Consider the following 57252-nt stretch of genomic DNA (forward strand, 5'->3'; position numbering starts at 1 on the left):
CAGTCAGTTGTAGAGGAGACCGCAGATGGCCAGCTTTGAAACGCAGTGGCAGAGCACCTATAAGGACAGCGCGGACAGCACTCTTCCCGTGTTCGCCGATGTCGATGTTGTTGTCGTGGGCGGTGGGGCCGCCGGTGTTGCGGCGGCTGAAACGCTGGGGCGCAAGGGGCGCTCGGTTCTGGTGATCGAACGCTATGGGTTCTGCGGCGGCGGGGCCGTGGCGGGCCTGTCCGGCACGATCTGCGGCATGTTCCTGTCGACCGAGAATGAAAAGGCCGCGCCCGAGCAGGTGGTCTTTGGCTGGGCCGAGAAATTCCGCGCCGCGTTGGAAAGCCGCAATGGCGTCAGCGGGCCGCAACGCTATGGCAAGACCTTCACCGTCACCCACGACCCGCTGGTCTGGCGCGAGGTTGCCGACGGTTTCCTGCGCGAGGCGGGCGTTCAGATCCTGTATCACTCGCAGGTCGTCGGCGTGCTGATGGAAGGCGACGCGTTTGGCGGCGTCATCGTGAACTCGAAATCCGGGCTGGCGCAGGTACGGGCCAAGCGGATCATCGACGCCTCGGGTGATGGTGACGTGATCCACCGTGCCGGTTTTGCCACCACCAAGGGCAACAATGGCGCGATCCAGAACCCGACCATGATCTTCCGCATGGGCGGCATCGACGTGGACCGGTTCTGTGATTACTGGGGCGAGGATACGATCAGCCCGCAAAAGGTGATCGACAAGCTGATCGCGGCCGACAATGAAGGCCGTCGCCTGCCGCGCAAGAAGATCTGGATTTTCCCGACCACCCGCCCGGGCGAGCTGATGGTGAACGCCACCCGCATTCTGGGCTTTGACGGGCGCGATCTGGATGTGACCAACCCGGTTGACCATTCCGAGGGCGAGTTGGTCGCCCGTCTGCAGGTGCGCGAATACGCGAACTTCCTGCGCCAGCACATTCCCGGCGGCGAAGAGGGCTATGTCAACGACACCGGGGTCGAGATCGGCATCCGCCAGACCCGCACCGTGACCGGCATCGCCACCCTGACCAATGACGACGTGCTGGGCCGGGGCAAATCGCCCGACGCCATCGCCGCTTCACCCTGGCCGATCGAGCTGCATTCCGGCACCAAGCCCAAGGTCGAGTGGCTGTTCGATGACACCTACGAAATCCCCTATGGCACGCTGGTGCCGGTGCAGGGCGAAAACATCATCGTCGCGGGCCGCTGCCTGTCGGCCGAGCATGAGGCGCTGGCCTCGGCCCGTGTGACCGCGCAGTGCTTTGGCTATGGCCACGCTGCCGCGTTGGCGACCGATCTGTCGATCAACGAAGGTATCGCCATCCGCGACATCAAGGGCGCCGATATCCGCACCCTTCTGAACCAAGAAGGCGCGCGCCTGTAACCGCGCTTTCGGTGCCGTCCCGGAATGCGCCTTGGGGCCGTCGTTTGGCGCCGAAGCATTCCGGACGGCGGCTGACCAAGGCGTACCGGGATCAGCCCATGGCAGGGCGCAGGTCGATGGTCGCCCTGGCAAATTCTTCAAGGTAATCGATCAGCGCATGGGATGCAGCGCAGGCCGCCGCCCGGTCGCCAGAGCTGACGGCGCGCAAAATCGCGGCGTGCAGACCGGCGGCCTTCTGATAATCGTCAAAGGTCGCGTTGAAGAACCAAAACCGTCGCGACAGGCCCTGAACCGGGCGCATTGCGTGGATCAGATAGGGGTTCTCGGCTGCATCCGTCAGTGCCTCATGCGCCGTGCGCAGGGTTTTCAGAAAATCGGTACGGTTTTCCACATTCTGCGCCATGCGGGGCAGGTCGTCGGCCAGAGCGGCCAGTTCCTTGCGCTGATGGTCCGAGGCATTGTCGCAGGCGGATTCGACACAGATTGCCTCGACCGCGCGGCGGACCTTCAGCAGTTTGAGCTGATCGCCCGCGCTGATCTGCGGAACCTGAATGCCGCGGCGCGACTGAACCTCGAGCATACCTTCATGTGCCAGCTTCTGCAGCGCCTCACGGACCGGAGTACGCCCAAGGTTCAACATCTCGCCCAACTCGCGTTCGGTATACAGGCCGCCGGGGGTCAGCTGGCCGATAACCACCATCGCCTCAAGCGCTTCATACGCCTTTTCCGTGTCTGTCACACCAAACTCCGATCAATTCATATATCAGGGTCAGCCCTTATTATGCCAAGCCGTCCTCTTCTGCCAGTTCAGAGTCCCAAGGCGTGCAGTCATGGCTTTTCGGTTTCCTCGCGCAGCCAGTTCAGGAAAGTCTCGCGCGCTGGGGTCATCGCATGCGGGGACGGAGGGAACAGGTAATACCCTTCGACCTGTTTGACCGACGCCTCGAATGGCCGGACCAACTGCCCCTTTGCCAGCAGATCGGACACCAACGTGTCATGGGTCATTGCCATCCCGGCATTGTTGAGCGCCGCCGTGATCGAAATCACGTAGGTCGAGGCCAGATTGACATTTCCGGATCTGCTGAACGGGATGTTGCTGGCCTTGCTCCAGGCATCCCATGTTCCGGTTGTTCCGGCGCAATCGAACAGAACCGCCGTATTCAGGTCGATGTTTCCGCCTTGATAACCGGGTGTGCAGACCGGAAAGAAATTGTCGGTGGACAAGCGTTCGGCGGACTCGAGCATTTCCTCGGGCCGTCCAAACCGGATTTCCATCGCCGCCTGTGATGCGTGGCGCTCGGGGTCCCAGATCGGGGTCACAATATCGAGAACAAGCCACGGATAGCGCGCATAAAGCCGGTGCAGGCGCGGGGTCAGCCAGAAGACGGAAAACGCCATGTTGCACTGCACGCGCACGATCTCGCCGCTGGGAGAGCCGGTAAAGGCACGGGTCCCGCTGGCGATCAGGGCAAAGGCCTCGCGGATGCTGGGCAGATAGTTCGCGCCATCCTCGGTCAGCTCTAACACTCTGGTTTTGCGGATAAATAAGTCCCGGCCCAGATAAGCTTCGAGGTTTCGCACATGCTGGCTGACCGCTGATTGCGTCAGCCCAAGTTCATTGGCCGCGCGGGTGAAGTTCAGATGACGGGCGCTTTCTTCAAAGGCGCGCAGCCATGTCAGCGGGGGAAGGCCCGACGCCGGGTCGATCATTCGCGATCACTCCATTAATTTTTCTAATAGAATAGCCAAAGATTCATCATTTGTCACCAAAGCCCATCCTGAGGCATCTCTTTTTGAATTCAGGAGGAGAGGGCCAATGCTGCAAACCGCGCATAGCGAAAACCTATCACACTGGGCGGAACGGGCGGATCTGGCGGCAACGTTCCGCTGGACGGCGCGGCTGAACATGCATGAGGCGGTCGCCAACCATTTTTCCCTGGCGGTCAATGAGGACGGAACCCAGTTCCTGATGAACCCCAATCAGATGCATTTCAGCCGCATCCGGGCGTCGGACCTGTTGTTGCTGGATGCGAACGACCCCGAAACGCTGGACCGTCCCGGCGCCCCGGACCCGACGGCGTGGGGGCTGCATGGCTCGGTTCATCGCGGCTGCCCGCATCACCGCTGTCTGATGCATGTGCATTCGATCTATTCCACCGTTCTGGCCTGTCTGGCCGACAGCACCCTGCCGCCGATCGACCAGAACACCGCGACCTTCTTCAACCGCTATGTGGTCGACGAAAATTTCGGTGGGCTGGCTTTCGACGACGAAGGCGCGCGCTGCGCCGCCGCCCTGCAGGACCCGAAGAAAAAGGTCATGATCATGGGCAACCACGGCGTTCTGGTCATGGGCGACAGCGTCGCGGACACGTTCAACCGTCTCTATTACTTCGAGCGCGCCGCCGAGACCTATATCCGCGCGCTGCAATGCAATGTGCCGCTGCGCGTCCTGTCGGACGAGATCGCCGAGAAAACCGCACAGGAACTGGAAGACTACCCCGGTCAGGCGGAACGCCATCTGGCCGAACTGAAAGCCATTCTAGACCACGAAAACGACGACTACGCGAGCTGAGTTCATGCCAGACTACGTCCCAACGAATGCGGCTTCTTCCGGCGTCAAGCTGGACAAGAAGACCCTGAAATCCATCGCTGCCCGGTCTGATCGTCCGGGTCTGATCTATCTGGCCAAATGGGCGGTGGCCCTTGGCCTGACCGGCGCGCTGGTCTGGCTGAGCCTCGGGACGCTGTGGGTCTGGCCCGCCATGTTTGTGCATGGCGTCGTGCTGACCGTGCCCGCCTATTCCTTCAGCCACGAAGCGGCCCATGGCACCGCCTTCCGCACCCGCTGGCTGAATGAGACCGTGCTGTGGGTCACCTCGCTGCTCTATATGGAAGAGCCGCTGCACCGCCGTTACACCCACACCAACCACCACACGCATACATGGCATGTTGGCAAAGACAGCCAGATGCCGTTCGACACGCCGATGGGTTTTGGCGGCTGGATGACCGAGATCACCGGCTTTGGCCTGCTGCGCTTTCACATGCAGGTGTTCTGGCATCTGGCCATCGGTCACTACACCGACACCATGAAAATGGTAACGCCCGAGAACGAGTTCGCGAAGATGACCCGCAACGCGCGGATCATGCTGGCGATCTATGCGCTGATCGCCGTGGCCCCCTTCGTTGGCATCTGGTGGCCGGTCTGGTTCCTGGTGATCCCGCGCATCATGGGCGCGCCGGTCATGCTGCTGTTCACCCTGATCCAGCATGTGGAATTGCAGGAAAACTCGCCCTCGATCCTGGACAGCACCCGGTCGTTCCGGGGGCATTGGCTGGCCAACTTCCTGTATATGAACATGAACAACCACGTCGAACATCACCTCTATCCGCAGGTGCCGTTCCACGCCCTGCCGAAACTGGCAGAGGCGGTGCAGGATCAACTGCCCGAACCCGACCCCGGTTTCCTGCGCACCAATTGGGAGGTCTTCGTGGTCACGCTGCGCCGTTCGCTGGGCCTGTCGACCAAAGCGGGTTCCATCCGGCAGGCCCCTCATATGATCACCAGCGGCGGGCCGATCGAGCGTGTCGCGGAAAGGACAATGTAAATGAAGCGCATCTACGATTTCAGTCGTAACCCTGCGGTCCGCAACTATACGGTTGCGGACCTCAAGGCACTCAAGGGGTCGGGCAAAAAACTGTCGATGGCAAACCCGGCGGACCGGGACCAGATCACCGCCTGTGTCGAGGCGGGGATTGACCTGTTCGTGGTCGGCACCGATCAGATGGAAGACGTGCGCGAACTGGCCCCGGCGCATTTCACCGGCGCGGGCTCAAGCTGGGCGCAGTTCGGATCAGACGATGAGATCGTCGCCCACGCCTATGAGGCGATGCGGCACGGGGCGGATATGTACTATACCCTGCGGTCCTTCGACGTGATGGAGCGTATGGCCAGCGACGGCATCCCGGTGCAAAGCCATATCGGCCTGGTCCCCACGTTTAGTCACCATTGCGGCGGCTTGCGCGCCTTTGGCCGCAAGGCGGATGAGGCGATACAGGTCTGGAACACGCTGAAACGCATGGAAGATGTCGGCGTCTTCGCGGTCGAGGTTGAATGTCTGGCCGAAGAAGTGCTCGAGGCCGTGAACGACAAAACCTCGGTCGTCACCTTCTCGCTGGGCTCCGGCATGGCGGGCGACGCGATCTTTTCCTTTGTGGCGGACATCTGTGGCGAGGCCAGCGAAGAGGATAAGCCACCGAAACACGCCTATGCCTTTGGACAGGTGGGCCGTCTGCACAAGCAGATCCACGAAGAACGCGTGGCCGCCTTGGGTGAATACCACCGCGAAGTCACGGCGGGCAACTTCCCCTATCCGCAAACCAACATCTCAATGCATGCGGGCGAGAAAGAGAAATTCCTCGAAGCCCTCGATAAATGGACGCCGACCCATCAATGAACGACGCCACCGACTATAGCCAAGCCTTCGCCGCCAAGCCCCAGCCGCTGACGCTTGAACAAGCCGCCTGGATCACCCCCCCGATGCAGGCCGTCGATACCGAAGGGATGATCGACGTGCCCCGGATGCGCCGGTATCGCCAGAACCGGCTGCGCGAACAGATCAGGGCGCAAGGCCTTGATGCGATCATTCTGGTCGAGCCGCTGTCGATCCGCTACGCCACCGGCGTGCGCAATTGTACCCTGTTCCAGATGCATATTCAGGCCGGGTATCTGTTCATGCCCGCCGAGGGGCCGGTGGTGTATTTCGACTCGGAACCGGGTCGGAATACAGGCAGCACGCTGGAGACCATCGACGAGATCCGGGACGATCTGCTGCCGCTTTCCTATATGTTCGCAGGTCCGCGCCATGACGAATGGACGCGCAAATGGGCCGATCAGATGGATGATCTGATCCAGAAACATTGCGGCCCGGGCAAACGGAAAATCGCCATCGAACGCGCCGGTTTCCATGCCGAGCAGGCGCTGGTCGACAAGGGCCACACTGTGTCGGATGTTGCCCCGGTTCTGGCCCATGCCCGCAAGATCAAATCGCCCGAGGAAATTCTGGCGATGAACCTGACCATTGCGGTGGCCGAGGATGGCATGACCCGGATGCGCGACAACCTGCGTAACGGCGTGATGGAGCAGGAACTGTGGGCACATATGTGGTCGGCCCTGATCGAGGGTGGCGGTGAATGGCTGGATTACCGCCTGCTGGCCTCGGGCGAGCGGACGAACCCGTGGCAGCAAGAGGCCTCATCGCGCATGATCCGCGCCGGTGATCTGGTGGTGTTCGATTGCGGCATGGTCGGGCCGTTCAGCTACGGCGCCGATATTTCACGCGCCTTCCGCTGCGGGCCGGGTCGGCCGTCTGACTATCAGAAAAGCCTTTATACGATGGCCCATACAGAGGTGATGGAAAACACCAAGCTGGTTCAAAGCGGTGCGGCCTATTCCGACATCGCGCTGAACCGCCACCTGCCGCCCACGGGCTTTGGCGATCAGCCTTACCCCTGCATGATGCACGGTCTGGGCATGGCCGATGAATGGCCGGTGATCCTGCATTCCCCCGATCACCCGGAATTTTATGACGGCGAGCTTGAGCCCGGCATGGTGATCTGCGTCGAAAGCTATATCGGCGAGGTTGGCGGGGTCGAGGGCGTGAAACTCGAAGACATGGTGTTGGTCACGGAAAGCGGACCCATAACCCTGTCGCGGTATCCCTTTGAAGAAGAACTGATGACGAAAGAGGTCTAGGCACATGAGCAACTGGATTGAAGCGTGCAGCACCGATGACATCGACGAGGAAGACCTGATCCGCTGGGATCACGGCGGTCAGACCTATGCGATCTACAACACCGAAAAAGGCTTCTTTGCCACCGATGGGCACTGCACCCACGAAGAACAGCACCTTGAGGACGGTCTGGTCATCGACTGCGTGATCGAGTGCCCGCTGCATGGCGGACGGTTCGACATCTGCACCGGCAAGGCGCTGTCCGCGCCCTGTACCGAAGACCTGAAAACCTATCCCGTCAAAATCGAAAACGGTCACGTTTTTGTGCAGCTCGGATGACGCGCGCGGCTGATGACCTGTCGCTTCCATGCGGCGGGTCCATCAGCCAGCAACTAAGAAAACTAAGTCTACAGGAGGAGAAACATGAAACCACCCCTAATGGATCTGCCCATTAAGGTCGCAGATAGCGGCTTTTATCGAGGGTTTACAAAGGACGTAACCGTCTCGGCCAAATTGATCGTGGGCATCATTATCATCTGGGCTGTGGCCTTCCCTGATAATGCTGCCGCCTTTCTTGGCGGGATAAACTCGTTCATTCTGTCCACGTTCAACTACTGGTACGTCTACGCCATGGCGTTCTACGTGCTGACCTGTCTGGCGCTGGCGGTCTGGCCCGCATCCGGGCGGCTGAAACTGGGCCTGGACGATGACAAGCCCGAGTTCTCGAACTTCTCATGGTTTTCGATGATGTTCGGTGCCGGGATCGGTATCGGGATGCTGACCTTTGCAACAGCCGAGCCCATCTATCACTTCAAATCCAACCCCTCGACCATCATGGGCCTGACCGAAGGCGAAACGCTGGGCAACGTCCGTGACGCCTATATCTGGTCATTTACCCATTGGGGCGTGGCGGCTTGGGCCTCTTACGCGGTTGTCGGCCTGTCGCTGGGCTATTTCTCGTACCGTCGCGGCCTGCCGCTGACCATCCGTTCGGGTCTGACCCCGATCTTTGGCAAGGCGCTGTCCGGTCCGCTGGGCCACCTGGTTGACGTTGTGGCGGTTGTCGCAACCATTCTGGGTATGGCGCAAACGCTGGGCTTTGGCGTCGATCAGTTCGTGTCCGGCCTGTACCGGATCGGCTTTGGCGAATGGCTTTATACCGTTGATGCCGAAGGAACGCGCACCGTGTCCAAGGCGGCGATCATCTTCTCGCTGTTCGTGATCATGGGCGCCTCGACCCTGTCGGCGCTGTCCGGTGTGGGAAAAGGCATCAAGTGGCTGTCGAACCTGAACATGGGCCTCAGCTTCTTCCTGTTGGCCTTCTTCCTGATCTTCGGCTCGACCTTCTTTGGTCTGCAGGCGCTGGTTGTCGGGATTTTCGACTATATCACCAACTTGCCATGGATCCTGTTCAACGTCTGGAGCAGCGATGGCGTCGAAGGCTCGGTGGCCGATCAGCTGGCCAGCTGGCAGGGTGGCTGGAACATCTTCTACTGGGCGTGGTGGATCGCATTCGCGCCGTTTGTGGGCCTGTTCCTTGCCCGCGTTTCGCGCGGTCGTACCGTGCGTGAATACGTGATCGGCGCGATGTTCATCCCCGGCCTGATGTGCTTTGTCTGGTTCTCGATGGTTGGCGGCACCGCCATTGATCTGGAACTGAACGGCGATGCCAACCGCGCCATTCTGGATGCCGGTCAGGCGGATCAGCTGTTCGCCATGCTGGGCGTGATGCTGAGCGAGGGTATGGCCTGGGTCATGTCCCTGGTCGTCATGGTCCTGCTGCTGACCTATCTGGTCACTACGGCGGACTCGGGCGTTCTGATCATCAACACGATCAACGCAGCCGGTGACGAAGGCCCGAAAGCCCGCCCGCACATCCTGTTCTGGGGTGTTGCCATGGCGCTGGTTGTCGGCGGTCTGATCATCGCGGGCGGCTTGTCGGCGATCCAGACGGCCATGGTGATCGGAGCACTTCCGTTCAGCCTTGTGATGGTTCTGATGGGCATCTCGGTCCTGAAGGCGATCTACATGGATGGCAAACGCCAGGCCGCAGGTGTGAAAAGCACCGTAAACGACGAAGTTGCCGCCGAATAACGCGGCATATAGATATGGGCCGCCGGTTTCGGCGGCCCATTTTTCCCGGCTAAAGGGCGGCAATAGTCCGAACCTTTGGTGCCAGAGAATGGCCTTCTCATCCCAGCCAGTGCAAACGCCCCCTCAGGTCTGACCCTGCAACCAATCGGAAAACAGCCGGGCGGTTTCGGTTTCAACAACGTGATGCGGTCTGAACAGGAAATAGCCGTAGTCGGACAGCACAATATCTGACAGCCGGGCCAATCTGCCAGTGCCCAGTTCGTCGCTGACAAAATCATCCATCAAGGCGATGCCCTGACCGTCGATCACAGCCTGCGCCCGCACGTTCGGGTCCGGCACAATCAACGCGTCCCGCCTAGTTTGCAGGGGCAGGCCCGCCAGGGTCAACCACTCGGACCAGGCGTTGCTGTCGTCGCGATCCCGCAGCAGCGTCAAACGCGAGATTGCGTTCCCGATGCCCAGTTGAGCGACCAGCTGCGCGGCTTCTGCATTGCCAACTGGGAACGATCGGATGGGCATGAATGGCGTGACCACGCCGTCCTGCCAGTTTCCGTTGCCCCAGCGAATGGCCAGATCGACATCCTGCAACTCTTGCCCCGAGAACTGCACCATGGGTTGAATTCGCAGCTGGACGTCCTGATGGCTTTGCATGAAGGACATCAGCCGGGGCGACAGCCAACGCGCCGCGAAATAGGTCGAAACGCCCACAGTCAGGGTTTTCGATGTTGTGCCCTTCAGGGCAAGCAATCCGGCCTCGATCCCCTCGTAATGCGTCTGGCAGGCGGCCAGGACCTTCAGCCCTTCACCGGTCAAAGCAACCCCGCGCGGCGTGCGCCGAAACAAGGCCATGCCCAGATCACCTTCCAGCGTTTTGATCTGATAGCTGATGGCCCCCTTGGTCATGTTGAGCGCCTCGGCGGCGTCAGAGAAACTCGGGTAGCGGGCAATTTCAACAAACTGCCTGAGAAGATCGTGATGGCGGAACAGGGTGCGCATAGTTTTTCGTACAAAATTCTTGAACGCATGGGAAAGAAAAACTCGATTTTCAAAGCCTGATCGCCATGCATAGCTGGTTCTGTTCCTACTGGTCGGAGGGATGACGTTGGGCAGGTTGAACGCATCGGGTTTGTCAGGCGATCGCGGCAGGATGCGCCGCGGGCGTTTGTCGCGCCATAACACGCCGCCCGAGGTTCAGCCGTTTCAGGGGCGTAAGATTCCACAATACGCTCTGTTGGGCGAAGCAGCACTTGCCCGGATCGAGGATCAGGCAGACTGGATTCTGGACAGGATCGGGGTCGAGTTTCGCGGCGACCAGACGGCGCTGACCTACTTCTCCGAGGCGGGTGCCCGGGTGGAAGGTGAGCGGGTGCGGTTCAAGCCGGGTCATGCGCGCGCGCTGTGTGCCACCGCCCCCGAAGAATTCCTGCTACATGGCCGCGACCCAAAGCACACGGTCACATTGGGCGGTGACAATGTGGTGCTGATGCCCGGCTATGGCTCACCTTTTGTCAGCGATCTGGCGGGCGGTCGGCGCTATGCCACGCTGCAGGATTTCCGGAACTTCGTGAAGCTTGCCTATAGCTCTCAGGCTTTGCACCATTCCGGTGGGACAGTGGTCGAGCCGACGGATGTGCCGGTCAACAAGCGCCATCTGGACATGATGCTGGCGCATCTGACCCTTTCGACCAAACCGTTCATGGGGTCAGTCACCGCACCAGAGCGCGCCCAGGACAGTGTCGAAATGGCGCGGCTGGTCTTTGGGCGCGACATGATGGATCGCCATGCGGTGATGCAGGCCAATATCAACGTGAACTCGCCGCTGATCTACGATCACACCATGTCCGGCGCGTTGCGCGTCTATGCCGAGGCGAACCAGTGCGTCTGTGTTTCACCGGCGATCTTTGCCGGAGCCATGGGGCCGCTTTCCCCCGCGGCTGTGGCGGCGCAGACTTTGGCCGAGGCGATGGTGGGGATTGCGCTGGCGCAGCTTGTCCGGCCCGGTTGCCCGGTGGTGTTCGGCTCGTTTCACTCGACAATGAACCTGCGCAGCGGTGCGCTGACCTTCGGGTCGCCCGAGGCCAACATGACCACCATGGCGCTTGGACAGCTGGGCCGCAGGCTTGGCGTGCCCGTGCGGTCCGGCGGCGGTCAGATCACGGCCTCAAACGCACCGGACGGGCAGGCGATGCAGGACAGTGTTGGCGCGATGTGGGCGACGCTATTGTCGGGGGCGCATCAGGTCTGGCACGCGGCGGGGTGGCTCGAAGGTGGGCTGGTGATGTCCTATGAGAAATTTATCATGGATCTCGACCACTGCGGCGCGATGCTGAAACTGTTGCAGGGGTTTGATACCGATGACGAGGCATTTGGCCGCGATGCCTATTTCGAGACCGGGCCGGGCGAAAACTTCCTGTCGACCAGTCACACGCTGCGCCACTACACCTCGGCCAATTACGAGCCGCAGATCGCGGATGCGGGCCCGTACGAGACCTGGGTCGAGAACGGTGCGTTGACGGCGGATCAGCGCGCCTCGACCCGGTGGCGGCAGATGCTGGACGACTACCAACACCCTGAAATGAAACCCGGTATTCGCGCCGCGCTTGAGGCGTTCGTTTCCGAACGCAAGGCGGCAATGCCGGATGAATGGCACTAGAAAGGACTGAAAATGACCGAAGAGCTCAGCCGAACATCTGCCCTGGCATCCCGACACAGGGCGCTTGGGTCTGGGTTGGAGGATTGGAACGGCATGGGCACCGCCTGGACCTATGACACCGACCCCAATGATGAACATGACGCGGTACGGGAACGGGCAGGCATGTTTGACATGTCGCCGTTGAAAAAGGTCTTTGTGCGCGGCCCCGATGCCCAGGCGGCGCTGGATCATCTGACCACGCGCGATCTATCCAAACTTGCACCGGGCAAGGCGGCCTATCTGTGCGTGCTGACCGATCAGGGCGGGATCGCGGACGACGCGATCGTGTCGAACAATGGCGGGGACGAATGGATGATCGTGCATGGCTCGGGCGACACGATGGCCTTGCTTGAGGCGTCGGCCAAGGGGCGCGACGTCGAGGTCGAGTTTACCGACGATCTGCATGACCTGTCGGTGCAGGGTCCGACCGCGCTGGAGATTCTGAACGCCCATACGGATATTGACCTGACCGGGTTGGCCTATTTCGAACACGTCACCGCAAATCTGTTTGGCCATCCCTGCCGGATCTCGCGCACCGGATATTCCGGCGAACGCGGGTACGAGGTTTTTGCGGATGGCGCAGTGATTGGGGACACCTGGGACAAACTGGTCGATGCAGGCGTGATGCCCTGTTCCTTCACTGCGCTGGACAAGGTTCGGATCGAAGCCGGTCTGCTGTTTTACGGCTACGACATGACCGAAGAAAACACGCCTTGGGAAGTTGGGTTGGGGTTTACGATCAGCACAACCAAAGGCGACTTCCGGGGCAAGGCGGCCGTGTTGGCGGCCAGGGGGAACAAAAAGGTCTGCAATGTTTGCCTCGATATCGACCACCCGGACATGGTTGCGGGCGGTGAAACACTGTTTCTGAACGGCGAGGATGTGGGTGTAATCAACAGTCCGTGTTTCTCGCATCGGATGGGAAAATCACTTGCGATGGCGCATGTCAGGCCGGGCTTTGCGGTTGGCACCAAACTCGAAGTGACGGGCGACGGTTTGAAGACATCGGCCTTGCTGGTGTCCAGCCCGGTCTATGATCCCGACAAGACCCGAACCCATGGTTAGAACCGCCATCCAACAACGGCATCAGGCGACAGAAGCCACTTGAAAGGCATGATCTGGGCAAAGATCGGGTAATGTTGCCGTCAGAACCCGGTTCCATCAGGTGGTTTTCATGCCCAAACACGTCCAAAAGAAGGTTGAAAGACAAGGCGTTGCCTGTGCGGGCAACTGGATCCTGGACACGGTTCACACAATTTCGCATTGGCCCGAGAAATCGGACCTTGCGCGCATTGAAACGCAGCATGTGGGCCTTGGAGGCGGTCCGGCAAATGTCGCGTTGGGCTTGAAGGCGATGAAGGTGTCTTACCCGATTTGGCCAATCGGTCTCATAGGCGCCGGAGCGTTGGGAGACGAAGTCCTGCGCCTGTGCAAAGAGGCAGGGTTGCCATTGGACGGGTTGCAGCGGACGGCGCAAGCGGCCACGTCCCAGACCCACGTGATGAACGTTCCGGGCGACAGTCGGACCTTCTTTCACTATCCGGGAACCAACAGCCATCTGGATGCATCCTCGATCAATATCGAGCATCTGTCAGAGTCTGGCGTCAAGCTGCTGTATCTTGGCTACCTGACCTTGCTTGATCAGTTGGACGTCATTTTGCCCGGGGGCGAAACCGTTGCGGCGCAGGTTTTGTCAAAGGCTCGGGCAAAGGGCATTCAAACCTGCGTTGACCTCGTGTCGTTCAAGTCGGACAGGTTCAGGGATGTGGTCGAAGCCACGCTGCCCGCGATTGATGTTCTGTTTGCCAATGAACAAGAGGCCGAGCACGCGACCGGAGTGGCTGTGGCCGGTTCCGCCGATGCAATGATGCAGGCTGCCCGCGCTTTGAAGGCGGGCGGTGTGAAAAAGGCCGTTGTTCTGCATTCTCCGGAGCAGGTCGTTTGGTGTGGCAATGACGCAGAGTATTCGATTGAACCGGACCCCATCCCTGTGAGCCAGATCATCAGCCCGGTCGGCGCGGGGGATGCCTTTGCCGCCGGTGTCATTCACGGTCTGCACGAGGATTGGCCCATTCAAAGCAGCCTTAGGTTCGGGATGCGCGCGGCGGTGGCGTGCCTGTCAGGCTATACGGCAACCGAAGGTCTGACCGATCTTGTTGCACCGACAAAGCCGCCATAAGGGCGACAATTGCGTTTTGCCCGGCAGCGACGGCGGCTCAGGTCAAAATCCGCTCGACCACCCGGCGGCCGAAATCATGGGTTGGTCCTTCCCAATGCGGGCTGAGGCGTCCTCCGTCATAAGCCGGGGACAGGCGGCCCTGTTGCAACAGTTCCAGCATACCCAGATCTTCGCGGTTCAGATCGTCCCACATCTGCATCAGTTCGGCCCGCGCTTCGGCATGGTCGTCCGAGGTGGCGGCATCGCCGATCAGAAAGACATGCAGCTCTTCGCGGGTTTTGTTCGGGGCAATCGGATAGCTGACCAGCACGGTGAATTGATCGGGGAAGACTTCGGCAGCGAAATGCGGGAAGCACAGGAACCAGAGGCCCCGTTTGGCATCCTGTTCCGACAGGCCGGGATAATGGGGCAGGCGGTCGCCTCGACCTTCGCCCAGTTCCGGGAAGATATAGTCGTTATAGAACACATGCCGGTCCCATTCGCCGGACCAGCGCACGTTCATGGGCGCGAATTTCAGCAGCTTGGGATGTACCGAAAAGACGTGATAGCCCTCCATGTAGTTTTCATAGACCAGCTTCCAGTTGGCCTCGACCTCAAAATCGATCTTGCCGGCCCAGCGGATCGACGTGAAATCATATCCCGGCGTCCGTTCAAGCATCGGTGCCAGCCACTCCTGCAGCGGTTCAGCATCGCCCGAGACGTTGACGAAGATGCAACCGTTCCAGACCTCGGACCGCACCGGCACCAGATCCAGCTTGTCGCCGCCACCATCCTTGAACCGGTCGGTCACGTCAGGTCCGCTGAAATGCGGCCGCGCCCGCAGCTTGCCGTTCAGCCCGTAAACCCATGCGTGATAGGGGCAGGTCAGGGTTGACCTTTTACAAGGTTCCGTCACCAGTTTCAGCCCGCGATGGCGGCAGACATTGTGCAGCGTCCGAATTTCCCCATCCTGATCGCGCAGAATGATCAGCGGGGCACCTCCGATTTCCAACGGTTTCATGTCGCCGGGTTCGGGCAATTCGGCCGCCGCACCCGCAAACACCCAGGACCGGCGAAAACAGTGCTCTTTCTCAAGCGCCAGCCAATCGTCAGACCAATAGGCGGCATTGGGCAGCCCGCTGGCCTCTTCGATCGGGGCAAAGGTCTGGGCAAAGCCTTCGGGGCCAAGCAACTCCTTGACCTTTTGCAAAACTGGCGTGTCCGGGAATTGTCCGTCCATCTGCTGCTCCATTCAGAAAATTCTTGCGGGCCTAGGAAAATTATGCACGGTAAATTTTCATGAACGTCAAGAAAAATCATCAAACAAGTTCTCGAGACTCGCTTGGCAAACTGGGCGAAGACCTGCGCGCATTGCGCAAGGCGCAGAAGATGACGTTGAACGATCTGGCCGAGGTGTCGGGGCGATCGGTGTCCTTCCTGTCCAAGATTGAACGCGGTCTGGCCCGCCCTTCGGTTACTGCGCTGCAGGAAATTGCCGAGGCGCTTGGCGTTCCGGTGGGCTGGTTTTTCGAAACCGACATGCCCACCCCCGCCGAGGAACGCCCCTATATCGTGCGCGCTGACCGGCGGCGAAAGCTGACTTACTCGGGCCTGTCGGGCACGGATTACATGGGGTTCGAAGACCATCTTTTGTCGGCCAGTCTGGACCGGCAACTCGCGATGGGCATTTCCACCTACGAACCCGGCGGCAGTACCGGCGATGACCTTTATACCCACGAAGGCGAAGAGGCCGGGATGGTTCTGCGAGGCGAGATCGAACTGACGCTGGACGATCAGGTGTTTCACCTGAAAACCGGCGACAGTTTCAGCTTTTCCGCCGACATTCCACACAGGTATCGCAATCCCGGCAAGGTCGAGGCCCAGGTCGTCTGGGCCAACACGCCGGTCACACTGAAAAGATAGGCAATGACGGAACACGCGCGCGTAGTTGTGATCGGCGGCGGCAATATCGGTGCGGGTGTGCTGTATCACCTGGCCCATATGGGCTGGACCGATTGTATCCTGATCGAGAAATCCGAACTGACCAGCGGCGCGACCTGGCACGCCGCCGGTCTGGTCAGCCGCATGGTCGGCGGGCAGGCGCTGGGGTCGATCCATGACTATGGCGTGGAATTGTACAAACGGATCGAGCGTGAAACCGAGGTCGGCGTCAGTTGGCACAATTGCGGCTCGTTGCGGGTGGCGACCAGCCCCGCGCATATGGATTGGATCAACCACATCCGCGACGCGGTGCTGGCGCGCGGGCAAGAGGCTCATATCATCGACGCGGCCGAGGTGGCGCGGCTGAACCCGCTATATGACGTCGAGGCGGCAGGTGTTCTGGGCGCGATCCACACGCCGGATGACGGACATGTTGATCCCTCGGGCACCTGTCAGGCTATGGCCAAGGGTGCACGGCAGTTGGGGGCGCAGGTGCGGCGCAATTGCCGGGTAACGGGCCTGACGCAGCTGCCCTCGGGCGAATGGCAGGTCGAAACCGAGCAGGGCACGATCATCGCCCAGCATGTGGTCAATGCTGCCGGGTATCACGCCCGGCAGGTGGGGGCGATGGTCGGGCTGGACCTGCCGATCACCACCATGCTGCACCATTACGTCGTGACCGACGAGGTGCCCGAATTTGCGGCGATGGCGCATGAGATCCCCGTCACGCGTGATGACTATTTCTGCGGCTATATACGGCGCGAACAGGGGTCTGCCCTGATCGGTCTCTATGACAAGCAGGACCCGCAATCGGTCTGGCCCGATGGCTGCCCCTGGGACAGTGAGAACGAGCTGTTCGAGCCCAACTGGGATGGCATCACCCCCTGGCTGGAAAACTGTTTTGAACGTATGCCCGCCCTGATGAATCGCGGGATCAAGCGGGTGGTGAATGGTGGCATCACCTATACGCCTGACGGCGCGATGTTGCTTGGCCCTGCGCCGGGGTTGCGGAATTTCTGGCTGGCGTGTGGGGCTACCGTGGGCATTGCCTGGGGGCCGGGGGCCGGGCGTGCGCTGGCCGAATGGATGATCGAAGGCAGCGCGGGTATTTCGACCCGTGCCTTTGATCCGGGCCGGTTCGGCATCTGGGCAGACGCCGACTATGCCCGCCAGCGCGCGACCGAGGATTACACGCTGCGCCAAGCCATGCCCTATCCGCAGCACCAGCGCCAAACCTGCCGCGACGTGAAACGATCCGGCGCCCATGACCGCACCGCCGCACTTGGGGCCACGTTCGAAGAGGCAGGAGGTTGGGAACGCCCCCGCCTTTACGCGCCCGAGCCGATGGGCTGGCGACGCACCAGCAGCTTTCAGCAAACCGCTGCGGAATGCCATGCAGTCCGCAACCATGTGGGCCTTGCGGATCTTTCGGCCTTTGCCAAATTCCGGATCGAAGGGCCGGGGGCCGAAACTTTGCTGAACGCGGTCTGCGCCAACAGGATGCCGCGCGTGGGGCGGACCTGTCTGACACTGCTTCTGAACCATAAGGGCACAATCGAAGGCGAGGCCACCATCGCCCGCACGGGGCCAGAGAGTTTCTATTTTGTCACCGGCGCGCCCTCGGAACGGCGGGTTTGGGATTGGCTGACCCTGCATTGCGGTGTGCCGATGGAGGGCGTGACAATCCGGAACGAGACCGATGCAATCGGTATCCTGTGCCTCGCCGGTCCCAAAGCACGTGAGGTTCTGGAGACCGTCACCCCGGACGATGTCAGCAACAAGGCCCTGCCGTGGCTGTCGACCAAACAGATCACCATCGCGGGTATTCCCCTTCACGCCCTGCGGCTCAGCTTTACCGGAGAGCTGGCCTATGAGCTTCACGCCCCCAACGATCAATTGGGTGCGTTGTGGGATGTGCTGTGGAAGGCTGGGCAGGCCTACGGCTTGGCCCCGTTCGGAACCCGCGCGCTGGACAGTCTGCGGATCGAGAAATTCTATCGTGGGGGCCACGAATTGGCCAACGATGCCAGTCACAAGGATGTCTGTCAGGAACGGTTTGCGGCCACCGCCAAGGATTTCGTGGGCCGCGCGGCCATGCTGGCCCGCCAACCGCAAAGCCGCATCGCCCTGCTGGCGCTTCAGGGTGAAACCACCGATGCTCTGATCGGCGAAGCGGTGTTTCTGAACGGTGAACGGGTCGGCTCGATCACCTCGGCGGCCTATGGGCACAGCGTTGATCAATCTTTGGCCATTGCCTTCCTGAAAGATCACGCACGCGCCGCCGGGACGTTGGTGCATGTCTCGCTTCTCGGGCGATTGATCGACGCCACCGTCCTGTCCGAGGCCCCATGGGACAGGAGCAACGCCAGAGCAAAAGCCTGAAGCTATGTCTGCGACCTCTTACCTGAACGCGCGTGCGAACTGATCGGTCAGTGGTTTTGTCAGGTAACTCAAAGGCGTGCGGTTTTCTGTGATCAGGTAGACCTCGGCCTTCATGCCGGACAAAAAGGACAGGTTGGCGTTGTTCAGTTCCTTGACAGAGTCGCGCGTCAGGCTGACCCATACCGGGTAGCGCGGCTCTTGCTCTAGCGACGGTGCGATCAACCGATATTCAGAGAGGTCGTCGCCTGGTTTGGTTCAGTGGCGTTGCGGGACGCTGAATGACTGTGGTTCAGACAGGCAGGCAACAGAGTTCAAGAAGCCGAGCAAAACGGACGCTGTCCAGACTGTCGAATTGCAACGCCAGCTCTGCCATTTCATCGGCGCGGTCCGATCCAAGGGCGGGGTCGGCGAGCAGGTGGAATTTCTCGTGAATTTCGGCGTCGCTTAGCGGCATGTCTGCGTCACCGCGGGGGGTGCGGGGTGCATCGGCGATCTGGCGGCCATCGCTCAGAATAAGAGTCACCTGAGCCCAGCGTTTGTCGGTGCTGATACGCGTCATCTCGGGGTCGTCTATCAGGTGAATGGCGCGGCTGACGCGCAGGATGTCGGGGTCGCGCAATGTGTCTGCGCTTAGCTCTTCAATCCCCAGGCGGCCGCGCACAATCATTGCCGCCACCGGAAAGGCAATTGCATATGCAAATTCGTCCTGATTTGCCGGTTCGTGGCCTGCCAGACGGGTGGCGTAGTGAAAGGTTCGGATTTCTACACGTTCGATTTGCTGGTGGGACAGAGCATGTTCGCGCATCAGGTCCCGAACCGAATCAAGTGAGGGATGGGCCCAACGACAACACGGGTAAGCCTTGTAATGCGTGTGATCGACCAACCGCCAACCGGATCCCAGATCGTTCCAGAAGGCGGCGCCGTCATCGCCTTCACAGGTCAGGGCAGGGGCGCCCGTAAAGCCTTCCATGGCCAGATAGGCGGCGGTGACGCCTGATGGTGCCCCCCAGCCGACCCCGTCGCGCAGCATGGTCGGATGATCGATGCAGCGCATCATCTGGCTGCGCGGGCCGTGGTATTCGCCGATGCCTGCGGCGTGACGGATATGCTGCGCATGTCCGCCCAGCAGCTTTGCACCGGCTGCCGCGACGCCAACGGCCGTCCAGGCCCCGGATGTGTGATAATCGGCGCAGGTTGCGTGCTGTACCAGACCGGCGCGATAAGACAGCTCGTACGCAGTCGCCAAAAGCGTGGCAAAGTCGCGCCCGTCCATCTTTGGCGCACTGGCCTGCGCCATTGCGATCAGCGCCGGGAAGATGGCCGATCCCGCATGGCCCTTGCAGGGTGTAGTGCCATCATGGGCGTCTATACTGTCAATCGTGAAGGCGCCGGCCATTGCCGCGCCGACGGGGCTGACAGCGCGCCCGTCCATCAGCAATTGTGCCTGTCCCGCACCGCCCGCCCCGAAAATCAGCGGGGCCACGCGGCGCGCGATTCCCGACAGCTCGGTGGTGGCCCCGATGGCCGCGACGCCCATGGTATCAAGAAAGGAGCGGCGCAGAGTCCACAACGCCTGTTCGGGCAAATCCTCATAGCGCAGTCCGGCTGCAAAAGCGTCGAAACTGGGGGCCACGCGTTTATCCTTTGCAATCAGAAGGGCTGTGTTCGCGGCTAACTTTCGTGGGCTTTGCGCAGAATATCCAGAAACAAATTCAACCGACGTCCCTTTGATGCGCTTTTTCGGACAATGGCTGCCATGGTCGACGAAAACTCGGCCTCGGGGCAGTTGATCTGTTTAAGGAAACCGTCCTTCACCAAAGCGCGTGCTTTATGTGTCGGCACGAACCCCAAGTATCGACCGGACAGAACCAGAAGCATCAAGGATTCTTCGTTTTGGACAAATGCGGATTTCCTCAGCATCAACTTTTGGTGAACGGCCATGTTGGGCGAGTTGAAGCTCAGACCGGCATAATTGTACTTGCGCAGCTGGTTCAGGGGGACGATGTCGGACGCGGAATGAAACAGCTCGTGCTCTCGGCCGCAGAACAACCGCATTCTTTCGACATAAAGTTCCGAGTAGGACAGCATCGGCGACTGCCGATGCAAGGGAACGATCCCCAGATTAAAGCGCCCGTTGATGACGCCTTCTTCGATGATGTTCGGCGGCTCCATGGATATGTCCAGCGTCACGCCCGGCGCTTTGTCGATGAAATGTCTGATCGCCCCGCCGAGGTTGGATTCCTCGTTTGAAGTGGAATGATCAAACAAGGCTATACGCAGTTTTCCGGTCAGTTCCGAGCGCACATCGCCCAGCCCGTTCTGGAACTTGTCGATGGCCAGAAACAGCTCATTCGAGGAGTCCAGGACATACTGGCCGTCCGATGTCAGGGAAAACCCGGCGGCCCCCCGATGGCACAGTTTTGCGCCCAGCCGGGTTTCGAGATCGGCAATATGCTTGCTGATCGTCGACCGGCTGATGTTCAGTTCAAACTCTGCCGCTGTGAACCCACCACACCAAACAACAGTACGGAAGACCTGAAGCAGCCTGATGTCGACATCTGATATGCTAGTAATTGCTTTTTTCTGTGGCACGGGTTACGTGTAGTTTTCTGCACCTTTACGTCGATTACTTTATCTTAGCGTTACAGTCAAAACAACTTAGTGTTCGTGCGAAGTGAGTCTAGTGAGCGCTCGTTCATGTCAGAACACTTTCCAAAAACCAACGAACAGGAGGAGGTTTTATGACTCTGCTCAACAGTATCAAAACATTTGCGGCGGTTGCATCGCTTGGCGCATTGGCAATGGCCGCGCCTGCAAACGCCAAGAACTTCAAGATCGCTGTCGGTGACAGCGGCGGGTCCAGCCAGGAAGCAACCGGCCTTGCCTTCAAGGAAAAACTGGAAGAGCTGTCAGGCGGCAATCACACCGCGACACTGTTCCTGAACGGTCAGCTGGGATCCGAGCAGGACACCGTCAACGATGCCGCAATCGGCACGCTGGACATGTCGCTGCTGGCGATCAACAACGTCACGCCGTTCTCGCCTACCGTTGGTGTGTTCACGCTGCCTTACGTGATTCTCAGCCTGGAAGACGCGGAAACGCTGACCCAAGGCCCGATTGGTCAGGAACTGACCGAGAACACCATCAATGACGCCGGTGTTCGCATCATCGCCTGGACCTATACGGGTTTCCGCGTTCTGACGAACTCGAAAAAACCGGTCAAATCGGTTGCTGATCTGGAAGGTCTGGTCATTCGCGTTCCCAAGAACGAGATCATGATCGACACCTACAAGGCATGGGGCATCAGCCCGACCCCGATGGCATGGTCGGAAACCTTTGCCGGTCTGCAGACCAAAGTTGTGGACGGTCAGGACAACCCCTACACCACCATCAACGCGATGAAGTTCTACGAAGTTCAGGACTACGTCACCGAGATCCGCTATATCTTCTCGATCGAGCCTCTGATCGTGTCCGAGCAGGTATTCCAGGGTCTGTCGGCTGAAGATCAGGCCATGATTCTGGAAGCTGGTGAATACGCCACCAAAGCCTCGGCTCAGTTCCTGCGCGACAAGGAAGCCGAGATCAAAGAACTGCTGGTCGAAAAGGGCATGGAAATCCACGTTCCTGAAAACGACGAGGCAGAATTCATCGAACTGGCAACCACCGCCGTGTGGCCGAAGTTTTATGACAGCATCGGCGGCGTCGAAAAGCTGAACGCCGTGCTGGCCGCAATCGGCCGCGAGCCGGTCTCGGAATAATAATACAAAAAGACCAAGAGAGCGCCCAAGTGGCGCTCTCTCACTTCTAGGGAGGGGCATATGAAAACCTTTTTAGGGATCCTCAACAATATAGAAAGCTACCTTTGCCGCTTTCTGCTTGCGACATTTGTTTGCTTGTTGTTCCTTCAGGTTGTCGTCCGAACAGTGTTCAATTTCTCGTTCTCCTGGGTCGAGGAGCTGTCTGTCTACATGTTCGTCTGGTTCGTGTTTTTCGGCGCGAGCTATGCGGCCAAGATGGGCGCCCACAACCGGGTGACGTTCCAGTTCAAGTTTCTGCCGCCGCGCGCGATCAAGTATATCGAAGCGTTCGCCGACCTGTTCTGGATCTGCTTCAACCTGTATTTCGTCTATCTGGCGCTGGACTTCATCTTCAATCGGATGAACCGGTTCCAGTCGTCCCAGACGCTCGGGTTCCACCTCAGCTGGGTCTACATCGTTCTTCCCATTGCATTTGCCCTGATGACCGTTCGCATCATTCAGGTGAACTACAAGAAAATCGTTCTGGACGAGGATCTGCGCGATCCGGACAAGGTTGACCTGGAAGAGGTCCGCGCAGAACTCGGCGAAGAAGGGGGCAAGTAATGGGCACCGAAATCATCTATATCCTGTTCGGCGGCTTCCTTCTGCTGTTGTTCATCGGCGCGCCGATCACGGTGGCGTTGGGTGTGTCGACGCTGATCACCTTCCTTGTGCTGGATGAAAACCCGATCAAGTTCGTCCAGATCGCCTTTACCTCGGTGGGGTCCTTCCCGCTGATGGCGCTGCCTGCCTTCATTCTGGCCGGCGCGCTGATGGAGGCGTCGGGCCTGTCCCGCAGGCTGATCAACGTGGCCGAAAGCTTTGCCGGGCCGTTTACCGGCGGCATGTCTGCAGCGGCGGTCTTTGCCTGCCTGTTCTTCGGCGCGATCTCGGGCTCGGGGCCCGCGACAACGGCGGCGGTGGGCATGCTGATGATCCCCGCGATGATCCAGCGGAACTACAGCCGCGACTATGCGTCGGCCATCACGGCCTCGTCCGGTGGTCTGGGTATCGTGATCCCGCCATCGATCCCGCTGATCATCTTCGGCATCGCGGCACTGGGTATGCCACCCCCACCCGAGGCGGTGGCCGAGCATGGCACCTTCCAGACCGTTTCGATCCCGAAACTGTTCATCGCGGGCTTTTTCCCGGCCTTCCTGATCGCCGGAAGCCTGCTGATCATGAACTACATCCTGGCCAGAAAGCGCGGCTATAAAGGCACGACCGAAGGCTGGTCCGCCCGCCATATCTGGTGCGAGATGTATCGCGGCTTCTGGGCGCTGATGGCACCGTTGGTTATTCTGGGCGGCATCTATTCGGGCTTTTTCACCCCGACCGAGGCGGCGATTGTGGCGATCTTCTACACGCTGATCGTGGGTGCGTTCATCTACCGCGAACTGACATGGCCGAAGCTGTTCACCTCGCTTGAGACCACGACCTGGCTGACCGGCCGCGTGCTGCTGATCATGTTCACGGCGACGGTGTTTGGCCGCCTGCTGGTTGAAAACCAGATCCCCGCCATCATCGCGGACGGGATGCTGTCGATCACCGACAACATCTATATCATCTGGACGCTGGTGATCCTGTTCCTGCTGTTCGTGGGCATGTTCATGGAGACGCTGGCGACCATTCTGATCCTGGTTCCGGTGATGTTACCCGTAGCCTACAGCATGGGGATCGATCCGATCCACTTTGGTGTTGTCATGGTCTGTACCCTGGGCATCGGCTTTCAGACGCCGCCTTTGGGTGAGAACCTGTTCATCGCGTCGGGTATTTCCAACATCTCGATCGAGCGTATTTCGGTGGCGGCCCTGCCGTTTGCCTTCATCAACACGGTGGCGATCTTCATAATCGCCTTCGTGCCCGAAATCGCGCTATGGCTCCCAAGGTTCTTTGGGTACTGATCCGCGACACGGAGGAAGAAGACAATGCTACCCAAAATCGAGAATATCCTGATCGCAACGGACCTGTCCGAAAACGCGGACAACGCGCTTCGGCACGCATTGAGCATCGCAATCGCACATGGGGCAAAAGCCCATGTGCTGCATGTCACCGAACCGTTGTCGCAGGATGCCATCGTCACCATGCGGATGTTCATTCAGGACGACAAATCTCGCAAGCAGGCCATCAAGGACCGGCACGATGCCGTGAAGTCCCTGCTGACGGACAATCAGCACGATTTCCTGAAATCGCTGACCCCCGAAGATCAGGAGAAATATTCTGCCGTGTCTTCGGTGGAACTGATCGACGGGCACCCTGCCGAATCGATCCTGAAACGCGCCAGAGAGCTGAAATGCGATCTGATCGTGATGGGGTCGCACGAACATGGCACGTCGCATACGTTTCTGGGCACAGTCGTAAAGCGCGTTCTGCGCAGATCAACCATTCCGACGCTTGTTGTGCCGAACCAGAACTAGCAAAACTCCCCCTCGCTTAAGCGACCTGGGCAGCCTTTTGGCTGCCCTCTTTTTTTGGTGCCCCAGGGTTCGCAGCCCGCTCCTTTTGGGCTTAGGACCCTGTTCAGGTCGCAAAGAGACAAGTGCACACCGCAAAACACCTAAGCCAAGCGATCCAGAATCGCGCATTGTGGGGTCAAACTGACACGAGAGACCCATGCGCTATTCCGGATTTCGGATCATCAAAGAGGCTTTGACCGGCCACAAAGGGTGGACACCCGCCTGGCGCGATCCTGCGCCGCAAAGCGAATATGACATCATCGTTGTCGGCGGCGGCGGGCACGGGCTGGCCACCGCCTATTATCTGGCCAAGGAATTCGGCGAGGCCCGGATTGCCGTGCTGGAAAAGGGCTGGATCGGCGGCGGCAATGTGGGGCGGAACACGACCATCATCCGCTCGAACTATCTGTTGGACGGGAATGAGCCGTTCTATGAGTTCTCGCTGAAACTGTGGGAGGGGTTGGAACAGGATTTCAATTTCAACGCCATGGTCAGCCAGCGCGGCATTTTGAACCTTGTGCACACCGATGCGCAGCGTGATGCGGCGCGGCGGCGGGGCAATGCCATGATCCTGAACGGCTCGGATGCCGAACTGCTGGATACCGAGGGTGTGCGGGCAATGTACCCGTTCCTGAACTTCAACAATGCGCGGTTCCCGATCAAAGGCGGCTTGCTGCACCGACGCGGCGGCACCGTACGCCATGACGCGGTGGCCTGGGGCTATGCGCGTGGCGCGGATATGCGCGGCGTCGATATCATTCAGAACTGCGAAGTGACGGGTTTTCGCATTGAAAATGGCAAGGTGCAGGGGGTCGAAACCTCGCGCGGGTATATCGGGGCCAAGAAGGTCGGGGTGGCCGTTGCCGGATCATCCAGCCGGGTGATGGAGAAGGCAGGGATGCGCCTGCCCATCGAAAGCCATGTGCTGCAGGCCTTTGTCTCGGAAGGGCTGAAGCCGTTGATCGACGGCGTGATCACCTATGGTGCCGGGCATTTCTATTGCAGCCAGTCCGACAAGGGCGGGTTGGTCTTTGGCGGCGATATCGACATGTACAACACCTACGCGCAGCGCGGTAACCTGCCCGTGATCGAGGATGTGGTCGAAAGCGGCGTCTCCCTGATCCCGGCCTTGGGTCGCGTGCGCCTGTTGCGGGCCTGGGGCGGTGTCATGGACATGTCGATGGACGGCTCACCCTTCATCGACCGGACGGGGATCGAGGGGCTCTATTTCAATGGCGGCTGGTGCTATGGCGGCTTCAAGGCCACCCCGGCCTCGGGCTGGTGTTTTGCGCATCTGCTGTCCACCGACCGCCCGCATGAGGTTGCAACAGCCTATCGTCTGGACCGGTTCCGCACCGGTCACATGATCGACGAAAAAGGGGTGGGCGCGCAGCCCAACCTGCACTGACGGAGGCCATTCATGATTATCGAACACCCGCTTCTTGGCCCTCGCGATGCGCAGGAATTCGTTTACCTCGGCGACGCTTCCATGATCGACCGCCCCGATTGGCAGGCCGATAACGCGGCCGAGGCGTTTCACGACTATCTCTATCTGCGCGACAACCCGGCGGGGGAGCATCAGGAGCTTTGGTATCACGAGCAGGGCGACCGGTCCTGGCTGGTGGTCACGCGCAACACGCTGACTCATGAAATTACCGATGTAAAACTGGCCCGCGACGTGGCCCGGGAACGGGGGCGCGGCAGATGAGCGGACAGATCAATCGACTGAAAGGCGGTCTGGTCGACCACGGGCAGAACCTGAACTTCACCTTTGATGGCAAGCGTTATCAAGGGCTTGCGGGCGATACACTGGCCTCGGCGTTGTTGGCCAATGGCGTGCGTCTGATGGGCCGATCCTTCAAATACCACCGTCCGCGCGGGGTGCTGACGGCTGGGTCGGAGGAACCGAACGCTCTGGTCGAATTGCGCTCGGGCGGGCGGCAAGAGCCGAACACGCGCGCCACTGTGGCGGAGCTTTATGAAGGGCTGGACGCGCATTCGCAGAATCGCTGGCCGTCACTGCAGCGGGATGTTCTGGCGGTCAATGACCTGTTCAGCAATTTCCTGACGGCGGGCTTCTACTACAAGACCTTCATGTGGCCCAAGGCGTTTTGGGAAAAGCTGTACGAGCCGATTATCCGCCGGGCTGCCGGATTGGGCAGTGTTTCGGGGCAGGATGATCCAGACCCATACGACAAGGGTTTCCTGCATTGCGATTTGCTGGTGATCGGGGCCGGTCCTGCCGGTTTGTCGGCTGCCCTGACCGCAGGGCGCGCCGGGGTGCGGGTTATACTGGCGGATGAGGATTTCGCCCTTGGTGGTCGGCTGAATTCGGAATCCTTTGCCATCGACGACATGGCCGGGTCGGACTGGGCAGCTCAGGCCGTGGCCGAACTGACGTCGATGGACAATGTGCGCCTGCTGCCGCGCACAACGATTGTCGGCGCGTTCGATCATGGCATCTACGGCGCGGTCGAGCGGGTGGCCGATCACAAACCGCAACCCGGTTCTGCAGAGCCACGCCAGATATTCTGGCGGATCTACTCGAAACGGGCGGTTCTGTGCGCCGGTGCAACCGAACGCCCCATCGCCTTCCCGAATAATGACCGGCCCGGGATCATGATGGCGGGGGCCGTACGCTCTTATTCCAATCGCTGGGCCGTGACGCCGCATGAGCGGGTGGCTGTTTTCACCAACAATGACGACGGGCACCGCACGGCTGCGGATCTGATCGCAAAAGGCGTGCAGGTGGCCGCCGTTGTTGACACGCGGGCCGATGCACCCGAGGTCGCGGGCACCGAACTGTTCGCCGGGGCGCAGGTCATCGGCAGCAAGGGCCGGTTGGGCCTTGAGACCGTCACGATCCAGACGCAACAGGGCTTTACTCACGACATCATCTGCGGGGCTTTGGCTGTCTCTGGCGGCTGGAACCCGAATGTGCATCTGACCTGTCATCAGCGTGGGCGACCCCAATGGAACGAAGCGCTGGCTGCGTTTGTGCCGGGTGACTCCCTTCCGGTTGGCCTGTCGGTCGCCGGGGCGGCGGCGGGCGTGTTGTCCACCCATGGGGCCATGGAAACGGGTGTCGCGCGTGCCGCCGAAGCACTGGCCGATCTGGGCATTCAGGCCACGCCGGGGGATGTTCCAAAGGCCGAGGATGCCGCGGTCAATCTGCAACCCTTCTGGTATGTGAAGGAGGGCAAAGGTCGGGCCTGGATCGACCAGCAGAACGATGTGACCGTCAAGGATGTAAAACTGGCGCATCAGGAGAATTACGTCTCGGTCGAGCATCTGAAACGCTACACGACCCTCGGGATGGCGACCGATCAGGGCAAGACCTCGAATATGGGTGGTCTGGCGGTGATGGCCGAGATGACCGGCAAGTCGATCCCCGAGACCGGTACAACCATCTTCCGTCCGCCCTATACACCGGTGGCGATGGGCACTTTGGCGGGCCGTGCAGTCGGCAAGCAATTCCACCCCACCCGCAAAACCCCCAGCCACACATGGGCCACCGAGCAGGGCGCGGTGTTCACCGAAGTCGGCGACTGGCTGCGCGCGCAATGGTATCCGCGCAAGGGCGAGACCCACTGGCGGCAATCGGTGGATCGCGAGGTTCTGGCCACCCGCAACTCGGTCGGCATCTGCGATGTGACCACGCTGGGCAAGATCGACGTGCAGGGCGCGGATGCGGCTGAGTTTCTGAACAAGATTTACTCGAACGCATTTGCCAAACTGCCCGTCGGCAAGGTGCGCTATGGGTTGATGCTGCGCGAGGACGGGATTGCCTATGATGACGGCACCGCCGCGCGGTTTGCCGAGGATCATTTCGTTGTCACCACAACCACAGCCAACGCGGTGCTGGTCTATCGCCAGATGGAATTCGCGCGGCAATGCCTGTGGCCCGATCTGGATGTTCAGCTGATCTCGACCACAGAAGCCTGGGCGCAATATGCGGTGGCAGGTCCGAACGCGCGCAAGTTGCTGCAAAAGGTGGTTGATGCCGAGTTTGACATTTCGAACGAGGCCTTCCCCTTCATGGCCTGTAGCGAAATCACCGTCTGCGGCGGCTGCCGCGCGCGGCTGTTCCGTATCTCGTTCAGTGGTGAGCTGGCCTATGAGATCGCCGTACCCACCCGCTATGGCGACGCCCTGATCCGGGCGCTGATGGAGGCAGGGGAAGAGTTCGATGCGGCCCCGTATGGCACCGAGGCACTGGGCGTCATGCGGATCGAAAAGGGCCATGCAACCGGGAATGAGATTAACGGGACCACAACGGCCCTGAACCTGGGTCTGGGGCGGATGGTCAGCAAGAAGAAGGACTGTATCGGCAATACGCTCTGCGAGCGGGACGGGTTGAATGAACCGGATGCCTTGCGGCTGGTCGGGCTGAAACCTGTCGATGCCAGCCGGACCGTGACAGCCGGGGGGCACCTGATGAACAAGGGCGGCCCTGTCGATGCGGCCCACGATCAGGGTTATGTCACCTCGGCGGCCTATTCCCCGATCCTTGGGTCCTCGATCGGGTTGGGCCTTTTGAAGAACGGGGCCGAGCGGATGGGTGAGGTCATGCGTCTGGTCAATCCGCTGGAAGGGTCCGAGACCGAGGTCGAAATTGTCAGCGCCCATTTTGTCGATCCGGAAGGGGAGCGTTTGCGTGCATAAACTAAAAGCCATCACCGCCCTTGGATCTGCCGAGGCACGTGTCTCGACCATCGCAGGGCTGACGATAACCGAGGTGACAGACCGCGCCCTGGCCTCTGTTTCGATGCGTCTGGGGCAGGGCGCGGAATTTGCCAGCCGGGCCAAAGACGTTTTGGGGTTCGATCTGCCGGGTCCCGGCGGCGCGGCTGTTGGGTCGCCATTTTCCGGCTTCTGGCTTGGCCCGGACAGCTGGATGATCGATGCGGATTATGCGGCGCATGAAACGCTGGCTGCAGACCTCAAGTCGGCCATGCAACAGACCGCTTCGGTGGTCGAGCAGACCGACGGATGGTGCCGGTTCGACGTTACCGGCCCGACGGCCTGCGATCTGTTCGAACGGTTGTGCAACGTGGACATTCGCGCGATGAAGGCCCAGACGGCGACACGTTGCGCCATTCATCACATCGGCTGCTACCTTTGGTGCCTTGAGGCGGGTCAAAGCTTTGCCGTGCTTGGGCCACGGTCATCGGCGGGGTCCCTGCATCACGCATTAGTAGAGGCGGCGCAGGCTATCTCGGCGGGCTGAAACGATCAGTGCAACACGGTATCGCGGGTGACGCGGAACCGGTTACGCTCTTGCCGGTCCTGGCGCGGTGACGCCCCGAATTGTTCTGCATAGTGGCGCGACATGGCGGTTGGGTTGGTGTAGCCGATGGCATGGGCAATAGATGTCAGGGAATCCTGCGTGTAGATCACCAATTGCCGTGCCGCACGCAGGCGCAGATGCCGGTAATACTCTGCCGGGCTTTGATCCAGCGCCTGACGGAAGCAGCGTTCCAGATGTCGCGAGGATACACCGACCTGACGCGCAACATCGCGCGTGGTCAGTGGAAATTCCAGATTGTCGGCAAATAACCGGACCGCACGGGCCACGACTTGCGGCAGATGATCGGCGGTTTCGTCAGTTTGAAAGGTCGGCGTTTTTTGCGGGATATTGGGGCTGCGGATCGCCGGGTGCTGGAACCAGCAGGCGACCTCGGTCATCGTGGCCTCACCCAGCATGGCTTCGACCATGTGCAAGGACAGATCAAACGCCGAGGCCGCGCCGGATGCGGTACAACAGCGCCGGTTCACCGCGATCACGTCATCGGTTACGGCAATCTGGGGAAATTCAGCCTCGAACGCCGTACGGTACAGCCAATGGACCGAGCAGGTCTGCCCCTGCAAAACGCCCGAGCGGGCCAGTGGGAACACCCCGCCGCTGATCGCGCCCAACCGCGTGCCATGACGTGCGAGATAGCGCAATTGCGCCGTAACCTCGGCGGGCGCGCTGAACTGGCCATCGGGTTCGGACAGGACAATCAGAAGATCGACATCGCGCAAGGTCTTCAGGGCGCACTCGGTCTGAAACGGGATACCCGCGCTGGCGGTAACGGGGCCTGCGTCCTCAGAACACAGCACCCAGGAAAACACTTGTTTGCGCGCGATTTCATTGGCGGCGCGCAACGGCTCGATCACCGAGGTCAGACAGGCCATCGGAAAGCCGGGCAGCAGCAGGAAGCCAACCGAAATCCGGCTCCGCCCGTCGAAATCAAGATCCTTCAAAGGTGCCGATAACTGGTGCATGTCAGCTTCCGTTGCAGGGAATTTCGATATACTATGGGGAAAAATACTTTCCTGACAAGAGTGACTACACAAATCAGGGTCTCGTGTGCCATGGTTGGCAGAACCACCCTCAGGGATCAAGGGAATAGCAATGGCGCAGGCCGAAACGACCGATGACAAGCTGACATTGTCGCAGGACCCGCACAGGGTTCGGGACAGCGGTGAAAAGAACCTGGAAACGGCAATCGGGCGCGAAATTAAGGCGTTGCGCCTGCAGCAGGGGACAACGATTGCCGAATTGTCCGGGTTGACCGGCCTGTCGATCAGTATGTTGTCCAAGATCGAGAACGGGGCGACCTCGCCTTCCCTGACAACCCTCCAATCTCTGGCCGATGCGCTGAGCACGCCGATCACATCGTTTTTCCGACGTTATGAAGAAACCCGCAACGCGGTGCACACCAGATCGGGCGAAGGGGTCGAGACCGAGCGGGCCGGCACGCGGGCCGGGCACCACTATACCCTACTGGGTCATTTGGGGGCCAATGCCAGCGGTGTCGTGGTGGAACCCTACCTGATCACGCTGACCGAGGAATCCGACCGCTTTCCAACATTCCAGCATGACGGGATCGAGATGCTGTATCTGCTGGAAGGTGAAGTGGATTACCGTCACGGGGACAGCATTTATTCGATGAAGCCGGGCGACACGCTTTTCTTCGATGCCGATGCCCCGCATGGGCCAGAGGGTCTGGTGAAACTGCCTGCAAAATACCTGTCGATCATCTCGTATCCACAGACAAGCTGACCATTTTCATCATTGGTGTCGTCTAAACCGGGCTGCTTGAGTGCTGCGCCGGACCGTGGACCTATTCCTGTTTTGTGGATTTTCCTCACAGGAATATTTATTTCTCGGTGTTGTTTTTCACACTTCGGCCTGCTAGCGTCAGATTCGACGAAATTTCAGAGGACCAAAGCGGATGTGTGGAATTGTCGGTCTGTTTCTCAAGGACAAGAGTTTGGAGCCTGAACTGGGCTCGATGCTGACGGATATGCTGATCACGATGACGGACCGGGGACCGGACAGCGCTGGGATTGCGATTTATGGCGCCGAGTCCGATGGGACAGCAAAGCTGACGGTGCAATCGGATGCGCCGGATGAAGACTTTGCAACGCTGGCCGCCGATCTGGGCGAGGCGATTGGCGCGCAGGTTTCCTTGCAGGCCAACGACACGCATGCGGTGCTGCAGATGGACGGTGCCAAGGTCGAACAGGCCCGTCAGGCCGTGCGCGAACTGCGCCCCGGTCTGCGCGTGATGTCGGACGGCGCGGCGATTGAGATTTACAAGGAAGTTGGCCTGCCACGAGATGTGGCCGACCGGTTCAACCTGTCGACCATGGGCGGCAGCCACGGCATCGGACACACGCGGATGGCCACCGAATCCGCTGTGACCACCGAAGGCGCGCACCCTTTCAACACCGGCTCGGATCAGTGCCTGGTGCATAACGGCTCGCTTTCGAACCACAACGCGTTGCGACGCAAGCTCAAGCGTGAGGGCGTGCGGGTGGAGTCGATGAATGATACTGAAGTTGGCGCGGCCTATCTGACCTGGAAGATGCAGAACGGGGCCACCTTGGGTGAGGCGCTGGAAAGCAGTCTGGAAGATCTCGATGGGTTCTTTACCTTTGTCGTCGGTACCAAGGACGGGTTCGGCGTGGTGCGCGACCCCATCGCCTGCAAACCGGCGGTGATGGCCGAGACCGATCAATATGTGGCCTTCGGCAGCGAATACCGCGCTTTGGTCAACTTGCCGGGCATCGAAGACGCCAGGGTCTGGGAACCCGAACCCGCAACCGTCTATTTCTGGAGCCACTGAGATGCAGACTTACGATGTTGCAGAAAACGGCCTGCGCGGTTTGAATTCGACCCTTCAGGCCCAAAGCGCCGACACCAACCAGACCAGTTGGGAAGTGCGGAACCCCAAGGGCAGCCACGCCATTGCCGTGGGGTTGGACGCGCCCATCGAGGTGACGGTCAAAGGGTCCACCGGCTATTATTGTGCAGGGATGAACCAGCAGGCGACCATCAAAGTCGAAGGCTCGGTTGGTCCAGGCGTGGCCGAGAACATGATGTCGGGCACCGTGATTGTCGATGGTGATGCCAGCCAATATGCCGGGGCCACTGGGCATGGTGGTTTGCTGGTGATCAAGGGCAATGCCAGCTCGCGCTGCGGGATCTCGATGAAGGGGATCGATATCGTCGTGCATGGCAATATCGGTCATATGTCGGCCTTCATGGCGCAGGATGGCAATCTGGTTGTCTGCGGCGATGCGGGCGATGCGCTTGGCGACTCGCTGTACGAGGCGCGGTTGTTTGTGCGCGGCTCGGTCAAAAGCCTTGGGGCGGATTGCATCGAGAAAGAGATGCGGCCCGAGCACCTTGAATTGTTGGCCGATCTGCTGGACCGCGCCGGAGCGGACGCCAAACCGGAAGAGTTCAAGCGGTACGGCTCGGCCCGTCAGCTTTATAATTTCGATGTCGACAACGCGGCTGCTTACTGAGGATATGGGTATGAAAGACACAGATCACGCCATCCCCCGCACCATGCCGATCCAGTCGGCGACCTTCACCAACCCCATCAATGCCGAAATCCGGCGGGCGGCGGCGACCGGCATCTATGACATTCGCGGTGGCGGTGCCAAACGCAAGGTGCCCCATTTTGACGACCTGCTGTTTCTGGGTGCCTCGGTGTCGCGCTACCCGCTGGAAGGCTACCGCGAACGCTGCGACACCTCGGTCACGCTGGGCACGCGCTTTGCCAAGAACCCGATTCAACTGGACATCCCGATCACCATTGCGGGCATGAGCTTTGGGGCCTTGTCCGGCCCGGCAAAAGAGGCTTTGGGCCGCGGCGCTTCCGCGGCGGGTACGTCGACCACCACGGGTGATGGCGGCATGACACCCGAGGAACGCGGCCATTCGTCCAAGCTGGTCTATCAGTACCTGCCCTCACGCTATGGCATGAACCCCAATGACCTGCGCAAGGCCGACGCGATCGAAATCGTGGTCGGTCAGGGCGCAAAACCCGGTGGCGGCGGCATGTTGCTGGGTCAAAAGATCAGCGACCGCGTGGCCGAGATGCGCACCCTGCCGAAAGGCATCGACCAGCGCTCGGCCTGCCGTCACCCGGACTGGACCGGGCCGGATGATCTGGAGATCAAGATCCTCGAACTGCGCGAGATTACCGGCTGGCAGGTTCCGATCTACGTCAAGGTTGGCGCGACCCGGCCCTATTACGACACTGCGCTGGCGGTCAAGGCCGGGGCCGATGTGGTGGTGATGGACGGGATGCAGGGCGGCACCGCCGCAACGCAGGATGTGTTCATCGAGCATGTCGGTCTGCCGACGCTGTCGTGTATCCGCCCTGCCGTGCAGGCGCTGCAGGATCTGGGTGTGCACCGCGAGGTGCAACTGGTGATTTCGGGCGGTATCCGCACCGGCGCTGATGTGGCCAAGGCGATGGCATTGGGCGCAGATGCGGTGGCTATCGGGACTGCGGCTTTGATCGCCTTGGGCGACAACGACCCGAAATGGGAATCCGAGTACCAAAAGCTGGGCACCACCACCGGGGCTTATGATGACTGGCACGAAGGGCAGGACCCTGCGGGTATCACCACGCAGGACCCGGATCTGGCCGCGCGGCTGGACCCGGTCGAAGCGGGCCGCCGGTTGCGCAATTATTTGAAGGTGATGACCCTTGAGGCGCAGACTATCGCGCGCGCCTGTGGCCACAATCACCTGCACAATCTGGAACCCGAGGATCTGTGCGCCCTGACGATGGAGGCCGCCGCCATGGCGCGCGTCCCATTGGCGGGTACCGACTGGTATCCCGGCAAGGCCGGGTTCTGAACTGCAAGCGAAACGAAGGCGCGGCCCAAACGGGCGGCGCCTTTCTTCTTTTGAACCAACAGGGAAAGGAAGGCCGACCATGACGACAGATCTGGCAGCTTTCGCCAAGGAAAAAGGCGTCAAATATTTCATGATTTCGTTCACCGATCTGTTCGGTGGGCAACGGGCCAAGCTGGTCCCCGCGCAGGCTATTGCGGATATGCAGGAAGAGGGCGCAGGTTTTGCCGGGTTTGCCACCTGGCTGGACATGACCCCGGCGCATCCCGACATGCTGGCGGTGCCCGATCCGTCCTCCGTGATCCAACTGCCCTGGAAGCCCGAGGTCGCGTGGGTCGCTGGCAACTGCGTGATGGAGGGTGAGGACGTCGCCCAGGCCCCGCGCAACGTGCTGCGCCGCCTGATCGAAGAGGCCGCCGACATGGGCATGCATGTCAAGACCGGGATCGAGGCCGAGTTCTTCCTGTTGACGCCCGATGGCGAACAGATCAGCGATCCGTTCGATACGGCCGAAAAGCCTTGCTACGACCAGCAGGCGGTGATGCGCCGCTATGACGTGGTGCGCGAGATCTGCGACTACATGCTGGAACTGGGTTGGTGCCCGTATCAGAACGACCACGAGGATGCCAATGGCCAGTTCGAAATGAACTGGGAATTTGACGATGCCCTGCGCACCGCCGACAAGCATTCCTTCTTCAAGTTCATGACCAAGTCGGTGGCGGAAAAGCACGGCTTCCGTGCCACCTTCATGCCCAAACCGGTCGAGGGGCTGACGGGCAATGGCTGCCATGCCCATATCTCGGTCTGGGATGCGCCGGGCGCGGATGCAAAGACCAACGTATTTGCCGGTGAGGGTGACGGTCCGACCGGTGAGGTCGGTCTGAGCGAGAAGGGCAAGCACTTCCTCGGCGGCATCATGAAGCACGCCAGCGCGCTGGCGGCGATCACCAACCCGACGGTGAATTCCTACAAACGCATCAACGCCCCGCGCACCATGTCGGGCGCGACCTGGGCGCCGAATACCGTGACCTGGACGGGCAACAACCGCACCCACATGGTCCGCGTCCCCGGACCCGGCCGGTTCGAGCTGCGACTGGCCGATGGCGCGACAAACCCCTATCTGCTGCAGGCCGTGATCATCGCGGCTGGTCTGTCTGGTATACGCTCAAAGGCCGACCCGGGACGGCGCTATGACATCGACATGTATGCCGAGGGCCATACGGTGACCGACGCACCCAAACTGCCGCTGAACATGCTGGACGCGCTGCGCGACTACGACAAGGATACCGAGCTGAAAGCTGCGATGGGCGAAGAATTCTCTGCCGCGTTTCTGAAGATGAAACATCAGGAGTGGAACTCTTTCGTCAGCCATTTCTCGCGCTGGGAAAAAGAGCACACGCTGGATATCTGAGATTCATCGCCCTTTTTGAAACAGGGAAAGGCCGGAGTGTTTCGCAGTCCGGCCTTGCAGCATGACGGAGCGCGCGCCTCAGACGCCTTCGATCAGCGCAATATCCGCCTGACATGCATCCCGGCGCCTTTCTCGTGCTGCGCGGTATTCGTCAGAGGCATAGCAGGCGCGGGCGTCCTCGATACTGTCGAACTCGATGATCACTCGGCGTTGCCATGGCTGGCCTTCCAGCGTTTCGGCCTCGCCCCGGGCCAGGAACCGCGCGCCGAATTTCTGAAAGGCCGCTGGGGCGATATCCTGATAGCCCTTATAGGCCTCGGGGTCGGTTACGGTGACGTTGGCGATCCAATAGGCTTTGGGTTTTTCACTCAACTTGGTTTCATTCATCTGATGCAAACAGCCGTTCGGCGATTTTGGTGGTGTCGTCCAGATGCCGCTCGACCGCTGCGCGGGCGGCGACCGGGTCACCCGAGGTAATGGCGTCGCAGATCTGTTCCATATGGGTCAGGCCGGGCTGATCCCGATCGTCCGAGGACAGGGTCATCATGCGCAGCCTGCTGATCCGGCCATTCAGGCGCTGAACGATATCCCAGGCGATGTAGTGGCCCGCGCCATCGAAAATCTCGGAATAGAAATCCGCCGTGGCGCGGAACAGGGCACCCGGTGTCTTGTTCTCAAACCCGCGTCTGAGATGGTCCAGCGCCTGTCGCAGCGCGCCTGCGCGTTCGGGCGTGATATTGCGCGCACAGTTTTCCGCGGCGGCAGTTTCGAGCATGCGGCGAATATCGTAGATCTGGCGCGCATCCTCCCACGACATGACAGCAACGATAGGTCCGCGTCCGGGCAGGATGTCTACCAGACCTTCGGCTTCGAGATAGCGAATGGTTTCGCGGATCACGGTTCGGCTGACGCCCAATTGATCGCAAAGCGGGCGTTCGACCAGCCGCTCTCCGGGTTCGAACGTGCCTTCGATGATCGCCTCGCGCATCCGTTCCTGCACCATATCGCGCAGGGTCGCGGGGGGATGATCAATCTTGGTCAGTTTGGGTTCCGTCATGGCCAGATACCTATCGGCTTGGAAGATCACTCGCAAGGTATGATTGACAGATGGTATGATGGTATACCAAATAGTCCTGCACCGAATCGTAAGGAGCAGAACCATGCCCGCCGAAATCCGAAAAACCCTGTTGCATGTGGAAAACACGCTGATCGAAGGGGGAAAGGTCGCCGAGACGCCGTTGAGGATGATTGCGGCTGTTGCGGTGATCCGGAACCCATGGGCCGGGCGCGGTTTTGTTGAGGACCTGAAGCCCGAAATCCACAATTGCGCGCCGGGTCTGGGAAAAATGCTGACCGATATGGTGCTGCAGGCCGCAGGCGGGGGCGACATGGTCGAAGCGTATGGCAAAGCCGCCATTGTCGGTGTGAATGGTGAGGTCGAACATGGCTCGGCCCTGATCCACACGCTGCGGTTTGGCAATTTCTACCGCGAGGCGGTCGGGGCCAAATCCTATCTGGCCTTCACCAACACGCGCGGCCCGGCAAATGCGTCGATGCAGATCCCGCTGATGGACAAGAACGATGGCGGCCGACGCAGCCATTATCTGACCATTCAGTTGCAAGTGGCGGACGCGCCTGCGCCGGATGAGATCATGATTGCGCTGGGGGCATCCATCGGGGGCCGTCCGCATCACCGAATTGGCGACCGCTATCAGGACCTCAGGGAACTGGGCCATGACGTCGACAACCCTGCAGCTGTCTGAGCCCTTCGGGCAGGTTGCCTGTCGCGAGGCAGGCCTGTCCCATGCCGGGAAGGCCCCTCCTGTGGTTCTGATCCACGGGGTTGGAATGCAATCGGCAGCCTGGGGTCCGCAGATCGAGGCGTTGTCGGAAACGCATCACGTGATCGCGCTGGATATGCCGGGGCATGGGGGCAGTGACAGTATCCATTCTGGCGCGGACCTGCCGGTGTTTCTGGACTGGTTGCTGGCCGTTCTGGATGCGCTGGGGGTCGAACGGGTCAGTTTGGCCGGGCATTCCATGGGGGCCCTGATTGCAGGCGGGTTTGCCGTGTGTCACCCGGACCGGGTGGCCCGCGTGGCCTTGCTGAACGGTGTGTTCTGCCGCGACGCCAAAGCCAGCAAGTCCGTGATCGAACGGGCCGAACTGATCGGAACCGGGTCCTTCGATCTGGACACGCCCCTGCGCCGCTGGTTCGGGGACACACCGACCGACCGCGCCGCGCGGGGCCACGTGGCGCAATGGCTGTCGGAGGTGGATATTGACGGCTACGCGACCGCCTATGGCGCGTTTGCGCGGGGTGATGCGCTGTATGCTGACGGGTTCGGCGGGATCAAATGCCCGTTGCTGGCGCTGACCGGGCAGGACGATCCCAACTCGACCCCCGCAATGTCGCAAGCGATGGCAGAGGCGGCACCATACGGGCGCGCTGTTATCATCGAAAACCACAGACATATGGTAAACCTGACCGCGCCAGACGTGGTGAACGCTGCGCTGACGGACTGGTTGCACATGCCATCTGAACAGGGTGAACTGACATGATTGAATTTGACCCGAACACGCTGAACAACCCGCGCGCCCTGCGCAATGCCTTTGGCACCTTCATGACCGGCGTGACCGTTGTGACGGCCCATGACGATGCGGGCAACCCGTTGGGCTTTACCGCGAATTCCTTCACCTCGGTCTCGCTTGATCCGCCTTTGGTTCTTGTCTGTCTGGCCAACACCTCCAGCAACTATGAAACCTTCGCCAATACATCGAAATTCGCGATCAACATCCTGTCCGAGGCACAGATCGCGCTGTCCAATACCTTTGCCCGCCCGGTCGAGGATCGGTTTGCGAGTGTCGACTGGGAACCCGGCCCGCATGGCTCGCCCATTCTGGGGGGTGTCTCGGCGTGGTTCGATTGCGCCATGCACAGAACCGTTGAAGCGGGCGATCATCTGATCCTGATTGGTCGGGTCAAAGCCTTTGATCAGGATATCGCGCCGGGCTTGGGATACGCGCGCGGGGCCTATGTCACACCGGCGGCCGAGGCGAGGGCGCTCAGCAAACGCTCGGACATGGTGGTGTCGGCCCTGATCGAGCGCGACGGGAAGATCCTGCTGCAGGACGATGGCAACGGCTATTTGACCATTCCAAATACCGACGATGTCTCGGGCGGCGCAAACGCGGCTCTTACCCGCTTGATCGCCGACAGCGGTGTGAATGCCGAGCCCGGCTTTATCTATTCCGTCTTTCAGGACGACGCGCGCCAGCAGCAGCATATCTCGTTCCTGTGTCAGGCCGACGGCGGTGAACCGGTGAACGGGGTTTTCACGGAAGTTAGCCCGTCCACATTGATGGATGTGTCGGACCCGGCGCTCTGCACCATGTTGGAACGGTTCGCGGCGGAAAGTCAGATCGGGAATTTCGGGGTGTATTACGGCAATGAGGTGAGCGGGCGGGTCAAGCCTCTCACCGGGGGAGTTAAGCGGACATGAAATTCTCACTCTTTGCGCATATGGAGCGGATCTCGGCGGATCAGGACCAGAAGCAGCTGTATGACGAGTTCATCCAACTGTGCAAAATCGCCGATGAGGGCGGGATGCACGCGGTCTGGACGGGCGAGCATCACGGGATGAATTTCACCATCGCCCCAAACCCGTTCCTGAACCTGATCGACGTGGCGCGCCATACCAAAAATGTGCGTCTGGGCACCGGCACCGTGATTGCACCGTTCTGGCACCCGATCCGTCTGGCCGGTGAGGCCGCGATGACCGATATCATCACCGAGGGCCGTCTTGATCTGGGTATCGCACGCGGGGCCTATAGCTTTGAATACGAACGTCTGATGCCCGGCATGGACGCCTGGGAAGCCGGCCAGCGGATGCGCGAACTGATCCCTGCGGTGCAAAAGCTGTGGCTGGGCGACTATGCGCATGAGGGAGAGTTTCACCAGTTTCCCAAGACCACTTCGGCCCCGCAGCCGGTTCAGAAAGATGGCCCGCCCATCTGGGTCGCGGCGCGCGATCCCAACAGCCACGAATATGCTGTATCGCATGGGTGCAACGTGCAGGTGACGCCGCTTTGGAACGGCGATGATGAGGTTGAAAGCCTTATGGTCAAGTTCAACGACGCCTGCGCCAAGTTTCCTGATGTAGCACGACCCAAAATCATGTTGTTGATGCACACCTATGTGGCCTCGGACGACGCGGACGTGAAACAGGCGGCGGTCGAGCTGAACCGGTTCTACAACTATTTCGGGGCCTGGTTCATGAACAAGCGCGATATCTCGCAGGGCCTGATCGACCCGCTGAGCGAAGATGAGATTGCCGCGCATCCCTTCTATACCCCGGAAAACATGGAGCGTGATCTGGTCATTGGCACAGTCGACACCGTCATCGACCGGCTGCGCCGCTATCAGGCGCTTGGCTATGATGAGTATTCCTTCTGGATCGACTCCAGCATGCCGTTCGAGCGCAAGAAAGCCTCGCTTGAGCGGTTTATCAAAGACGTCATGCCGGCGTTTCAATAAAGGGGTGCCATAAGATGCAGCAGTTTCAACAGTATATCGATGGCGCTTTTTCGGATGGGGCGACACAGTTCGACAGTCTGGACCCGGCCACCGGAAAGGTTTGGGCAAAAATGCCCGAGGCCAATGCGGATGATGTCAATCAAGCTGTTGAGGCCGCGGATCGTGCGTTTTTTGCGCCTGAATGGGCCGGGATGACGGCCACAGCCCGTGGCAAGTTGCTGGCCCGGCTGGCGGATCTGATTGCGGAAAATGCCCCACGTCTGGCCGAGCTTGAGACCCGCGATACCGGCAAGATCATCCGCGAAACCTCGGCCCAGATCGCCTATGTCGCTGATTATTATCGGTATTACGCCGGGCTGGCTGACAAGATCGAAGGCGCTCATTTGCCCATCGACAAGCCGGATATGGAGGTCTGGCTGCGCCGCGAACCCATCGGCGTTGTGGCCGCTGTGGTGCCCTGGAACTCGCAACTATTCCTGTCGGCGGTCAAGATCGGCCCCGCCTTGGCGGCGGGCTGTACCGTGGTGCTGAAGGCATCCGAAGAGGGGCCCGCGCCGATGCTGGAATTTGCCCGCATCTTCGATCAGGCCGGATTCCCCAAGGGTGTTCTGAACGTCATCACCGGTGGACCGGTGGTAGGGGCAACGCTGACCGGCCATCCTAAAGTGGCCCATGTCGCCTTTACCGGCGGGCCGGAGACCGCGCGCCATATTGTGCGCAATTCGGCTGAGAATCTGGCTTCAACCTCGCTGGAACTTGGCGGCAAATCCCCGTTCATCGTGTTCGAGGATGCCGATATCGAAAGCGCCGTGAATGCACAGGTGTCGGGGATATTCGCGGCGACGGGGCAAAGCTGTGTCGCCGGGTCGCGGCTGGTGGTGCAGGCCTCGATCAAGGAGGAATTCCTCGCTCGCCTCAAGGACAAGGCCGAGGCGGTCGTGATCGGTGCCCCCGACGACATGGCGACCGAGGTCGGGCCGCTGTGCACGCTGCGTCAGCGGGACAATGCGGTCGACCTGATCCAGCGGTCTGTGGCGCAAGGGGCCAAGCTGGTGACCGGCGGGCAGCCGATTGACCGCGACGGATTTTTCTTTCCTCCGACCATTCTGGATTGTTCCGACGTGCCGGACGCCGACAGCCTGACCAACGAGTTTTTCGGTCCGGTCCTGTCGGTCGTTTCGTTCGAGACCGAAGCCGAGGCCATCGCCATCGCCAACAATACCCAATTCGGTTTGGCCTCGGGCCTGTTCACGCAGAACCTGACGCGGGCGCATCGCATGATCCGTGCCATCCGTGCGGGGATTGTCTGGGTGAACACCTACCGCGCCGTCAGCCCGATCGCGCCGTTTGGGGGCCACGGTCTGTCGGGCCACGGGCGCGAAGGGGGTCTGCAAGCGGCGCTGGATTACACCAAGATCAAATCGGTCTGGCTGCGCACCAGCGATGACCCGATCCCGGATCCGTTTGTCATGCGCTAAGCGCGGCGGATCAGGTTTAGAAGTCCAGACCCAGATCGACAGTCTGATAGGAATGGGTCAGCGCGCCAGATGAAATGAAATCCACGCCGGTCGCGGCAATGGCAGCCACAGTCTCTTGTGTGACATTGCCCGAGGCTTCGGTGACCAACCGACCGTTCACCAGCGCGACTGCCTCGGCCAAGGTTTCGGGCGACATGTTGTCCAGCAGCACAACATCGGCACCGCCAACCTCAAGCACTTGGGCTAGTTGATCCAGCGTATCCACCTCGATCTCGACCTTCATCATGTGCGAAGCGCGGGCCTGTGTCGCCTCAAGCACCGCGCGCACGCCGCCTGCCGCCGCGATGTGGTTGTCCTTGATCAGGATCGCATCCGATAGCGAGAACCGGTGATTGAACCCACCGCCATGCAAAACGGCCTGTTTTTCGACGATGCGCAGGCCGGGCGTGGTCTTTCGCGTGCAGGTGATGCGCGCGCGGGTGCCCTTGGTTTCGGCGACCAAAGCCGCTGTGGACGTTGCCACGCCGCACAGCCGCCCGGCAAAGTTCAGTGCCACGCGCTCAGCCGACAGGATCGAGGATGCCTTGCCCGTGATCTCCATCAGCGTGTCGCCCTTGGCGCAGCGTTGGCCATCCGCGATATGTGTCGAGATTTCCAGTGATGGATCAATCAGACGGAACGCCAGTGCGGCGACCTGCATCCCCGAGACCACGGCATCCTCGCGCGCGTTCAAGCGGGCCGCATAGGTCGTATCCGACGGGATTACGGTCTGGGTGGTGATGTCGCCATAGGCACCCAAATCCTCCATCAGTGCTGAGCGCACCAGGGGTTCAAGGATCATGTCGGGCAAGGCCGGATGGGTCATGCTGCGTCCTTTGCAATGCGGTCCCGCAGGGTCAGCGCCTCGTTCAGCGTCAGGGCCGAGCGTTGGCCGGGGCCGGGGATAAGGTCAGGAAAATCAGAGCGGTAATGCGCGCCACGGCTTTCCTCGCGCAAAAGCGCGGCGGCGGCGATCAACGTGGCGGTGGCGGTCATGTTCAGAAACACGTCAGAGCCCGGATGCCGGGCCTCAAGCGCCGCGATTTCGGTCAGGGCGCGATGCAGACCGGCCTGATCGCGGACAACGCCCACATGCTGGGTCATGGCATGGCGCAGGGCAGCCAGATCCGGAGTTTGTTCGGTTGCGGCGTCGGGGGTTAGCGTAACAACGACCTTTGGTGCATGCTGCCCGGACACAACGGTTGCAATGTCCTGTGCGCAGGCGCGGGCAAACACCAGCGCCTCAAGCAATCCGTTCGATGCCAGCCGGTTCGCGCCGTGCAACCCGGTCGAGGCCGCCTCGCCACAGGCCCAAAGCCCGTTCAGCGAACTACGGCCTGCCAGATCGGTTTCGATGCCGCCCATATGATAATGCGCCGAGGCGGTCACCGGGATCGGATCGCGCACCGGGTCGAGACCGTGATGCAGACAGGCCTCGGTCACTGCCGGGAAATGGTCCGCGATCTGTGCGCCAATCGCCGCGCGGGTGTCCAGCGCCGGGCGCTTGCCCGTCTGCGCCTGTGTGTAGACGGCACGTGCAACGGTGTCGCGCGGGGCCAGATCGGCATCGGGGTGGATGTCGGGCATGAACCGATGCCCGTCATTGTCGATCAGAACAGCCCCTTCACCGCGCAGCGCTTCGGTCGCGAGCGGGGTGGGGTCTTCGCCGACGTCGATGGCGGTGGGGTGAAACTGGACAAACTCGGCATCCGCAATCCGCGCACCGGCGCGCGCGGCCATGCCGATACCCTGACCCCGGATGCGCGCAGGGTTGGTGGTTTGCGCATAAAGACCCGCCGAGCCGCCGGTCGCCAGTACATGCGCCGACCCGCGCAGCAGAACCTGTGGTGCGCCCGGCGCGTCGGCGCTGGTCAGATAGACACCGCTGACCTGCGCGCCGTCGCTTTCCAGCCCAACCGCCAGAGCGCCTTCGATGACTTGAATCGACGGGGTTTCGCGCAGGGCCACAATCAGCGCGCGCATGATCTCGGCCCCGGCCTGATCGCCCTTGACGCGGACGACCCGCGCGGCGGAATGCGCTGCCTCGCGCGATTGCATAAAGCCGCCATCGGCGGTGCGGTCGAACCCGGTGCCCAGATCGGACAGATCAAGGATATGTTCAGGTGCCGCCTTGGTCACAAACTCGGCCACCTCGCGCAGGACCGACCCGGCCCCGGCGCGCATCGTGTCCTCGGCATGGGCCTGCGGGCTGTCCGTTCGTGCCATCGCCGCCGCAACACCGCCCTGCGCCCAGGCCGAGCTTGCGCCGGATCCAAGCGGTTCGGGTGAGATCATCACCACGGGGCAGGGGGCCAGTTTCAGCGCCGTATAGACCGCCGCCAGCCCGGCCCCGATGATCACCACACGCGGTGTCTGAACGGTTTGCATATCGCCGATCAAATACCCAACTGGCGCGACAGGTCGATCATGCGTTGCACCGACAGGCGGGCCTTGTCCGCCACTTCGGCATCCACCTCGACCTGACCGGTCATGGTATCCAGCGCGAACAGCACCTTTTCCAGCGTGATTTTCTTCATGTAAGGGCACATGTTGCAGGGGCCGACAAAATCGACTTCGGGCAGAGAATCCGCGATATTCGACGCCATCGAACATTCGGTGATCAGCAACGCCTTTTCCGGCTTCTCATCCGTGACGTATTTGATGATCCCGCTGGTCGAGCCCGAGAAATCAGCCTCGGCCACCACATCCGGCGGGCATTCGGGGTGGGCAATCAGACGCGTGCCTGGGTTCCATTCGCGGAAGTCGCGCAGATCGCTGGCGCTGTATTGTTCGTGCACGATGCATGAACCTTCCCACCAGACCACGTTTTTCTGCGGCACGTCCCGCGCCACGTTTTGGGCCAGATACTGATCCGGGGTCATGATGACGGTATGGCTGTCCTGCGCCGCAACGATCTGCGCCGCGTTCGATGAGGTACAGCAGATGTCCGAGGCCGCTTTGACCTCGGCCGTTGTGTTCACATAAGACACGACCGGCGCACCGGGATAGCGGCGTCGCATTTCCTCGACGCCTTCGGCGGTGATGGATTCCGCCAACGAGCATCCGGCTTCCATATCCGGCATCAGCACGGTTTTGTCGGGGCTTAGAATCTTCGACGTCTCGGCCATGAAATGCACACCGCATTGCACGATCACATCCGCTTCGACCTCGGTCGCCTTGATGGCCAGTTGCAGGCTGTCGCCGCCGAAATCCGAAATGCCATGGTAAATCTCGGGCGTCATGTAGTTGTGGCCCAGAATGACCGCGTTGCGCCTGGCCTTCAGATCGTTGATCGCCTTGACGTAAGGCGCGTAGATCGCCCAATCCATCGGCGACACCACACGGGACATGCGGTCGTAGATATCGCTCATGCTTTCGGCAAGCTCGGGCGAGGGGGCAAGATCATATTTTTCGGAGAGATGCGCGCGCTGCGCGGGAAGGTCGAACACGGGACTGTTTTTCTGCCTGTTAAACGCGTGGCGTTCCTCATATGGGGTCTTCAGTGGAATGACCAGCGCTCAGACAGGACGAATTTCCCAAAAATCGGATCGGGCGCAAAACAATCCGTTTTTTTGGCCCTTGTTTTGGGCATTATCGGAAATTTCCTGCCCGGTTTCGGCCCGACGCGGCCCTTTCAGGCGGCACCTGCGGGCAGCGAATCTGGTTGTCTTTTGATCCGTTCCCCCCTAGTCAGGCTTTTACCTCGGGGTGCGTGACAAAAACGCTGAGATGCCATGGGCGAACCCGTTGAACCTGAACCGGCTAGAACCGGCGGAGGGAAAGGTAACGGTTCATCCATCCTTGCCCTCTCGCCGCAATGGAGGATGACATGAAACATCTGCTGATTGCTGCGGGAATTCTGAGTGCAACAGCCGCCATGGCGGACGACAAACCTCAGCTGACCGTTTACACCTATGACAGCTTCGCCTCGGATTGGGGCCCCGGTCCCAAGGTCAAAGAGGCGTTCGAGGCCGTCTGTGATTGTGACCTGAACCTTGTTGGCGTTGAAGACGGCGCAGCGCTTCTGTCGCGCATCCGGCTTGAGGGCGAAAGCTCGGACGCGGATGTGGTGTTGGGTCTGGATACCAACCTGATCACCGCCGCCAAGGAAACCGGCCTGTTTGCGCCAAGCGCAGTGACCGCTGAATATGCGCTGCCGATCGAGTGGTCGGATGACGTGTTTGCCCCCTATGACTGGGGCTATTTCGCCTTTGTTCACAACGCGGATGCTGCGGCCCCTGCGAATTTCCGGGACCTGGCCGACAGCGACACCAAGATCATCATTCAGGACCCGCGCTCCTCGACCCCCGGTCTGGGTCTGCTGTTGTGGGTCAAGGCGGCCTATGGCGATGACGCGCCCCAGATTTGGGCCGGTCTGGCCGACAATATCGTAACCGTGACTAAGGGTTGGTCCGAGGCGTACGGGCTGTTTCTGGAAGGTGAGGCCGACATGGTCCTCAGCTATACCACATCACCCGCCTATCATCTGATTGCCGAAGAAGACGCCAGCAAGGCGGCGGCGGCTTTTGACGAAGGTCACTATATGCAGGTGGAAGTGGCCGGGAAACTGGCCGGAACCGATCAGCCGGAACTGGCAGATCAGTTTCTGCAATTCATGGTCTCGGACGCATTCCAGCAGATCATTCCCACGACCAACTGGATGTATCCGGCAGTGACTCCGGCATCGGGCCTGCCCGAAGGGTTCGATACGCTGATCACCCCCGAAAAGTCGCTGTTGTTGTCCCCGGATGAGGCCGCCGTTGCGCGGGATCAGGCGCTTGCGGAATGGCTGGGCGCGCTCAGCCAGTAAGCCCCTGGCCGGGTGTTGGCGCAGCGGCGCTTGTCGCTGCGCTGATCCTTGGGACGCTGGCCGCCGTTGCCCTGCGGGCTGATGCAGCCGGCGGGTTCGGCCCGGCGGACTGGGCCGCGTTGCGCTTTACGCTGGTGCAGGCCATCTTGTCGGCTCTGTTCAGCGCGGCCCTTGCGATCCCTGTGGCCCGTGCACTGGCCCGGCGGCGATTTCCGGGGCGGCGCGCGCTGATCGCGCTGCTGGGTGCACCGTTTATCCTGCCGGTCATCGTTGCAATCCTTGGTCTGTTGCAGGTCTTTGGCCGGGCGGGCTGGATTTCCGACGTTCTGGGTCTGTTTGGCTTGCCGCCGATACGGATCTACGGGTTGCACGGCGTCGTGCTGGCGCATGTATTCTTCAACCTGCCGCTTGCCACACGGCTGATCCTGCAGGCGTGGCAGGAAATCCCCGCCGAGAGGTTCCGTCTGGCCGCGCAGCTGGGCTGTGACGGACTGGCGATGTTCCGTCTGATCGAACTGCCGATGCTGAAACGCATCCTGCCCGGCGTGCTGGCGGTGATCTTCGCGATTTGCCTGACCAGCTTTGCCGTCGCCCTGACGTTGGGAGGGGGGCCGCGCGCGACAACCATCGAACTGGCGATCTATCAATCCTTTACCTACGATTTTGATCTGGGCCGCGCCGCGCTGCTATCCGCGCTGCAACTGGCCCTGACAGCTGCCGCTGCCCTGGCCGCCCTTCGGTTTTCGCGGGGTGACGGCTTTGGCACCGGGCTGGACCGGGCCATTCGCCGCTGGGATGGAGGGGCACCCGTCTTCGACACATTCTGGATCATCGCCGCGGCGGCGTTTCTGCTGTTGCCGCTGGCGGCGGTCGTGATCTCGGGGATCGGCGGGATATTCGACATGCCCGCATTGGTCTTCCGCGCGGCGCTGACCTCGGTTCTGGTGGCCGCCGTCAGTACCGCCGTTTTGCTGATGCTGGCGTTGCCTATGGCGATGGCGGTTGCAACCGGGCGACATGGCATTGTCGAGATCAGCGGCATTCTGGGCCTTGCAGCGTCACCTCTGGTGATTGGCACCGGCCTGTTCATTCTAATCCGACCGGTGATCAGCCCCACGTCGCTGGCCTTGCCGGTAACCGCGTTGGTGAATGCGGTGATGGCGCTGCCGTTTGCGCTGCGCATTCTGGTGCCTGCTGCGCGTGATGTGGTCGCCAGGCACGGGCGGCTGGCGCTGTCGCTGGATATGACCAGATGGACCTTTTTCACGCGCGTCCTGCTGCCGCGTATGCGCGCGCAAATCGGCTTTGCCGCAGGGTTGGCGGCGGCGTTGTCGATGGGCGATCTGGGCGTGATCGCCTTGTTTGCCGATCCGCAGGTTGCGACCCTGCCGCTGCAGATTTACCGCCTGATGGGTGCGTATCAGATGCAAGCTGCCGCAGGGGCGGCGCTGTTGCTGCTGGTCCTGTCGATGGGCGCATTCTGGCTTTTGGATCGTGGAGGGCGAGCGCATGCTGAAACTTGAGGGATGCGTCATCGAAAATGGCGGCTTCTCGCTGCATGCGGGTTTTGAGGTCGAGGCGGGTGCCAGCGTGGCAATCATCGGCCCGTCCGGTGCGGGCAAGTCAACGCTGCTGGAGGCGATCGCCGGGTTTCGCGATCTCAGGCAGGGGCAGATCCTGTGGCAAGGCGCGCGGATTTCCGACCTCGCGCCGGGCAAGCGCCCTGTCGCGATGCTGTTTCAGGACGGCAATTTGTTCCCACATCTGACCGTCGCGCAGAATGTGGCCCTGGGCCTGCGCCCCAACGGACGCCTGACTGACGCTGAGCAGTCGCAGGTTCGGACCGCACTGGCGCGCGTGGCCCTGTCCGGGTTCGAGGCACGCAAACCGGCCGAGTTGTCCGGTGGTCAGCAAAGCCGGGTGGCATTGGCGCGGGTTCTTGTGCAGCGGCGACAGCTCTTGTTGCTGGACGAACCATTCGCGGCCCTTGGACCCGCGTTGAAGGCAGAAATGCTGGACCTTGTCGCGGATTTGCTGGCAGAAACCGGAACGACCCTGATGATGGTCAGCCACGACCCGCAGGATGCGCGACGGATCGCAAGTCAAACCGTGCTTGTGGCCAACGGCCAGGCGCATCCTCCGGCAGCGACTGGCCAGCTATTCGAAAACCCCCCGCCTGAGCTGCGCGACTATCTGGGGTGATTGGTTGGTAGAAGACTGCCCTTATCCCGATGCCTGACTCAGATGCTGGCGGATCTTGGACTCGATCCTTGGACTGTGCAGGTCAAAGCTGCCGCTATTGGCAAAGAGTTCGCGCACCGAGCGGTAGCTTTCGACCTTCTTCCACACAACCGGCGAGGAGGTTGGCGCCCGGCCCGAAAGCGAGGCCAGATAGGACATTGTGCCAAACAACAGGCGCGATTTGTCCCGGTGTGGTTTATTCAGAATATACAGGCTTAGCGGTGCGTCCGGTCCGCGCTCGGCATCGACGACAAATACCTGACCGGCGCGGAAGGCCGCTTTGCCATCACACCGGGTCCAGCGACGCGTCGAGGATTTTCCTTCGCTCAACGCTTCGACAATTCGGCTGTAGACGGTCCCGTTGCGCTCATCCAAGAAGGCTACGTTGACAATCACTTTGGTCGGATCGTTGGGCGCGCGAAAGAACACCTGATACGATCCCAGGAAAGGTCGCAGTCTTTGCAGATCGCCCGGAAACACGTCGATCAGCGGGTCCCGCCGTCGGTCGGCTTCGGTTTTGGCCAATCGGGTGGTGTGGCGGCGCAACTCGGCCGGGTCGCCCAGTAAAATATGCTCGTCAACGCCAAAGAACCGACCGATCCGGCGCAGGTTGTTGGGCGAGGGCTGACTGCGGCCGCTGAGGTATTTGGCAAATTGCTGGTGGTTGATTCCGATGTCCCTGCACACCGCAGCAACCGAGGGGTGATCGGCGCACAGATGACGCAAGTTCGCTGCCAGATGTTCATGCATATGCGGGTTGGTCTTTCGCTTAAACTCGCTAAAGAAAGCATAATCTGGCGTTATTGTTAAGCCCATTTGGGCGCGCAATCCTTGGGCCAACGCATCCATGCCCAGGGGAGATCAAGCAATGGATAAATTTCAGTATGTGCGGCAACTGGAACACCGCCTGCAAATGCGTCAGGTGGACCGCCGCCAGTTCATGCGTGGTGTACTGGCAACCGGGATGACCGTCAGCGCTGCAACCTTGCTGGCCGACCGGGCAATCGCTGCGGCACCCAAGAAAGGCGGCAGCATGGTCGCAGGGATCGGCCACGGCGCATCCACCGAACAACTGGATCCGGGGCAGATTTCGGCAGGCTTCCTGATCCCGTTGAGCCTGGGCATGAACGGCTTCCTGACGGCTGTTGACGCCGACAGCAATGTGCAGCCATCGATAGCCCAATCCTGGGAAGCGTCGCCGGATGCATCGGTCTGGACATTCCAGTTGCGCGACGGGGTCGAGTTTCACAATGGCCGCAGCGTGACCTCGGACGATGTGATCGCGTCGATCAACTATCACCGGGGCGAGGGTTCGACCTCGACCGGTGCGCCGCTGCTGGCAGGGGTCAAATCGGTCCGCGCGGACGGGCCGCAAACCATCGTGTTTGAACTTGAAGGCGGCAATGCGGACTTTCCGGCCATCCTCAGCGACTATCGTTTTGCCATTCTGCCGGCCGAAGGTGACAGTATCGACTGGCAGTCGGGCATTGGCTGCGGGGCCTACCAGTTGACCGATTTCCAGCCCGGCATCTCAGCCGATCTGGTGCGTCATGCCAACCACTGGAACGATGATGTCGCCCATGTGGATGAATGGAAGCTGCTGGTGCTGCTGGATACGACCGCACGTATGGCGGCCCTGTCGGCGGGCACGGTTGACGTTGCCGACAAGGTCGATCCGAAAACCGCAAAGTTTATCTCGCGCGATCCCAATGTCACGTTGCATTCGGTGGCGGGCACCCAGCATTACTCGTTCCCGATGCTGACAAATACCGCGCCATTTGATGACAACAACATCCGTCAGGCGATCAAATGGGGCATCGACCGGCAGGAATTGGTCGACAAAATCCTGCTGGGCTATGGCGCGGTTGGTAACGACCACCCGATCGGATCGGGCCAGAAATACTTCAACGCCGAGCTTGAGCAGAAGACGTTCGACCCCGACAAGGCGAGGTTCTATCTGAAACAGGCCGGGTTGGACTCGCTGGATGTCGAGCTTTCGTCGTCAGATGCCGCCTTCCCCGGTGCGGTGGACGCCGCGACGCTGATTTCGAACTCGGCAGCGAAATGTGGGATCAATGTCACCGTCAAACGCGAGCCCAATGATGGCTACTGGTCCGAGGTCTGGACCAAGAAACCCTGGTGCGCCAGCTACTGGGCGGGTCGCCCGGTCGAAGATCTGATGTTCTCGCTGGCGTTCCAGTCCGGCGTTGCCTGGAACGAATCCTTCTGGTCGCACGAAAAATTCGACAAGCTGCTGGTCGAGGCGCGGGCCGAGTTGGACACTGACAAACGCCGCCAGATGTATGGCGAGATGCAGGACATCGTGGCCAATCAGGGCGGCGTTGCGATCCCGATGTTTGCCTCTTACGTCTTTGCCACGCGGCCCAGCGTCGGCACGCCGGAGAAATTCGGCTCGAACCTCGATCTGGATGGCAGCAGCTTTATGGAACGCTGGTGGAAAACAGAATAGCAGCTGATCTATGCTAGTATCGTGAAAGAAAGGGGATGGCTTTTGCGGTCGTCCTCTGTCGTGTCGGGGATAGGATTCCATGAAACTCTTCATTGCAACGCTATCGACCGAGACGAATACGTTCTGCACAATGCCAACCGCGATATCGGGGTTCGAGGAGTATTTTCTGCGCCACGGAACCGCAACGCAGGAACCGCCCAACCTGATGACCGAGGCGCTGCATTTGTGGCGCGCAAATGCAGAGGCCTTGGGGTGGCAGGTCATCGAAAGTCTGGCCGCCATTGCCGAACCTGCCGGGCCGACCACCCGCAGCTGTTATGATGCGTTAAGCGGCGAAATCCTGTCTGATCTGACCGAGTGCGGCGGTGCAGATATCATTCTGTTGCAACTGCATGGCGCGATGGTGGCCGAACATATCGAGGATTGCGAAGGTGACCTTTTGGCCCGCGCCCGTGCGCTGTGCCCGAATGCCACGATTGGGGTGTCTCTGGACCTGCATTCTCATCTCACCGACAGGATGCTGCAGGCCAGCGATCTGATCGTGCATTTCAGGGAATACCCCCATGACGACGCAACCGCCTGCGCGGCTGAGCTGTTCGACCTGGCCCGGCGCGCCCATGTGGGTGAGATCGTGCCTTGCATGGCGTTTTATGACACGCGGATGGTGAATCTTTATCTGACGAAAGCGGGGGCGATGAAGGATTTCGTGGCCGAAATGGCCACCGCTCAGTCCGCGCCCGATGTGTTGTCGGTGTCACTCAGCCACGGGTTTCCATGGGCGGATGTTGCGGATGTTGGCGCGCGGATGCTGGTCGTGACCGACAATCAGCCGCAACTGGCGGTCCAACTGACAGAGACACTGGGCCGTCGGTTTTTCGATCTGCGTCACCGGGTGACCACTGACTATCTGCCGATCGACAGCGCGCTTGATCAGGTGGGAACGCACGCAGGGCTGTGTGTTCTGGCGGATATGGGTGACAATTCGGGCGGCGGCGCACCCGGCGATGCCACCTATCTGCTGGCCGCCATGCTGGAACGCGGGCTCAGGAATTTTGCCAGCGGGATGTTCTGGGACCCCGGCGTTGTTCGCATCTGTCAGGATGCGGGTATCGGCAGCACGTTGACCGTTCGGCTGGGCGGCAAGACAGGCACGGTGTCGGGCGATCCCATTGATCTGCGGGCGACGGTCATGAATATCGCAACAGGTCTGGGTCAGCATCTGGGAACAGGGTTAGAGCCGATGGGCACCGTGGTCTGGCTGCATCTGGACGGCCAGATCGACCTTCTGGTCAACGACCTGCGCGTTCAGGTGTACCACCCCGAAGCGTTTGAGCAGATGGGTATCCGACTGGCCGAGAAATCGGCAGTGGCGGTGAAATCTCTGTTCCATTTCTACGGCCCGTTCAGCAAAATCTCGGATCACATCCTGCAGGTCGCCAGTCCGGGCGGAACCCAGCCCGCGTTTCGTGACATCGCCCTGCACAAGCGCAAACTTCCCTATTGGCCGGCGGTCGAACACCCGTTCGTGGATGACTGCCTTGCGGATACCGGCTAACGGCCTCAGTCAACAGTTCGGGCCGACAGAATCCAGTCGCGGACACTCTGGGCCTCGGGCGTCAGGGGGCGGGATTTCGACCAGACCAGATAGAAGCCTTTGCCGGTTCTCCATGTCCATTCCGGCCGCGCGGCCAACACGCCTTGCTGCACCAGATGTTCGACGATGTGGTGCCAGCCAAAGGCAAACCCTTCGCCCGCCATCGCCGCCTGCAAAACCAATGCGTAATCGTTGAGGCGCAGACCACTGCGGGGCGTAACCTCGGATATGCCGAACGCGCGGAACCATTGCTCCCACGAGGGGCGCTCGCGGATGGGTTCCTCAAGATGGATCAGGCGTTGGTTCAGCAGGCCCGGTACGCTGCGCAAGGTCACTGCGGCGGCCATGACGCGGGGGGCGGCAACGGGGTAAATGATCTCGTCCGAGATCAGCTGCGCCTCGCAATCCGGCCAGTTACCATCGCCGAGACGCACCGCAAGGCTGATGGTTTCGACCGTCAGGTCAGGCTCGCGGTCGCTGGATTGCAGGCGCAGGTCAATATCAGGGTGTTTTTGCTGGAACGAGGCAATACGCGGCACCAGCCAATAGTTGTTGAAGGCCGAAGAGGCGCTGAGTGTCACGTGATCATTGCTGGCGAACTGCCGGATCGAGGCAGCGGAATGCGACAGCATCTCGAATGCGCGGGTCACATCGGCAAACAATCGCGTTCCCGCATTTGTCAGGGTGATCCTGCGATGGCTGCGCCGGAACAGGATCACGCCAAGCGCGGTTTCCAGCTGCTTGATCGACGCGCTGACTGCCGGTTGCTGCACATTCAGCTCTTGCGCCGCTTTGGTGAATGACCCCGTCCGGGCGGCAGCTTCGAACACAACCAGATGACGGGGGGATGCGAGTTGGGACCAGAGGTTTTGCATAAATTCAGCTTATGCAAAAGATCATTCTTTTCAACCGTCACAGACGGGCGTTTGCGCAGTATGACTATGCGCGAACAAGTCGATGAGGGTTTGCAATGGCACGGCGCGCACGGGGATCCAGACAACGACAGGACACGCAGACAGCGTCTCCGTTTGTCCAACGGCAAGCACCGTATTACGACCTGCTGGACGAAGAGCAGATTGCCCGGCTGGAACAGCAAGTCGACTGGATCATTCAGGATGCCGGCATCGCCTTTCGCGACGACCCCGAGGCGCTGGAATTGTGGAAAAGGGAAGGGGCCCGGATCGAAGGCGATACCGTGCGCGCCCCGGCGGACTGGATCCGCAGCCTGTGCGCCAAGGCCCCGCGCGAGTTTACGCAACTGGCCCGCAACCCCGAACGCTCGGTTCGGATTGGTGGACGCAATCAGGTCTTCGCGCCGATCTACGGCGCGCCGTTTGTGCGCGATTTGCACGGCGGTCGGCGTTATGGTGACATCAAGGCGTTTCAGGACCTTGTGCGCCTGACCTATATGCACCCGAACCTGCATCACGGCGGCTTTGTCACCTGCGAGCCCTGCGACGTGCCAGTCAGCAAGCGCCATCTGGACATGCTGCTGGCCCATATGACGCTGAGCGACAAACCCCATCTGGGCGCAATCACCGAGATGAGCCGCGCGCAAGACAGTGTCGATATGGCCGAGATTGTGTTCGGTGCCGATGTGATGGCCGAAAACTGCGTCATCATGGGCAACGTGAACACCAATTCTCCGCTGTTGGTCGACAAGGTAGTGACCGAGTCCGCGCGGGTTTACAGCAGCCGGGGGCAGGGCATGATCGTCGTGCCGTTCATCCTGTCGGGGGCGATGGGTCCGGTCTCGACCGCCGCCTCGGTCGCGCAAGCAATGGCCGAGGCGATGATGGTCTGTGCATACATTCAGCTTATCCGACCCGGCGCGCCCTTTGTTCTGGGCAACTTCCTGTCGTCGATGTCACTGAAATCCGGGGCGCCGACCTTTGGCATGCCCGAGCCGGTGATCTCGAACTATGCCATCGGCCAACTGGCCCGCCGCGCGGGTCTGCCGCTGCGCTGTGGTGGCTCGCTGACGGCATCCAAGATCGAGGACGCGCAGGCCGCCTATGAAAGCGCGGATTCGATGCATTCGACCATGCTGGCCGGAGCGAATTTTGTCCTGCACTCAGCCGGTTGGCTGGAAGGCGGCCTGTGCACCGGGTTTGAAAAGCTGATCATGGATGCGGACCGGTTGGGGTCTTATCAAAAGGTTCTTAGCCAAGGGCTGGATACCTCGGATGAGGCACTGGCCCGCGACGCCTATGCCGAGGTCGGCCCCGGCGGTCATTTCCTGGGCTGCGGTCACACCATGCGCCACTATCAGAACGCCTTTTATGAACCCGCGCTGAGCCACAGCGAGAATGTCGAAAGCTGGGAGGATGAAGGCGCGAAAGACATGCGGACGCGCGCTTATGACCGTTGGACCCAGATGCTGAAGGATTACGAAGCACCGCCTGTCGAAGAGGCCACGCGCGAAGCCTTGGAGGCGTTTGTAGCCAAACGCAAAGAAGCCCTTCCCGATGCCTGGTACTGATAGCCCCCTTGCCGCGAACAGGATGATGTAAGGAACACCCCCATGCCCGAGATTCAAAAAGACGAAACCGCCACCGGTAAACCGCTGCCGTCCCACGCCAAGGTTGTTGTAATTGGCGGTGGCGTTGTTGGCTGTTCGATCCTGTTTCACCTGGCCAAGTTTGGCTGGAAAGACGTTGTGCTTCTGGAACGTGACGAACTGACCTCGGGCTCAAGCTGGCATGCGGCGGGGCAGATTCACACGATCAGTTCTGACCCGAATATCAGTCGCCTGCAAAGCTATACCATTGATCTTTATAAAGAGATTGAAGAAACATCGGGCCATTCGGTCGGCCTGCATATCACTGGCGGGTTCTACGCGGCCTCGACCAAGGAATGGTATGATTATCTGAAACGCGAACGCTCGAAAGCGCGGTATATGGGGCTGCATCAGGAATTCATCTCTCCGTCAGAACTGGCCGAACGGCATCCGCTGATTGATCCGAAACACTATTATGCGGCGCTATGGGATGATCAGGATGGTGATCTTGATCCGTCTGGGGCCACTTATGCTTTTGCCAAATCCGCCCGCGTTCATGGGGCGCAATATTTCACCCATTGCGGCGTGACGGCAATGTCTCAGCGGCCGGACGGGTCGTGGGATCTGACCACGCCCAAAGGGCGGATCAACGCTGAACATGTGGTCAATTGCGGCGGCCTTTGGGCGCGTGAGGTGGGGCATATGTCCGGCATCCATCTGCCGGTGCAGCCGATGGAGCATCACTATCTGATCACTGAAAAAATCCCTCAGATCGCCGAGCGGATGGAAAGCATGGGTGAGGCCGGTCGCCTGCCTGCCGGGATCGATTATGAGGCCAACATCTATTTCCGGCAGGAACGGCAGGGGATGCTGCTGGGTACTTACGAGCCGAAATCGACCCCGTGGAAAGTGGATGGCACACCGTGGGATTTTGGTCACGAACTGCTGCAACCCGACCTCGACCGTATTGCTGACCGGCTTGAGATGTCATTCGAACGTATCCCCACTATCGGTCAGGCCGGGATCAAGGACATGATCAACGGTCCGTTCACTTTTGGCCCCGATGGCAACCCGATGATCGGACCAGTGCCGGGGATGAAGAACTATTGGGTCGCGGTTGGCGTCATGGCGGGCTTTTGTCAGGGCGGGGGTGTGGGCCTGACCATGGCCGAGTGGATGATCGACGGCGAACCCTCGATCGACGTCTGGGCCATGGATGTTGCGCGATTTGGCGAATTTGCGACGCCCGACTGGGGCACGGTCAAATCGTCCGAGAATTATGAGCGGCGGTTTGTGATGACCTTCCCCAACGAAACCTTGCCCAAGGGCCGGATGCAGAAGACCACGGCGCTTTATGACCGGTTGGTCGCCAATGGCGCGCGG

At 60.6% G+C, this 57252-nt stretch carries 52 protein-coding genes and 1 riboswitch (1 of these 53 cut by a window edge); of the genes, 37 read left to right on the forward strand and 15 right to left on the reverse strand.

Going from position 1 to position 57252, the window contains the following annotated elements:
* The first annotated feature begins 25 nt into the window (after positions 1-25).
* Positions 26-1390 carry an FAD-dependent oxidoreductase gene (locus ACR0LW_RS05930; RefSeq protein ID WP_480881894.1) on the forward strand — a complete coding sequence of 455 codons (1365 nt, stop codon included), beginning with the start codon at positions 26-28 and terminating at the stop codon, positions 1388-1390.
* 91 nt (positions 1391-1481) lie between these two features.
* Here the strand turns inward: ACR0LW_RS05930 and ACR0LW_RS05935 are convergent, their stop codons facing one another.
* Both ACR0LW_RS05935 and ACR0LW_RS05940 read right to left on the reverse strand, forming a co-directional pair.
* A complete protein-coding gene (locus ACR0LW_RS05935) occupies positions 1482-2129 on the reverse strand; it encodes a GntR family transcriptional regulator (RefSeq protein ID WP_480881895.1) in 648 nt (215 codons plus the stop codon).
* Between the two features lie 89 nt (positions 2130-2218).
* Positions 2219-3100, reverse strand: a complete 882-nt coding sequence (locus ACR0LW_RS05940) for a LysR family transcriptional regulator (protein ID WP_480881896.1) — start codon at positions 3098-3100, stop codon at positions 2219-2221.
* A 106-nt stretch (positions 3101-3206) separates the two neighbouring features.
* Between ACR0LW_RS05940 and ACR0LW_RS05945 the strand changes: the two genes are divergently transcribed.
* The 6 genes from ACR0LW_RS05945 to ACR0LW_RS05970 all read left to right on the forward strand — a co-directional run bounded on the left by ACR0LW_RS05945 (position 3207) and on the right by ACR0LW_RS05970 (position 9213).
* Positions 3207-3962, forward strand: a complete 756-nt coding sequence (locus tag ACR0LW_RS05945) for a class II aldolase and adducin N-terminal domain-containing protein (protein WP_480881897.1) — start codon at positions 3207-3209, stop codon at positions 3960-3962.
* Between the two features lie 4 nt (positions 3963-3966).
* Complete coding sequence (locus tag ACR0LW_RS05950) at positions 3967-4995, forward strand: fatty acid desaturase (protein WP_480881898.1); 1029 nt, start codon at positions 3967-3969, stop codon at positions 4993-4995.
* On the forward strand, positions 4996-5844 hold the full coding sequence (locus ACR0LW_RS05955; RefSeq protein ID WP_480881899.1) for a 3-methyl-2-oxobutanoate hydroxymethyltransferase: 849 nt from the start codon (positions 4996-4998) through the stop codon (positions 5842-5844).
* Entirely contained in the window at positions 5841-7142 is a 1302-nt protein-coding gene (locus ACR0LW_RS05960) for a M24 family metallopeptidase (RefSeq protein WP_480881900.1), read from the forward strand. The genes ACR0LW_RS05955 and ACR0LW_RS05960 overlap by 4 nt, the downstream gene beginning before the upstream one ends.
* A 4-nt stretch (positions 7143-7146) precedes the next feature.
* A complete protein-coding gene (locus ACR0LW_RS05965) occupies positions 7147-7458 on the forward strand; it encodes a non-heme iron oxygenase ferredoxin subunit (RefSeq protein WP_480584181.1) in 312 nt (103 codons plus the stop codon).
* Between the two features lie 84 nt (positions 7459-7542).
* Entirely contained in the window at positions 7543-9213 is a 1671-nt protein-coding gene (locus tag ACR0LW_RS05970; protein WP_480881901.1) for a BCCT family transporter, read from the forward strand.
* Positions 9214-9336: 123 nt separating this feature from the next.
* Here the strand turns inward: ACR0LW_RS05970 and ACR0LW_RS05975 are convergent, their stop codons facing one another.
* Positions 9337-10209 (reverse strand): LysR substrate-binding domain-containing protein, encoded by an 873-nt coding sequence (locus ACR0LW_RS05975; RefSeq protein ID WP_480881902.1) that lies wholly within the window; start codon positions 10207-10209, stop codon positions 9337-9339.
* A 151-nt stretch (positions 10210-10360) separates the two neighbouring features.
* On the opposite strand from ACR0LW_RS05975, the gene ACR0LW_RS05980 reads away from it, so the two are divergent.
* From ACR0LW_RS05980 to ACR0LW_RS05990, 3 genes are all read left to right on the forward strand, one after another.
* Positions 10361-11866, forward strand: a complete 1506-nt coding sequence (locus ACR0LW_RS05980; RefSeq protein WP_480881903.1) for a trimethylamine methyltransferase family protein — start codon at positions 10361-10363, stop codon at positions 11864-11866.
* A 12-nt stretch (positions 11867-11878) separates the two neighbouring features.
* Positions 11879-12970, forward strand: a complete 1092-nt coding sequence (locus ACR0LW_RS05985) for an aminomethyl transferase family protein (protein ID WP_480881904.1) — start codon at positions 11879-11881, stop codon at positions 12968-12970.
* A 109-nt stretch (positions 12971-13079) separates the two neighbouring features.
* Complete coding sequence (locus ACR0LW_RS05990) at positions 13080-14084, forward strand: carbohydrate kinase family protein (RefSeq protein ID WP_480584172.1); 1005 nt, start codon at positions 13080-13082, stop codon at positions 14082-14084.
* 37 nt (positions 14085-14121) lie between these two features.
* Here the strand turns inward: ACR0LW_RS05990 and ACR0LW_RS05995 are convergent, their stop codons facing one another.
* Positions 14122-15303, reverse strand: coding sequence for an aromatic ring-hydroxylating oxygenase subunit alpha (locus ACR0LW_RS05995; protein ID WP_480584170.1), 1182 nt, complete (start codon positions 15301-15303; stop codon positions 14122-14124).
* A gap of 59 nt (positions 15304-15362) precedes the next feature.
* Between ACR0LW_RS05995 and ACR0LW_RS06000 the strand changes: the two genes are divergently transcribed.
* Entirely contained in the window at positions 15363-15986 is a 624-nt protein-coding gene (locus ACR0LW_RS06000) for a cupin domain-containing protein (protein ID WP_480881905.1), read from the forward strand.
* A gap of 3 nt (positions 15987-15989) precedes the next feature.
* Positions 15990-18386, forward strand: coding sequence for an FAD-dependent oxidoreductase (locus tag ACR0LW_RS06005; RefSeq protein ID WP_480881906.1), 2397 nt, complete (start codon positions 15990-15992; stop codon positions 18384-18386).
* Positions 18387-18404: 18 nt separating this feature from the next.
* Here ACR0LW_RS06005 and ACR0LW_RS06010 read toward each other — a convergent pair whose 3' ends face one another.
* The 3 genes from ACR0LW_RS06010 to ACR0LW_RS06020 form a co-directional block, all read right to left on the reverse strand.
* Positions 18405-18608, reverse strand: coding sequence for a hypothetical protein (locus tag ACR0LW_RS06010; RefSeq protein ID WP_480881907.1), 204 nt, complete (start codon positions 18606-18608; stop codon positions 18405-18407).
* 67 nt (positions 18609-18675) lie between these two features.
* Positions 18676-20019: an MmgE/PrpD family protein gene (locus ACR0LW_RS06015; RefSeq protein ID WP_480881908.1), complete on the reverse strand. Its 1344-nt coding sequence runs from the start codon at positions 20017-20019 to the stop codon at positions 18676-18678.
* A 38-nt stretch (positions 20020-20057) separates the two neighbouring features.
* Positions 20058-20978: a LysR family transcriptional regulator gene (locus ACR0LW_RS06020; RefSeq protein WP_170622567.1), complete on the reverse strand. Its 921-nt coding sequence runs from the start codon at positions 20976-20978 to the stop codon at positions 20058-20060.
* A 209-nt stretch (positions 20979-21187) separates the two neighbouring features.
* On the opposite strand from ACR0LW_RS06020, the gene ACR0LW_RS06025 reads away from it, so the two are divergent.
* The 8 genes from ACR0LW_RS06025 (at position 21188) to ACR0LW_RS06060 (ending at position 29869) form a co-directional block, all read left to right on the forward strand.
* Positions 21188-22144 carry a TRAP transporter substrate-binding protein gene (locus tag ACR0LW_RS06025; protein WP_480708389.1) on the forward strand — a complete coding sequence of 319 codons (957 nt, stop codon included), beginning with the start codon at positions 21188-21190 and terminating at the stop codon, positions 22142-22144.
* 60 nt (positions 22145-22204) lie between these two features.
* Entirely contained in the window at positions 22205-22747 is a 543-nt protein-coding gene (locus tag ACR0LW_RS06030) for a TRAP transporter small permease (protein WP_170622569.1), read from the forward strand.
* Positions 22747-24087 carry a TRAP transporter large permease gene (locus ACR0LW_RS06035; protein WP_480881909.1) on the forward strand — a complete coding sequence of 447 codons (1341 nt, stop codon included), beginning with the start codon at positions 22747-22749 and terminating at the stop codon, positions 24085-24087. Before ACR0LW_RS06030 ends, ACR0LW_RS06035 begins: the two co-directional genes overlap by 1 nt.
* A 24-nt stretch (positions 24088-24111) precedes the next feature.
* Positions 24112-24600, forward strand: a complete 489-nt coding sequence (locus ACR0LW_RS06040) for a universal stress protein (RefSeq protein WP_170622571.1) — start codon at positions 24112-24114, stop codon at positions 24598-24600.
* A gap of 196 nt (positions 24601-24796) precedes the next feature.
* The gene (locus tag ACR0LW_RS06045) at positions 24797-26047 is read left to right on the forward strand and encodes a sarcosine oxidase subunit beta family protein (protein WP_480881910.1); all 1251 of its coding nucleotides are present in this window, start codon (positions 24797-24799) and stop codon (positions 26045-26047) included.
* Between the two features lie 12 nt (positions 26048-26059).
* Positions 26060-26347, forward strand: coding sequence for a sarcosine oxidase subunit delta (locus tag ACR0LW_RS06050; protein WP_480584155.1), 288 nt, complete (start codon positions 26060-26062; stop codon positions 26345-26347).
* The gene (locus ACR0LW_RS06055; RefSeq protein WP_480881911.1) at positions 26344-29304 is read left to right on the forward strand and encodes a sarcosine oxidase subunit alpha family protein; all 2961 of its coding nucleotides are present in this window, start codon (positions 26344-26346) and stop codon (positions 29302-29304) included. Before ACR0LW_RS06050 ends, ACR0LW_RS06055 begins: the two co-directional genes overlap by 4 nt.
* Positions 29297-29869: a sarcosine oxidase subunit gamma gene (locus ACR0LW_RS06060; RefSeq protein WP_480584149.1), complete on the forward strand. Its 573-nt coding sequence runs from the start codon at positions 29297-29299 to the stop codon at positions 29867-29869. Before ACR0LW_RS06055 ends, ACR0LW_RS06060 begins: the two co-directional genes overlap by 8 nt.
* A 5-nt stretch (positions 29870-29874) precedes the next feature.
* On the opposite strand, the gene ACR0LW_RS06065 is transcribed toward ACR0LW_RS06060, so the two are convergent.
* Positions 29875-30909, reverse strand: coding sequence for a GlxA family transcriptional regulator (locus ACR0LW_RS06065; RefSeq protein ID WP_480881912.1), 1035 nt, complete (start codon positions 30907-30909; stop codon positions 29875-29877).
* Positions 30910-31039: 130 nt separating this feature from the next.
* Here ACR0LW_RS06065 and ACR0LW_RS06070 point away from each other — a divergent pair, with 130 nt between their 5' ends.
* The 5 genes from ACR0LW_RS06070 (at position 31040) to glnT (ending at position 36200) form a co-directional block, all read left to right on the forward strand.
* A complete protein-coding gene (locus tag ACR0LW_RS06070) occupies positions 31040-31690 on the forward strand; it encodes a helix-turn-helix domain-containing protein (protein WP_480881913.1) in 651 nt (216 codons plus the stop codon).
* 172 nt (positions 31691-31862) lie between these two features.
* The gene (locus ACR0LW_RS06075; RefSeq protein WP_480881914.1) at positions 31863-32759 is read left to right on the forward strand and encodes a class II glutamine amidotransferase; all 897 of its coding nucleotides are present in this window, start codon (positions 31863-31865) and stop codon (positions 32757-32759) included.
* Between the two features lies 1 nt (position 32760).
* Positions 32761-33444 (forward strand): protein GlxC, encoded by a 684-nt coding sequence (locus ACR0LW_RS06080; protein ID WP_480873351.1) that lies wholly within the window; start codon positions 32761-32763, stop codon positions 33442-33444.
* 10 nt (positions 33445-33454) lie between these two features.
* Entirely contained in the window at positions 33455-34792 is a 1338-nt protein-coding gene (locus ACR0LW_RS06085) for an FMN-binding glutamate synthase family protein (protein WP_170622580.1), read from the forward strand.
* A 79-nt stretch (positions 34793-34871) separates the two neighbouring features.
* Entirely contained in the window at positions 34872-36200 is a 1329-nt protein-coding gene (glnT, locus tag ACR0LW_RS06090; RefSeq protein WP_480881915.1) for a type III glutamate--ammonia ligase, read from the forward strand.
* A 78-nt stretch (positions 36201-36278) separates the two neighbouring features.
* Here glnT and ACR0LW_RS06095 read toward each other — a convergent pair whose 3' ends face one another.
* Together ACR0LW_RS06095 and ACR0LW_RS06100 are read right to left on the reverse strand one after the other, a co-directional pair.
* On the reverse strand, positions 36279-36587 hold the full coding sequence (locus tag ACR0LW_RS06095) for a DUF1330 domain-containing protein (RefSeq protein WP_480881916.1): 309 nt from the start codon (positions 36585-36587) through the stop codon (positions 36279-36281).
* Complete coding sequence (locus ACR0LW_RS06100; protein ID WP_480881917.1) at positions 36580-37257, reverse strand: GntR family transcriptional regulator; 678 nt, start codon at positions 37255-37257, stop codon at positions 36580-36582. The genes ACR0LW_RS06095 and ACR0LW_RS06100 overlap by 8 nt, the downstream gene beginning before the upstream one ends.
* A 103-nt stretch (positions 37258-37360) precedes the next feature.
* Here ACR0LW_RS06100 and ACR0LW_RS06105 point away from each other — a divergent pair, with 103 nt between their 5' ends.
* From ACR0LW_RS06105 to ACR0LW_RS06125, 5 genes are read left to right on the forward strand one after another with little or no spacing between them, the layout of a single operon-like run.
* Positions 37361-37963 (forward strand): amino acid synthesis family protein, encoded by a 603-nt coding sequence (locus ACR0LW_RS06105; protein ID WP_480881918.1) that lies wholly within the window; start codon positions 37361-37363, stop codon positions 37961-37963.
* The gene (locus tag ACR0LW_RS06110) at positions 37935-38762 is read left to right on the forward strand and encodes an alpha/beta fold hydrolase (RefSeq protein WP_480881919.1); all 828 of its coding nucleotides are present in this window, start codon (positions 37935-37937) and stop codon (positions 38760-38762) included. The genes ACR0LW_RS06105 and ACR0LW_RS06110 overlap by 29 nt, the downstream gene beginning before the upstream one ends.
* On the forward strand, positions 38759-39703 hold the full coding sequence (locus tag ACR0LW_RS06115; protein ID WP_480881920.1) for a flavin reductase: 945 nt from the start codon (positions 38759-38761) through the stop codon (positions 39701-39703). Before ACR0LW_RS06110 ends, ACR0LW_RS06115 begins: the two co-directional genes overlap by 4 nt.
* A complete protein-coding gene (locus ACR0LW_RS06120; protein WP_480881921.1) occupies positions 39700-40737 on the forward strand; it encodes an LLM class flavin-dependent oxidoreductase in 1038 nt (345 codons plus the stop codon). The genes ACR0LW_RS06115 and ACR0LW_RS06120 overlap by 4 nt, the downstream gene beginning before the upstream one ends.
* A gap of 14 nt (positions 40738-40751) precedes the next feature.
* The gene (locus ACR0LW_RS06125; protein ID WP_480881922.1) at positions 40752-42215 is read left to right on the forward strand and encodes an aldehyde dehydrogenase; all 1464 of its coding nucleotides are present in this window, start codon (positions 40752-40754) and stop codon (positions 42213-42215) included.
* A gap of 16 nt (positions 42216-42231) precedes the next feature.
* On the opposite strand, the gene nadC is transcribed toward ACR0LW_RS06125, so the two are convergent.
* From nadC to nadA, 3 genes are read right to left on the reverse strand one after another with little or no spacing between them, the layout of a single operon-like run.
* Complete coding sequence (gene nadC / locus ACR0LW_RS06130; protein ID WP_480881923.1) at positions 42232-43080, reverse strand: carboxylating nicotinate-nucleotide diphosphorylase; 849 nt, start codon at positions 43078-43080, stop codon at positions 42232-42234.
* Positions 43077-44642, reverse strand: coding sequence for an L-aspartate oxidase (locus ACR0LW_RS06135; protein ID WP_480881924.1), 1566 nt, complete (start codon positions 44640-44642; stop codon positions 43077-43079). Before ACR0LW_RS06135 ends, nadC begins: the two co-directional genes overlap by 4 nt.
* 8 nt (positions 44643-44650) lie before the next feature.
* Positions 44651-45703 (reverse strand): quinolinate synthase NadA, encoded by a 1053-nt coding sequence (gene nadA, locus ACR0LW_RS06140; protein WP_480584111.1) that lies wholly within the window; start codon positions 45701-45703, stop codon positions 44651-44653.
* Positions 45704-45948: 245 nt separating this feature from the next.
* Positions 45949-46052: riboswitch (TPP riboswitch) on the forward strand.
* A gap of 31 nt (positions 46053-46083) precedes the next feature.
* On the opposite strand from nadA, the gene thiB reads away from it, so the two are divergent.
* The 3 genes from thiB to ACR0LW_RS06155 are packed head-to-tail and all read left to right on the forward strand — an operon-like array spanning position 46084 to position 49266.
* Complete coding sequence (gene thiB / locus ACR0LW_RS06145; protein ID WP_480881925.1) at positions 46084-47064, forward strand: thiamine ABC transporter substrate binding subunit; 981 nt, start codon at positions 46084-46086, stop codon at positions 47062-47064.
* Entirely contained in the window at positions 47040-48587 is a 1548-nt protein-coding gene (locus ACR0LW_RS06150; protein ID WP_480881926.1) for a thiamine/thiamine pyrophosphate ABC transporter permease ThiP, read from the forward strand. The genes thiB and ACR0LW_RS06150 overlap by 25 nt, the downstream gene beginning before the upstream one ends.
* On the forward strand, positions 48574-49266 hold the full coding sequence (locus ACR0LW_RS06155) for a thiamine ABC transporter ATP-binding protein (protein WP_480881927.1): 693 nt from the start codon (positions 48574-48576) through the stop codon (positions 49264-49266). Before ACR0LW_RS06150 ends, ACR0LW_RS06155 begins: the two co-directional genes overlap by 14 nt.
* 21 nt (positions 49267-49287) lie before the next feature.
* Here the strand turns inward: ACR0LW_RS06155 and ACR0LW_RS06160 are convergent, their stop codons facing one another.
* A complete protein-coding gene (locus tag ACR0LW_RS06160; protein ID WP_480881928.1) occupies positions 49288-50055 on the reverse strand; it encodes a helix-turn-helix domain-containing protein in 768 nt (255 codons plus the stop codon).
* A 118-nt stretch (positions 50056-50173) separates the two neighbouring features.
* Here ACR0LW_RS06160 and ACR0LW_RS06165 point away from each other — a divergent pair, with 118 nt between their 5' ends.
* Positions 50174-51775 (forward strand): ABC transporter substrate-binding protein, encoded by a 1602-nt coding sequence (locus ACR0LW_RS06165; RefSeq protein WP_480881929.1) that lies wholly within the window; start codon positions 50174-50176, stop codon positions 51773-51775.
* Positions 51776-51854: 79 nt separating this feature from the next.
* Positions 51855-53330: a M81 family metallopeptidase gene (locus tag ACR0LW_RS06170; protein ID WP_480881930.1), complete on the forward strand. Its 1476-nt coding sequence runs from the start codon at positions 51855-51857 to the stop codon at positions 53328-53330.
* 5 nt (positions 53331-53335) lie between these two features.
* Here ACR0LW_RS06170 and ACR0LW_RS06175 read toward each other — a convergent pair whose 3' ends face one another.
* Complete coding sequence (locus tag ACR0LW_RS06175) at positions 53336-54244, reverse strand: LysR substrate-binding domain-containing protein (protein ID WP_480881931.1); 909 nt, start codon at positions 54242-54244, stop codon at positions 53336-53338.
* Between the two features lie 95 nt (positions 54245-54339).
* On the opposite strand from ACR0LW_RS06175, the gene ACR0LW_RS06180 reads away from it, so the two are divergent.
* Both ACR0LW_RS06180 and ACR0LW_RS06185 read left to right on the forward strand, forming a co-directional pair.
* Positions 54340-55851 carry a trimethylamine methyltransferase family protein gene (locus tag ACR0LW_RS06180; RefSeq protein ID WP_480881932.1) on the forward strand — a complete coding sequence of 504 codons (1512 nt, stop codon included), beginning with the start codon at positions 54340-54342 and terminating at the stop codon, positions 55849-55851.
* 42 nt (positions 55852-55893) lie between these two features.
* Positions 55894-57252: the 5' portion of a GcvT family protein gene (locus tag ACR0LW_RS06185; RefSeq protein ID WP_480881933.1), read on the forward strand. The gene runs 1110 nt beyond the window's last position; the window shows 1359 of its 2469 coding nt (coding positions 1-1359); its start codon is at positions 55894-55896; its stop codon lies beyond the right edge, outside the window.

Source organism: Ruegeria sp. N4, assembly GCF_056531425.1.

Excerpts from the sequence above, each read along its gene's own strand:
- ACR0LW_RS06055 (WP_480881911.1), top strand. The coding sequence starts at position 26,344 with ATGAGCGGACAGATCAATCGACTGAAAGGCGGTCTGGTCGACCACGGG.
- ACR0LW_RS06110 (WP_480881919.1), top strand. The coding sequence starts at position 37,935 with ATGACGTCGACAACCCTGCAGCTGTCTGAGCCCTTCGGGCAGGTTGCC.
- glnT (WP_480881915.1), top strand. The coding sequence starts at position 34,872 with ATGACGACAGATCTGGCAGCTTTCGCCAAGGAAAAAGGCGTCAAATAT.
- ACR0LW_RS06115 (WP_480881920.1), top strand. The coding sequence starts at position 38,759 with ATGATTGAATTTGACCCGAACACGCTGAACAACCCGCGCGCCCTGCGC.
- ACR0LW_RS06050 (WP_480584155.1), top strand. The coding sequence starts at position 26,060 with ATGATTATCGAACACCCGCTTCTTGGCCCTCGCGATGCGCAGGAATTC.
- ACR0LW_RS06135 (WP_480881924.1), bottom strand. The coding sequence starts at position 44,642 with ATGCAAACCGTTCAGACACCGCGTGTGGTGATCATCGGGGCCGGGCTG.
- ACR0LW_RS06085 (WP_170622580.1), top strand. The coding sequence starts at position 33,455 with ATGAAAGACACAGATCACGCCATCCCCCGCACCATGCCGATCCAGTCG.
- ACR0LW_RS06120 (WP_480881921.1), top strand. The coding sequence starts at position 39,700 with ATGAAATTCTCACTCTTTGCGCATATGGAGCGGATCTCGGCGGATCAG.
- ACR0LW_RS06165 (WP_480881929.1), top strand. The coding sequence starts at position 50,174 with ATGGATAAATTTCAGTATGTGCGGCAACTGGAACACCGCCTGCAAATG.
- ACR0LW_RS06005 (WP_480881906.1), top strand. The coding sequence starts at position 15,990 with ATGACGGAACACGCGCGCGTAGTTGTGATCGGCGGCGGCAATATCGGT.
- ACR0LW_RS06025 (WP_480708389.1), top strand. The coding sequence starts at position 21,188 with ATGGCCGCGCCTGCAAACGCCAAGAACTTCAAGATCGCTGTCGGTGAC.
- ACR0LW_RS06045 (WP_480881910.1), top strand. The coding sequence starts at position 24,797 with ATGCGCTATTCCGGATTTCGGATCATCAAAGAGGCTTTGACCGGCCAC.
- ACR0LW_RS05990 (WP_480584172.1), top strand. The coding sequence starts at position 13,080 with ATGCCCAAACACGTCCAAAAGAAGGTTGAAAGACAAGGCGTTGCCTGT.
- ACR0LW_RS06030 (WP_170622569.1), top strand. The coding sequence starts at position 22,205 with ATGAAAACCTTTTTAGGGATCCTCAACAATATAGAAAGCTACCTTTGC.
- ACR0LW_RS06075 (WP_480881914.1), top strand. The coding sequence starts at position 31,863 with ATGTGTGGAATTGTCGGTCTGTTTCTCAAGGACAAGAGTTTGGAGCCT.
- ACR0LW_RS05970 (WP_480881901.1), top strand. The coding sequence starts at position 7,543 with ATGAAACCACCCCTAATGGATCTGCCCATTAAGGTCGCAGATAGCGGC.
- ACR0LW_RS06170 (WP_480881930.1), top strand. The coding sequence starts at position 51,855 with ATGAAACTCTTCATTGCAACGCTATCGACCGAGACGAATACGTTCTGC.
- ACR0LW_RS05985 (WP_480881904.1), top strand. The coding sequence starts at position 11,879 with ATGACCGAAGAGCTCAGCCGAACATCTGCCCTGGCATCCCGACACAGG.
- ACR0LW_RS06105 (WP_480881918.1), top strand. The coding sequence starts at position 37,361 with ATGCCCGCCGAAATCCGAAAAACCCTGTTGCATGTGGAAAACACGCTG.
- ACR0LW_RS06155 (WP_480881927.1), top strand. The coding sequence starts at position 48,574 with ATGCTGAAACTTGAGGGATGCGTCATCGAAAATGGCGGCTTCTCGCTG.
- thiB (WP_480881925.1), top strand. The coding sequence starts at position 46,084 with ATGAAACATCTGCTGATTGCTGCGGGAATTCTGAGTGCAACAGCCGCC.
- ACR0LW_RS06175 (WP_480881931.1), bottom strand. The coding sequence starts at position 54,244 with ATGCAAAACCTCTGGTCCCAACTCGCATCCCCCCGTCATCTGGTTGTG.
- ACR0LW_RS06180 (WP_480881932.1), top strand. The coding sequence starts at position 54,340 with ATGGCACGGCGCGCACGGGGATCCAGACAACGACAGGACACGCAGACA.
- ACR0LW_RS05950 (WP_480881898.1), top strand. The coding sequence starts at position 3,967 with ATGCCAGACTACGTCCCAACGAATGCGGCTTCTTCCGGCGTCAAGCTG.
- ACR0LW_RS06125 (WP_480881922.1), top strand. The coding sequence starts at position 40,752 with ATGCAGCAGTTTCAACAGTATATCGATGGCGCTTTTTCGGATGGGGCG.
- ACR0LW_RS05980 (WP_480881903.1), top strand. The coding sequence starts at position 10,361 with ATGCGCCGCGGGCGTTTGTCGCGCCATAACACGCCGCCCGAGGTTCAG.
- ACR0LW_RS05940 (WP_480881896.1), bottom strand. The coding sequence starts at position 3,100 with ATGATCGACCCGGCGTCGGGCCTTCCCCCGCTGACATGGCTGCGCGCC.
- ACR0LW_RS06095 (WP_480881916.1), bottom strand. The coding sequence starts at position 36,587 with ATGAATGAAACCAAGTTGAGTGAAAAACCCAAAGCCTATTGGATCGCC.
- ACR0LW_RS06100 (WP_480881917.1), bottom strand. The coding sequence starts at position 37,257 with ATGACGGAACCCAAACTGACCAAGATTGATCATCCCCCCGCGACCCTG.
- ACR0LW_RS06080 (WP_480873351.1), top strand. The coding sequence starts at position 32,761 with ATGCAGACTTACGATGTTGCAGAAAACGGCCTGCGCGGTTTGAATTCG.
- ACR0LW_RS05955 (WP_480881899.1), top strand. The coding sequence starts at position 4,996 with ATGAAGCGCATCTACGATTTCAGTCGTAACCCTGCGGTCCGCAACTAT.
- ACR0LW_RS06040 (WP_170622571.1), top strand. The coding sequence starts at position 24,112 with ATGCTACCCAAAATCGAGAATATCCTGATCGCAACGGACCTGTCCGAA.
- ACR0LW_RS05995 (WP_480584170.1), bottom strand. The coding sequence starts at position 15,303 with ATGGACGGACAATTCCCGGACACGCCAGTTTTGCAAAAGGTCAAGGAG.
- ACR0LW_RS05930 (WP_480881894.1), top strand. The coding sequence starts at position 26 with ATGGCCAGCTTTGAAACGCAGTGGCAGAGCACCTATAAGGACAGCGCG.
- ACR0LW_RS05960 (WP_480881900.1), top strand. The coding sequence starts at position 5,841 with ATGAACGACGCCACCGACTATAGCCAAGCCTTCGCCGCCAAGCCCCAG.
- ACR0LW_RS06035 (WP_480881909.1), top strand. The coding sequence starts at position 22,747 with ATGGGCACCGAAATCATCTATATCCTGTTCGGCGGCTTCCTTCTGCTG.
- ACR0LW_RS06160 (WP_480881928.1), bottom strand. The coding sequence starts at position 50,055 with ATGCATGAACATCTGGCAGCGAACTTGCGTCATCTGTGCGCCGATCAC.
- ACR0LW_RS06065 (WP_480881912.1), bottom strand. The coding sequence starts at position 30,909 with ATGCACCAGTTATCGGCACCTTTGAAGGATCTTGATTTCGACGGGCGG.
- ACR0LW_RS06000 (WP_480881905.1), top strand. The coding sequence starts at position 15,363 with ATGAACGTCAAGAAAAATCATCAAACAAGTTCTCGAGACTCGCTTGGC.
- ACR0LW_RS05975 (WP_480881902.1), bottom strand. The coding sequence starts at position 10,209 with ATGCGCACCCTGTTCCGCCATCACGATCTTCTCAGGCAGTTTGTTGAA.
- ACR0LW_RS05965 (WP_480584181.1), top strand. The coding sequence starts at position 7,147 with ATGAGCAACTGGATTGAAGCGTGCAGCACCGATGACATCGACGAGGAA.
- nadC (WP_480881923.1), bottom strand. The coding sequence starts at position 43,080 with ATGACCCATCCGGCCTTGCCCGACATGATCCTTGAACCCCTGGTGCGC.
- ACR0LW_RS05945 (WP_480881897.1), top strand. The coding sequence starts at position 3,207 with ATGCTGCAAACCGCGCATAGCGAAAACCTATCACACTGGGCGGAACGG.
- ACR0LW_RS06150 (WP_480881926.1), top strand. The coding sequence starts at position 47,040 with ATGGCTGGGCGCGCTCAGCCAGTAAGCCCCTGGCCGGGTGTTGGCGCA.
- ACR0LW_RS06070 (WP_480881913.1), top strand. The coding sequence starts at position 31,040 with ATGGCGCAGGCCGAAACGACCGATGACAAGCTGACATTGTCGCAGGAC.